Origin of the sequence: Azospirillum sp. TSH20, from assembly GCF_003115935.1 — a bacterium.
Taxonomy (GTDB): domain Bacteria; phylum Pseudomonadota; class Alphaproteobacteria; order Azospirillales; family Azospirillaceae; genus Azospirillum.
In genome coordinates, this window is record NZ_LGQU01000064.1 from 1 (window position 1) to 56,201 (window position 56,201).

The following is a 56,201-nucleotide window of genomic DNA, read 5'->3' on the forward strand; positions in this document are numbered from 1 at the left end:
GTGGGGGAGGGGGAAAGTGCTGATGCGGGAGAGCGGCGGCAGTTCCCTCCCCTGCGTAGCGGGGGAGGGTTAGGGTGGGGGCACCGGAGCCGGCGCTCAGATCACCCGCGCCTCGTTCTTCAGCTTGTCGACCAGCGTGGCAACGTCCGGCACCTTGATGCCGGCCTGACGCTTGGCCGGCTCGGCCACCTTCACCGTGGTCAGCCGCGGCGTCACATCGACGCCCAGGCTGTCCGGCGTGACGGTCTCCAGCGGCTTCTTCTTCGCTTTCATGATGTTGGGCAGCGAGGCATAGCGCGGCTCGTTCAGACGCAGGTCGGCCGTCACCACCGCCGGCAACTTCAGCTCCACGGTCTCCAGGCCGCCGTCGATCTCGCGGGTCACCGCGACCTTGCCGTCGCCGGCAACGATCTTCGAGGCGAAGGTGCCCTGGCCCCAGCCGAGCAGCGCCGCCAGCATTTGGCCGGTCTGGTTGCAATCGTCGTCGATCGCCTGCTTGCCGAGGATCACCATCCCCGGCGCTTCCTTCTCGACCAGCGCCTTCAACACCTTGGCGACGGCCAGCGGCTGGGTCTCCACGTCGGTCTGGACCAGGATGGCGCGGTCCGCCCCCATGGCGAGAGCGGTGCGCAGGGTCTCCTGCGCCTGGGCCGGGCCGATGGAGACCACGACGATCTCAGTCGCCGCACCGGCTTCCTTCAAGCGCACCGCCTCTTCGACGGCGATCTCGTCGAAGGGGTTCATCGAGAATTTCACGTTGGACGTCTCGACGCCGGACTGGTCGGTCTTGACCCGGATCTTGACGTTGTAATCGACGACGCGCTTTACGGCGCAGAGGATCTTCATGGCGCGGGTCCCCTAAGGATTGGGCAGCGTGTGGGCATGGGGGGACTTGCCCCCACCCCGACCCTCCCCCGCTGGGCGGGGGAGGGGGCGGATGCTTGCAGAGACATCGCAAAGGACGGCGGCAGTCCCCTCTCCCGCGAAGCGGGGGAGGGTTAGGGAGGGGGCAAAAAGCCCCGCCCCTTACAGCCCCTCGGTCTGCTTGCGCAGGACGTATTTCTGGATCTTGCCGGTCGAGGTCTTCGGCAGCGGGCCGAACACCACCGTGCGCGGGCACTTGAAGTGGGCCATGTGCGACCGGCAGAAGGCGATGATATCGGCCTCGGTCGCGGTGGCGCCGTCCTTCAGGGTGACGAAGGCGCAGGGCGTCTCGCCCCACTTCTCGTCATGGCGGGCGACGACGGCGGCCTCCAGCACCTCGGGGTGCTTGTAGAGGACATCCTCAACCTCGATCGACGAGATGTTCTCACCGCCGGAGATGATGATGTCCTTCGAGCGGTCCTTGATCTCGACGTACCCGTCCTCGTGCCAGACGGCGAGGTCGCCGGTGTGGAACCAGCCGCCGGTGAAGGCCTCTTCGGTCGCCTTGGGGTTCTTCAGATACCCCTTCATGACGTTGTTGCCGCGCATCATGATCTCGCCCATGCTGCGGCCGTCCTTCGGCATCGGCTCCAGCGTGAAGGGATCGGCGACGATCACCGCCTCCAGCATCGGGCCGCGCACGCCCTGGCGGGCCTTGATCGCCGCCTTCTCGTCCAGCGACAGGCTGTCCCAGCGGTCGTGCCAGACACAGACCACGGTCGGGCCGTAGCATTCGGTCAGGCCGTAGACGTGGGTGACTTCCCAGCCCATGCGCTCCATGCCGGCGATGACGGCGGCGGGCGGGGCGGCGCCGGCCACCATCACCTTCACCTTCTGCTCGATGCCCTGCTTCAACTCCGCCGGGGCGTTGTTCAGCATGTTCAGGACAATCGGCGCGCCGCAGAAGTTGGTCACCTTCTCCTCGCGGATCAGGTTCAGCACGGCGTCGGGGCGGACCTGACGCAGGCAGACGGCGGTGCCGGCGGTGACCGCGATGGTCCAGGGGAAGCACCAGCCGTTGCAGTGGAACATCGGCAGCGTCCACAGATACACGGGCGCATCGCCCATGTTCCAGGACAGCGCGTTCGACACCGCGTTCAGGTAGGCGCCGCGGTGGTGATAGACGACGCCCTTCGGGTTGCCGGTGGTGCCGGAGGTGTAGTTCAGCGCGATAGCCTGCCATTCGTCGGCCGGCGGGGTCCAGGGATGCTCGGTGCCGACGTCACTAATGAAGGCCTCGTAATCGCGGTCACCGATCAGCTCGCCGCCGGTGTAGGTCGGATCGTCGATGTCCACCACCGGGATCGGCGAGTCCAGCAGGGCCAGCGCCTTCTTGGCGACGCCGGAGAACTCGCGGTCGACGATCAGGATCTTCGCCTCGCCATGCTTCAGGATGAAGGCGATGGCCTCGGCGTCCAGGCGGGTGTTGATGGCGTTCAGCACGGCCCCGGCCAGCGGCACGCCGAAATGCGCTTCGAACAGCTCCGGCGTGTTGGCGGCCAGCATGGCGACGGTGTCGCCGGTGCCGATGCCCAGGTTCGCCAGCGCCGCGGCCAGACGGCGCACGCGGACGAAGGTCTCCGCCCAGGTCCGGCGGACCGGGCCGTGGACGACGGCCAGACGGTCGGGCCACACCGCGGCGGCGCGCTCCAGGAAGGTCAGCGGCGTCAGGGCGACGAAATTGGCGGCGTTGCGGTCGAGATCGCGCTCGTACGGATTGGCGCGGACATCGACGCTTTGATTCGCCGCGGCGGCAGTTTCACTCATCGGACCGTTCTCCCCAGGGGTTCTTTGTTGCGCGCCGACATTGGGCGCGGCGGTGTTGGAAACAGCCTCTACCAGATCAGCTTTGCGCAACTTTCTCAGGATTATGACCAATTGTTATTGGCGTTGTTTCACGGCGGCGCGAGGGGGTGCCCCGTTACCGCAACCACGTCACGTCTCCCGCGAACAGGTACCCGGCGCCGTAAACGGTCTTGATCAGCCGCGGCGCGCGCGGGTCCTCCTCGATCTTCTTGCGGATGCGCGAGATGCGGACGTCGATGCTGCGGTCATAGGGAAAGTCGTCGCGGTCCTGGTCGGGACCCTGCAGATGCTCGCGCGACAGCACGCGCTTGGGCGCCTTCAGCAGCATCAGCAGAAGCGAGGCCTCCGCCGCCGTCAGGCTTTCCTGCCGGCCATCGTCGGCGGTCAGCGTCAGGTTGCCCAGATCAAACACCCAGGGGCCGAAGCGCGCCCGCGCGGTCTCGGCCGGGGCGGCGGCGCTGGACAGCTGTTCGCGGCGGCGGATGGCGCTGTTGACGCGGGCCACCAGTTCCCGCGACTCGAACGGCTTCACGATATAGTCGTCGGCCCCCAGCTCCAGCCCCAGCACGCGGTCGGAGGTGCCGCCGCGCCCGGACAGGATGATGACGCCGAACCGCACATCCTCCCACAGCTCGCGCACCAGGGTCAGCCCGTCCATGTCCGGCAAGCCGAGATCCACCAGGCACAGGTCGGGGGCCTGTCGCTGGATCGCCGCCCGCGCCTCCCGCCCGCTGGCCCAGCAGGACACGTCATAACCGTAGCCCTCCAGAACCTCCGTCACCAGCCGGCGGATGTCGGCTTCGTCCTCGACCACATAGATGCGCTTCTTCTGTCCCACGCGCGTTTCCCCTCGGCACTCGTCGCCCTGCATTTTTTCAGGTGCGTTCTATCAGGTGCGTTCTCTGGGCCCGATCATATCAGGCCGGCGCGGGTTCGGCGGCGTGGCCGATGGCCGCCACCAACTCCCGCTTGTCCCATGGCTTGCGCAGTATGACGGCATCAGCGGGGACGTCGCCATACTCGACGGCGAATCCGCTGACCAGAACCACCCGCATCGCCGGCCGCAGCAGCCGGACGCGCCGCGCCAGCTCCACCCCGGACAGGCCGGGCATGACGATGTCGGAGACCAGCAGCGACAGCCCGTCGATCTGCTCCACCAGCTCCGCCGCCTCGTCGCCGCTGGCCGCCTCCACCACCGAGAAGCCGAGGTCCACCAGCTGCTGGCGCATCACCTGCCGCACATCGTCGTTGTCCTCCGCCACCAGCGCCAGCTGGCCGGACCAGCCGCCGGGCTGCGGTTCGGCCGAAGCCGGATCGGCGTCCTGCAGGCGCGCCACCGGCTCGGCGCGCGGCAGCAGCAGGGTGACGGCGGTGCCCTCCCCCGGCCGGCTGTCGATGCGCAGATAGCCGCGCGACTGCTTGACGAAGCCGTAGACCATCGACAGACCCAGCCCCGACCCCAAGGCCTTCGTCGTGAAGAAGGGTTCCACCGCGCGGGCCAGCGCCTCCGGCGTGAAGCCGGTGCCGGTGTCGCTGACGCGGATTTCCAGATAATCGTCGGGCCGGACCGGCTCGTCGAAGGACTGGTCGCCCTCCACCCTGCGGATGCCCACCGCGATGTCGAGCCGCCCGCCGTTGGCCATGGCGTCGCGCGCGTTGATGGCGAGGTTGACCAGCGCGTTTTCCAACTGGGTCTGGTCGGCGATGGTCCAGCACTCCCGCCCCTCCTCCGGCACGCCGATGGCGATGGAGCTGGGGAAGGAGCGGCGCAGCAGCACCGCCATGTCGCGCAGCAGGCCGCACAGCTCGATCGGTTCCGGCTTCAACGGCTGCTGGCGCGAGAAGGCAAGCAGCCGGGCGGTGATGTCGGCGCCGCGGCGGCCGGCGCGCTGGGCCGGCTCCAGATAGGCGTCCAGCCCCTCCACCGCGGCGTAGCGGTCGCGCGCCGCCGACAGGTTGCCGATGATGATCGACAGCAGGTTGTTGAAGTCGTGCGCCAGCCCGCCCGACAGCTGCCCGACCGCCTTCAGCCGTTGCGCCTCCACCAGCTGGCGTTCGGTCTGCTTCTCGTCGGTGATGTCCAGCGTCAGGACAAACAGGCCGGTGACGGCGCCCTCCTCCAGTCCGCCCTCGCCGCGATGCGGGATCAGCGTCGTCTTGGTCACGATGTCGCGGCCGTCGCGCGGGAAGGCATATTCGAAGGTCACCACGTTCCCCGACAGGCAGCGGTCGAGATGGGAACCGAGCGCCGCCATGGCGCGCCGGCCGACCACGGCGGCAAGGTCGCGGCCGATCACCTCGGCCTTGTCGCGCCCGACCAGTTCGGCCCAGCGCAGGTTGGCGAAGGTCAGCCGGCCGTCGCGGTCCAGCCCGGCGATGCAGGCGGGAATGGCGTCCAGGATCACGCGCTGCCGGGTTTCCGCCTCCGCCAGCGCGGCGGTGCGGTCGCGCACCCGGCTGTCCAGCGTGGCGACGGTGTCGCGCAACTGCCGGACCATGCCATCGAAGGCGGTTCCCAGCAGCCCGATCTCGTCGCCGCGGCGGATGCCGCTCTGGGCGTCGAGGTCGCCGGCGCGCACCTGCGCCGCGGTGTCGGCCAGACGGCGCAGCGGCCGGACCAGCCGACCGACCGCGATGTAGCCCAGCAGGCTGCCCGCCGCCATCAGCGCCATGCCGATGGCGAGGATGCGGTTGCCCAGCACCACCGACGACCGCCGCAGCTCGTCCACATAGACCGACGAGGCGATGTACCAGTCGAAGCCCTCGAAATGCCGGACCCAGCTGATCTTCTCGTAGGCGTAGTTGCCGGGATCGTCGGGCTTGTCCCACAGGTAGGTCAGCGGCTCCCCCTTGGCCGCGGCAACCTTCAGATCCTCGGCGATCGGGCGCCCGGTGGCCGAATTCAGGCGGTCGCCGAAGGCCGTGCCCTCGATGTTCGAATTCGGGTGGATGATCATCCGGTTCGCCGAATCGAAGATGTAGAGATAGCCGGTGCGGGCGATCCGCAGCTTGCGCAGGGCCTGCCGCAGATCCTCGATGGCCTCGGCCTTGCGCCGCTCCACCTCGGCATCGACGTCGGCCAGATAGGCGCCGGTGCCGACGATGATGCCGCGCTTCGACAGATCCTTGAAGAAGCTGAGCTTCGGCGCCCGCTCGTCACCGTTGGGCCGCCACCACGGATAGGTCTGGAACCCCTCCCCCTCGCGCTTGGCGGTGGCGACGATGGTGGGCAGGATGTGGCGGCCCAGATTGTCGCGCAAATCGTCGGACTTCCGTCCTTCATAATCGGGCGACGGGTGGGACAGGATCACCGAGTCGTAGCCGATGGCCCAGACATAGTCGCCGTTGCCGTAGCGGAAGGCGTGCAGCCCCTCCATCGCCTCGCGCCGGGCCTCCTCCATCGTGATCTCGCCACGGTCGGCGCGGGCATAGACATGCTCGATATAGCCGACCGCCAGTTCCAGCACATCGCGCAGGCGGGTCTTGTACGACTCCACCGTCGACGTCCGCTGTTCCTCCAGCCCGACGCGGATGCGGCTGACCAGTTCGAACACGTTGTCGAGGATGGTGCGGCTGGCGTCGCGTTCGATCTCGTAAGCCTTCTCCTCGATGAACGGGACCGAGAAGACATAGGCCGCGGCGGAGAACAGCCCGAGCGAGATCAGGATCGCCGAGAACAGCCGGAGGAACAGGGGCGAGCGGATCATTTTCCGGACGGGGACGGCAGGATGCGGGAATTGGGGAGTTGCCGCCATCATCCCAGCTTCGCCGCCGCGCCTCAATGCGAATCGGTGGGATTGTTACCTGAATTGCGCTGAAACAATTCGTCATATTTCCGGGAAATTTGCGAAACAGTGTTTTGTTAGCCGAAAAGCCATAAGCCGAATCCCATCAATTTGGGTCGGGCACCACAAGGACGTCCAGCGTCTGGAGGAAACATGCACTCCCCCGCCAACAATCCCGTTTACGAGAGGGTTCGCCGGAACCCCAAATTCCACGAGCTGGTCCGCCAGCGCAGCCGGCTGGCCCTGGTCCTGTCGGCCGTCGTGCTGGTCGGCTATTACAGCTTCATGATGGTGGTCGCCTTCGCGCCGGACCTGCTGCACAAGCCGATCTCCGACGAGTCGTCGCTCAGCGTCGGCTTTCCCATCGGGGCGGGGATCATCATCCTGTCCTGGCTGCTGACCGGCGTCTACTCCCACTTCGCCAACGGCCGTTTTCAGGACCTGACCGACGAGATCACGCGGGAGACGCTGCAATGACCGCCCGCCGGATCCTCCTCGCGGCGGCTGCCGCCACCCTGTCCGCCACCCTGTCCGCCGTGCCGGCGCTGGCCGCCGGCGATGTCGGGCAGCTGGAAAAGCAGCCGATCAACCTGTCGGCCATCGGCATGTTCATCGCCTTCGTGCTGATGACGCTGGGCATCACCTATTGGGCAGCCAGCCGCACCCGCTCCACGTCGGACTTCTACACCGCGGGCGGCGGCATCACCGGCTTCCAGAACGGTCTGGCCATCGCCGGCGACTATATGTCGGCCGCGACGCTGCTGGGCCTGTCGAGCCTGGTGTTCGCCAAGGGCTATGACGGCTTCGTCTACACCATCAGCTTCTTCGTCGGCTGGCCGATCATCCTGTTCCTGCTGGCGGAGCGGCTGCGCAACCTCGGCCACTTCACCTTCGCCGACATCGCCTCATATCGGCTGGACCAGGGCAAGATCCGCACCTTCGCCGCCATCGGCTCGCTGACGGTGGTGTGCTTCTACCTGATCGTCCAGATGGTCGGCGCCGGCCAGCTGATCAAGCTGCTGTTCGGGCTGGACTACAACATCGCGGTGATCGTGGTCGGCGTGCTGATGGTGGTCTACGTCACCTTCGGCGGCATGATCGCCACCACCTGGGTGCAGATCATCAAGGCGGTGCTGCTGCTGGGCGGCGGCATTCTGCTGGCTTTCCTGGCGCTGTCGCGCTTCGGCTTCAGCCTGGAGGCCATCGCCAAGAGCGCCATCGCCGCGCACAAGGACGGCGTGAAGATCATGGGGCCGGGCACGCTGCTGGCCGACCCGGTGTCGGCGGTGTCGCTGTCGCTGGGCCTGCTGTTCGGCACGGCCGCCCTGCCGCACATCATGATGCGCTTCTTCACCGTTCCCAACGCGCGCGAGGCCCGCAAGTCGGTCTTCTACGCCTCGGGCTTCATCGGCTTCTTCTTCCTGATCGTCTGCGTTCTCGGCATGGCGGCGATCACCATCGTCGGCACCGACCCGCAGTTCTTCGAAGGCGGCAAGGTCGGCGGCAAGCTGATCGGCGGCGGCAACATGCCGGTGATGCATCTGGCCAAGGCGCTGGGCGGCGACCTGTTCCTGGGCTTCCTGTCGGCGGTCGCCTTCGCCACCATCCTGGCGGTGGTGTCGGGTCTGGCGCTGGCCGGCGCCTCGGCCATCGCCCACGACCTCTATGCCCGCGTCATCCGCAAGGGCGAGGCGACGGAGCGCGAGGAGATGCGCGTGTCCAAGATCGCGTCGCTGGTGCTGGGCGTGCTGGCCGTGGTGCTGGGCATCGCCTTCGAGAAGCAGAACGTCGCCTTCCTGGTCGGCCTGACCTTCGGCGTCGCGGCGTCGGTGAACTTCCCGGTGCTGATCCTGTCGATGTACTGGAAGGGCCTGACCACCCGCGGCGCGCTGGCGGGCGGCATCGCCGGCCTGATCTCCGCGGTCACGCTGGTGATCCTGTCGAACGCCGTGTGGGTCGTGGTGCTGAACAACCCGGCGCCGATCTTCCCCTACGAGCAGCCGGCCCTGTTCTCGATGACGCTGGCCTTCCTCGTCACCATCATCGTGTCGAAGCTGGACAGCAGCGCGTCCGCCCGTGCCGAGCGCGAGGCTTTCGAGGACCAGTTCGTCCGCTCCCAGACCGGCATCGGTGCCGCCGCCGCGGCCAAGCACTGACGGCCTGACGGTCCAATGAAGGGCGCCCTTCCCCAGCCTCGGGGAAGGGCGCTTTTCTTTTGTCAGCCCGCCGAAACGCTGTTGTCCTTGCGGCGCGACAGCTGCACCTGCCCGTCCAGGCATTTGACGTAGCCGGTCTTGCCCGGCTTCAGCCCGTCGAGGATGGTCACCAGCGCCCGCGGGATCGCCGCGAATTCCTTGGAGCCGCGCGACTGGCCGTTGTAGGCGGCGATGTGCTTGCGCACCTCCTCCTTGGACACCGGCTTCCCGTCATTCCCGATCATCTCGTCCGCCTTTCGATCCGCGCCATCGCCAACAGGCTTGATTGCCGACAGGCTTACGCCGGCAACCCGTCCGCCGCAACCGGCGGGCCGACACGGGTCGCCGGAAAGCGGATGGTGGCGGTGGTGCCGCGGCCCGGCTCGCTTTCGATCGACAGGCTTCCGCCATGCAGGGCCATCAGGTCGCGGCAGATCGACAGCCCCAGCCCGGTGCCGCCGAACCGTCCGGGGATGCTGCTGTCGGCCTGCTGGAAGGGCTCCAGGATACGGGTCAGCGCCTCGGCCGGAATGCCGATGCCGGTGTCGCGCACGGCGATGGCGATCCCGCCGTCCTCCTCCTGCGCCGCGCTCACCGTCACCCGGCCGCCGCGCGGGGTGAATTTCACCGCGTTCGACAGCAGGTTCAGCAGCACCTGCCGCAACGCGCGCTCGTCGGCCAGCAGGCCGGGCAGGCCGGGGGCGCAGTCGACCGCCAGCAGCACGCCGCCGGCGTCGGCCGGCACCGCGGCCAGCGCCCGGCAATTCTCGATTGCCCCAGCCGGTTCCAGCCAGCTTTCATCAAGCGTGTAGCGCCCGGCCTCCAGCTTCGACATGTCCAGCACGTCGTTGATGAGGTCGAGCAGGTGCCGGCCGCTGTTCTGCACATGGCGGGCATAGTCGCGGTAGCGTGGGCTGCCCAGCGGGCCGAACAGCTCGTGCAGCATGATGTCGGAAAAGCCGATGATGGCGTTCAGCGGCGTGCGCAGCTCGTGGCTCATGGTCGCCAGGAAGGCGCTCTTGGCGCGGTTGGCGGCCTCCGCCTGATCGAGCGCCGCGGCGAGCCGCGCGGCCGCCTCCACCCGTTCGGTGATGTCGCGCGCCTCGACCACCAACACCGTCACGGCGCCCCGGTCGTCGAACACCGGCTTGATCGTCACGTCCATCACGCGGGTCGTGCCGTCGGTGACCACGTCGGTCTCATAGCGGACGAATCGTCCCGCCGCCGCCTTTTCGATGGATTGACGGAATCCCGCCGCCAGCTCGTCGGTGCGGGCCCAGCCGCGGAACTCCCAGGCGCGGCGCCCGACCAGGGCTTTGGCCGGCAACCCGGCCAGCGCGCAGGCCGGCTGGTTCAGCGCCAGAACCCGACCATCGGGCGACAGCAACCCCATGATCTGGAAACTGCTGTCGAACAGCGCCTGCGACCGCCGGTCGCTGGCCCGCAACGCCTGCGTCGTCGTCTCCAGCCGACCGAGCTGCCGCAAGGCCAGCAGGGCCAGCAGCGTCACCACCACGGAGACCGCCGCGGTCTCCAGGACGCGTTTCCAGCGGTCGTTGTACCAGCCGGCCAGCACGTCGTCGGTGCGGATGCGGACATAGACGTACAGCGGCAACCCCGCCACCCGGCGGACCGTGCCGATGCGCTCGCGCCCTTCCGCCGGGTCGAAGCCGGACAGCGTCCGCGCGGCTTCCCCGGCGGGCAGCCGCGGCAGAAAGGCGGCGAAGGCGGCGCGATCCTGGTCCAATCGCAGGCCGGTCCGCGAATAGGCCAGGACCGCGCCGTTCTCGCGATAAAGCAGGATGATGCTGAGCGGCCCGATGGTCTGGCTGGCGTAGAGCCGGGTGAAGCGGTCGAGGTCGAGCACCGCCACCGCCACGCCGCTGCCGTCCGTCAAGGGCCGGGTCATGGCCGCCCGCCAGCCGCCGTCGGCCGTCTGGTATGGCCCGACGAAGGCCGCCGAACCGTCGCGCACCGCATCGGCCAGCGGGGTCCCGGCGACCGAGGCCGGGGCGTCCAGCCCGGCGGCCTGCCGCACCCGCCCGTCCCGCTCCACGATCAGCATGCTCCGCAGCGCCGGTCCGGGACCGGACTCCACGCCCGGGGGCTCTGCCGTGTCGCTCAGCAGATGAGCGGGGATCTGCCCGCTCACCGTCATCGCATGCAGGGAATAGCCGGCTACGACGATGACGCGGCGGGCATCCTCCTCCAGAAGGATCGACAGGTTGACGGTCTGGCGCAGCCCGTCCTGGATCGCCCGGTCGCGCGCGCGGTCAAGGTCGGCGTAGGCGACCAGCCAGAAGCCGGCGATCACCGCCACAAGCAGGCCGATGCGCAACGCGGCGACCGGCGGCAGGGACGATAAGCGCCACCGTCTCCCGCGTGCGCCACCGTCCGGTTCGGAGAGATCCGTCAAAGAGAATGGTCCGCCGCATCTGAATTCTGAGATGGCGTCAAGCCGGAAAGGCCGGACGCGGCGAACTGTAGCATGCCGATGCGGGGCATTTCACGTTCGCACACCCCTGATCCGTGCAGAACCTGCAACGCGGTGCATGATGCCCGGTTCGGGAAAAGTTTGGCTCGACAAAGCCGCCCGCCCGCGCTTCTCTGCCCGACGACGATGTGAGGGAGGGTCCGGACCGGCATGCTGCAGGATTTCATCGATGGCCTGAGTCAGGGGCCGTTCTTGGGGCTGATGCTGTTCCAGATCGCCATCGTCTGGCCCTTGTCGCGCATCCTGCGGCGGGCCGGCTTCTCGCCGCTGTGGGCCCTGTTCTCGCTGGTTCCGCTCGGGCATGTCGTCCCCATCGGCGTGATGGCGCACAGCCGCTGGCCGGTCCTGCCGGCGCGTCAGGCGCGCAAGGTCAAGGCACGGAGGACGGCATGACGGAGACCGTGATCCATCTGGGCTTCTGGGAACTGCTGATCGGCTCGATCGTCACGATGTACATGCTGATCGCCGGCGGCTGGGTCCTGGCCAAGGCCGGGCGCAGCCCGCTGTGGATCCTGCTGCTGCTGTTCCCTTACATCAACGTCCTGGCGGTGTGGGCCTTCGCCTTCATGCGCTGGCCCTTCGTCGACCGCGCGCCCAACGCCGCCGAACCGGGACCGGCCGACAGGAACTGAGCGCGGAACCGGATCGGTAAAAGCAGGTTCAGCAATCGTCCTGGATCAGGCGGACGATCACGTCGACGCGGGCGACGCGGGTGCCGGCGGGAGCGGCCGGCAGGTTCTGCACCATCACCCGGTCGGCGGGGATGTCCTCCAGCCGGCCGGTGGATTCGACGAAGAAATGGTGGTGATCGCTGGTGTTGGTGTCGAAGTAGGACTTCCCCGCCTCCACCACCACCTCGCGCAGCAGGCCGGCGGCGGTGAACTGGTTCAGCGTGTTGTAGACAGTCGCCAGCGACACCGGCAGGTCGGCGGACAGCGCCTCGCCATGCAGCTGTTCCGCGGTGACGTGCCGGTCGCAACCTTCGAACAGCAGCCGGGCAAGGCCGAGGCGCTGGCGGGTCGGGCGCAGACCGGCACCGTTCAGCCGGTCAAGGACTCGCTTGAAGGGACGTTCGGCGGTCATCATGGGCGTGGCCCCCGTACTGTCGACATCGGGATCGAACACATGGTCCGGGACGGAACCGCGGCACATGGCCGCAATCCGTTCAACTGTAAAACCATTCGGAAAGGCCACGCAAGTTATTGTCGCACCGACGTCAACCGGACGGCACACGCGCGGCGGGCGAATGCAAAGGCCGCCGGCAGTCTCCCGCCGGCGGCCTTGCCCGTCCAATGATGCGCCCGGTCAGTAACCGGTGGCGATCCGTTCGACCAGCTGCTTCACCGTGGGGATGAAGCCGTCGTTGTAGTAGGGATCGCTGGCGAAGCGGTAGGCATTGTGCCCGGCGAACATCAGCTGGTTTTCGCAGTCGTCGGTGTGGCTGACCGCCTGGAGCGTCTTCTGGATGCAGAAGGAGCGCGGATCGGCGCGCTTGCCCGTCGTCCCCTCCTCGTTCTGCGCCCAGTTGGAGAAGCCGCAGGCCGACAGGCAGCCCATGCAGTCGACCTGATCGTGCAGGATCTTCTCGGACTGCTGGGGCGTGACGAAGACCAGCGTGCTGTCCGGCGTCTTCAGCGCGGTGGTGAAGCCCTGGGACAGCCAGCCCTCGGCGCGCTGCTTGTCGCTTTCGGTCACATAGACCGGACGGCCGCGCGGACCGACCGGGAATTCGGCCGAATGCTCGCCCACCGGCTTGGACAGATAGGCGACCTGACGTTCGGACCGCCCCATCAAATCCAGCAGGAACGGGTTCTTCACCGCCGACGAATAGAAGCCGGTGGGGGAGAAGCGGTTCAGGAAGACGTCGCCCGGCTGCAGCGCGACCAGCTTACGCTTCCACGCCATGGAGATCGGGCTCTCCTGGGTCAGCAGCGGACGGGTGCCGAACTGGAAGGCGACCGGACCCAGATCGGGGTTGTCGATCCAGTCCTCCCACTCCGACAGCCACCAGACGCCGCCCGCCATCACGATGGGGGTGTCGTTCAGGCCGAAGCTGTTCATCATCTGGCGCAGGGCCAGGACGCGGGGGAACGGATCCTCCGGCTTCTGCGGATCTTCCGAGTTGGACAGGCCGTTGTGACCGCCGGCCAGCCACGGATCCTCGTACACCACGCCGCCCAGATGGTCGCGGAACTTGTGGTAGGCGCGCAGCCACAGCGCGCGGAAGGCGCGGGCCGACGAGACGATCGGATAGTAATGGACGCCGTAGCGCACGGCGATCTCGGCCACCTTGTAGGGCATGCCGGCGCCGCATGTGACGCCATGGATCAGACCCTGGGCGCCTTCCAGCACGCCGTGCAGGATGTGCTCGGCGCCGCCCATCTCCCACAGGACGTTCATGTGGATACGGCCGTTGCCGTTCGACGTCTCGTGCGCGATGCGCGCCTGGGCGATGCCGCCCTCGATGCCGAAGGCGATCAGCTCGTCATGGCGCTCGCGCCGGGTCTTGCCCTTGTAGATCTGCGGCAGAAGGTTGCCGTTCTCATCATAGCTGTCGGCGTTGACACCCGAGAAGGTGCCAATCCCGCCGGCCGCCGCCCAGGCGCCGGAGCTTTCGCCGTTGGACACGGCAATACCCTTGCCACCCTCGACGAGCGGCAAAACCTCCCGGCCGGACATCGGCAACGGCTTCAACGCCTTCAACGAACCCTCCAAAGACCGAACGTGGCATCCCGTGGGACGCCGGACCAAAGCGGCGGATACCAGACGACGAAAGGCTCCACCGGAATCCGCGTGGGTTCCGGCGGGATCGCCAGTGCGGTTCTATATATGAGGAATTGGCGCGCCCTACGAGCGGATTCATCCCCCCGCGCAAAAAACGTTCACGATTTGCCGCAGTCGCGAACGGAAGCGTCAGCGTGTCGACCGGTCCCCCGGCGGATCATCTGGCGGACCATCAGGCGCCCGATCAGGCGAGCGGCCCCAGCTCCTGCGCCAGCCGGCCGGGCGCGTCGGTGAAGACCGCCGACACGCCCCAGCCGAACAGCGTCCGGGCACGATCGGCGTCGTTGACGGTGTAGGACAGCACCGGCCGGCCGGTGGCACGGTATTCCGCCACGCTGTCGGCGGTCTGGCGGCTCTGGTCGACGTTCAGGGTTGCCGCCCCGATGCGGTCGGCGATGGCGGCCCAATCGGCCGGCGGGTCCCACAGCAGATAGCCGCGCGGGATCTCCGGCCACAGCCGCTGCGCCACCTCCAGGCAGGGAACCTCGAAACTGGAGAGCAGGAGCGGCCGGTCGGACGGCCACAACGGCCGCAGCGTGTTCAGCGCCACCTCCGCCGTGATCTCCTCCTGCCCCGGATAAGGCTTGATCTCCAGGTTCAGCCCGAGGCCCAACTCGCGGATCAGGTCCACCGCCTCCTCCAGCGTCGGCACCCGTTCGCCGACGAAGGCGGCGTCGAACCAGCGTCCGGCGTCGAGCTGCTGCAACGCCGCCAGATCCAGCAGCGGCACGGCGCCGGTGCCGGTGGTGGTGCGGTCCAAGGTGTCGTCGTGGATCAGCACCGGCCGCTGGTCGCGGGTCAGCATGACATCCACCTCCACCCAGCGGGCGCCCTGGCGGGCGGCTTCGCGGATCGAGGCGAGGGTGTTTTCCGGGGCGCTTTCCTTGGCGCCGCGGTGGCCGATCAGGCGGGGAAGAGTCGACAGCATGGGTCTCGCAGGAGTAAGAGCGGTCGCTTTCCTACATGACCCATTCCGTCGAAGCGGGAAAGAGCGATGAAGGCCCTGCACAGCGTTTCCGATCTGGTGGCCGCCGGGCTGATGACTCCCGAAGCCGGCGAGGCCGTACGTACGGTCGCCGACCGCTATGCCGTGGCGCTGACCCCGTACCTGCGCGAGACGCTGGCCGGACGTACGGACCCGGAGGATCCGCTCTATGCCCAGTACGTCCCCTCCCCCGCCGAGGCGTACAGCACGCCGGAGGAGCTGGAAGACCCGATCGGCGACGGCGCGCGCAGCCCGGTGAAGGGCATCGTTCACCGCTATCCCGACCGGGTTCTGCTGAAGCCGCTGCATGCCTGCGCCGTCTATTGCCGCTTCTGCTTCCGCCGCGAGATGGTCGGTCCGGGCGGCGAGGCGCTGACCGCCGACGAGCTGGACGCGGCACTCGCCTACATCCGCGATCACCAGGAGGTGTGGGAGGTCGTCATCACCGGCGGCGATCCGCTGCTGCTGTCGCCGCGGCGGCTGCGCGGAATCGTCCAGGCGCTGTCGGCCATGCCGCATGTCGGCATCGTCCGCCTGCACAGCCGCATCCCCGCCGCCGACCCGGAGCGCGTCACCCCGGAACTGCTGGAGGCGCTGACCGCCCCCGACCTCGCCACCTGGGTCGCCGTCCACATCAACCACGCCGACGAGCTGACACCGCCGGTGGGCGCCGCCCTCGCCCGGCTGGTGGAGGCCGGCATCCCGCTGGTCGGCCAGACCGTGCTGCTGAAGGGCATCAACGACAGCCATGCGGCGCTGGAGGCGCTGTTCCGCGGCCTGGTGCGCAACCGGGTGAAGCCCTACTATCTGCACCACCCCGACCTTGCCGCCGGCACCAGCCATTTCCGCCCCACCCTGGCGGAGGGGCAGGCGCTGGTGACCGGCTTGCGCGGCCGGCTGTCCGGCCTGTGCCAGCCGACTTACGTCCTCGACATTCCCGGCGGCCATGGCAAGGCCCCCGCCGCCGCGGCCTGGATCGAGGAGCAGGGCGAGGGCCGCTATCACGTGACCGACTTCACCGGCCGGGTCCACGACTACCGGGGCTGAGCCCTTCCGCTCAGATCGCCTCCGCCCCCATCGCCGCGATCCAATGGGCGACCCGCGCCTTCAGCGCGGCGGTGCGGGCGAAGGCAAGGTCCTCGTCCTCAAGACGCTCGACGATTTCGAAGGCCAGCGACTCAGGCCCATGGGCGTTCCATGCCGCCTGCAGGCTGCGGTGCGGACAACCGCCCATCTTCAACTGGAACCACAGGCGGTTCTGGATCTTGTCGAGATCGGGCGCGCCGCCCACCCACACCGCACCGGCGGCCCCACAGCGGACGGCGAACACGCCGGCCACGCTCTTGCGCTCCTTGTAGGCCGCCACCGCCGCCTTGCGATCCTCTTTGCCAACCACGTCCAGCCTCGCCGCATGCATCATCGTTCCCGACTGGTTATACCCGGGTGATATTCGATGCAAGGGTTTTATCCGGGTATTATCCCCAGAGGGCCGGAGTGCGGAACAGCGGATCGGGGTTGATCAGCGCGTTGTGGACGCCGACCACCGAGGCGAAGCCGGTCCACAGGATCAGCGGCGTCCAGATCAGCGCGATGCTGCGGTCGTCCCGCGCCACCAGCGCGATGCAGGCGGAGGTGATGACGAAGAAGGACACCGTCCAGGCCGCGGCGAGGATCGAACTGCCCAGCGTGAAATAGACGAGGCTGAAGGTGGCGTAGATCACCCAGGTCACCGCCTGCAGGCCGATCAGCAGGCCACGGCTGCGGATTCGCCGCGCCGGGTCGAGCAGGCGGATGTCGCCCCAGATCTGGAAGACGTTCAGCGTGAACCACATCACCGGGAACACCCATCCCGGCGGCTGCAAGGGCGACGGCTGATGCCCGGCGAAGGGCTGGCCGCCGCGTTCGACGAAGCCCCAGGCGTTGACGATGACCCAGAACAGCAGGGGTTGCCACCAGCGCACCCGGAAGGGGGCGGGCGGTGGCGCGGTGTCTATGGCGTGGCTCATGCCCCGCCAGATAGCGCGCGGCCCCCAATGGTCAAGTCAGCGCCCGTTAACGCCGCGCGCCCAGCGAAGCCAGCTGGAACAGCACGCGGGCGCACAGCGTCTCGTCCGGCATGTTGGTGCGCTTGCAGTCGGCCTCGGCGTCGACCAGCCGTTCCAGCGCCTGCCGGACATGGTTGGGCGACCAGTGGCGCGCCTGTTTGACCAGCCGGGTCTTCAGCTTGAAGAAGACCGGCGGGCGCAGCGACTCGACGGCGGCCTCCGGCGACTTGCCGGCGGCGACCTGGGCGGTGAGCAGTTGCAGGCGCTGGAAATGGCGCTGGGCGCCGCGCAGGATCGGCACCGGCGAGGTGCCCTCGGCGAACAGCCGCGCCAGCGAGCGGTCGAGCGTGGCGAAATCGCCCTCCGCCGCCGCCCACACCGGCTCGTCCATCGACAGGGCGGCGCTGTCGCCGATGCAGGCCTGGGCATCCTCCAGCCGCACCCGCTTCTCGCCGCCCATATAGAGCGCCAGCTTCTCCGCCTCGCCGCGGGCCACCATGCGGTCGCCGACGAGGTTGGCGGCCAGGAAGCTCAGCACGTCGGGATCGGCGGTCAGCCCATGGCCATGCAGGATGTCGGCGATGACGCGGCCGAGCGACGCCTCCTCCTCGACATAGCAGGGGATCGCGGCGGCGGCATCATCCCCCTCGAACAGAAGCCGCAGCTTGGAGCGGGCCGAGAGGTCGCCCGACTCGACCACCACAAGACTGTCGCCCGGCGGCAAATTCTCGAAGAAGGCGGTGAAGGCGGCGGTGGCGTTGTCCTCCGCGTCGCGGACACGGATCAGGCGCCGGCCGCCGGTGAAGGAGATCGCCGCGGCCTCGTCCGCCAGCCGCGCCGGATCGTCGGCGATCGCGCGCCCCAGGAACTCGGCGACGCGGAACGGATCGGACAGGTCCTGCACCACCGTCTTGCCCATCGTCTGGGCGCGGTCGCGCACGAGGCCCGAGTCGGGGCCATAAAGCAGCACCGCCCGAACCTTGCGGTCCGGGCTGCGCAGAAATCCGTCGATCGCCTTGGGCTGGAGCTTCACCCGTGCATCCCCGCCCGGTCAGGACCCGCGGCCGAGATACATGGCGACGCGGGTGGTGATGTCGTTGGAAATGTCCTCGAGCGCCCGGTCATAGGCGCTCCGCACCGTCTCGATGGCAGCATAATGCTGTTCCAGCGTGTTGTAGCTGATCATCGAGCGCGAGCTGGACTGGAACACCACCTGACCGGTCTGAGTGTCGGTCAGCCGGTAGGGGGCGTTGACCAGCAGCTGGGCGCGCACGGCGGTGGCGTCCTTCTGCAGGGCCAGCTTCTGCTCCGACGCCGACAGCGCCACATCCAGCCGGTAGCGCGGATTGCTCGGCCGCTCCGACGGATAGAAGTTGTCGATCAGCAGGTTGCGGAGCTTCTGCCCTTCCCGGTTGGGGATCGACGCGATGTCGACCTCCATCAGCCGGTCGGCCGCGGCGGCTCCAACCCCCTGGCCACCGTAGAGCGGCTGGAAGCCGCAGCCGGACAGCGACAGGGCGGACAGACCGAGCGCGAGGGCGAACAGCCCCCGCGCCACGGTCTGCCGGATCGGGCTCCGGCGGAACAGTCTGGTATCAGACGACGACATTGATCACCCGGTTCGGGACGACGATGACCTTGCGCGCCGGCTTGCCGTCCATGGCGCGCTGGACGTTGGCGTCGGCAAGCGCCGCCTGCTCCGCCGCGTCCTTGTCCATGTCGCGCGGCAGCTCCAGCGTGGCGCGCAGCTTGCCGTTGACCTGGACGGCGACCTTGACGCTGTCCTCCACCACCAGGGCGGGGTCGGCTTCCGGCCAGGGCTGGTCGGCCAGCAGGGTGGTGTGCCCCAGCTGCGCCCACAGCTCCTCGCCCAGATGCGGCATCATCGGGCCGACCAAGCGGACCAGCGACTCGAAGCCTTCGCGCAGGACCCAGGCCTCGCCCTCGCCCTTGCCGTCCAGCTCGCCCAGCGCGTTGGACAGCTCGCGGACACGGGCGACCGCCTTGTTGAAGCGGAACTTGTCGAGATCCTCCGACACGCCGGCGATGGTCTTGTGGACCAGACGGCGGGCGGCTTCGGCCTTCGGGCCGAACGACTCAGGTCCAGGCGTGCCGGCGGCGGGCAGCTCCACCGGCGCCTCGGTCACCATCCGCCACAGGCGGTTGATGTAGCGCCACGCGCCGTCGATGCCCGCCTCGGTCCATTCCAGGTCGCGTTCCGGCGGGCTGTCCGACAGCATGAACAGGCGGGCGGCGTCGGCGCCATAGGTGCCGATGATGTGCGCCGGGTCCACCACGTTCTTCTTGGACTTCGACATCTTCTCGACGCGGCCGACATTGACCGGCGCGCCGCTGTCGGCCCGGACCCACTCGCCCTTGTCGTTCCTGGTCAGGTCGGTCGGGGCCAGCCAGGCGCCGGTGCCGGCGTCCTTGTAGGTCTCGTGGTTGACCATGCCCTGGGTGAACAGGCCGGTGAACGGCTCCTCCAGATCCAGATAGCCGCAGGTCTTCAGCGCGCGCGTCCAGAAGCGGCTGTAGAGCAGATGCAGGACCGCATGCTCGATGCCGCCGATATACTGGTCGACGCCCAGCCAGTAGTCGACCGAGTCGCGGGTGAAGGCGGCATCCTCGATCTTCGGCGAGCAGAACCGGGCGAAATACCAGGACGACTCGATAAAGGTGTCGAAGGTGTCGGTCTCGCGCAGCGCCGGCTTGCCGCAGGTCGGGCAGCTGGTGTGCTTCCAGGTCGGGTGGTGGGCCAGCGGGTTGCCGGGCTTGTCGAAGGTCACGTCCTCCGGCAGCACGACCGGCAGCTGGTCGTCCGGAACCGGGACGATGCCACACGACTCGCAGTGGATGACCGGGATCGGGCAGCCCCAATAGCGCTGGCGCGACACGCCCCAGTCGCGCAGGCGGTACTGGGTGGTGCGCTCGCCCTGGCCCGCCGCCTCCAGCCGCTTGCCGGCCTCGTCCTTGGCCGACTCGGTGTCGAGTCCGTCGAGGAAGGCGGAGTTCCGCAGCACGCCGGGGCCGGTGTAGGCGTCGGACCCGACATCGAAGGCCGCCGGATCGGCGTCGGCGGGGATCACCACCGGACGGACCGGCAGACCATACTTGCGGGCGAAATCCAGGTCGCGCTGGTCATGCGCCGGGCAGGCGAAGATCGCGCCCGTGCCGTATTCCATCAGCACGAAGTTGGCGACATAGACCGGCAGCTCCCACGACGGATCGAAGGGATGCACGACCTTCAGGCCGGTGTCGAAGCCGCGCTTCTCCGCCGTCTCGATCGCTTCCTCGCTGGTGCCCAGCCGGTTGCACTCGGCGATGAACTCGGCCAGTTCCGGGCTGGACGCGGCCAGTTCGGCGGCCAGCGGGTGATTCGGGGAGATCGCGGCGAAGGAGGCGCCGAACAGCGTGTCCGGACGGGTGGTGAAGACCTCCAGCTCGTCCTCGCGCCCCTTGATTTTGAAGCGGAAGCGGACGCCGGTGGACTTGCCGATCCAGTTCTCCTGCATGATGCGGACGCGCTCGGGCCAGCGGTCCAGCGTCTCCAGGCCCTTCAGCAGGTCTTCGGCATAGGCGGTGATCTTCAGGAACCACTGCGACAGCTTGCGCTTTTCCACCAGCGCGCCGGTGCGCCAGCCGCGGCCGTCGATCACCTGCTCGTTGGCGAGAACGGTGTTGTCCACCGGGTCCCAGTTCACCCAGGATTCCTTGCGGTAGGCGAGGCCCGCCTTCAGGAAATCCAGGAACATCTTCTGCTCGTGGCGATAATACTCCACGTCGCAGGTGGCGATCTCGCGGTCCCAGTCGATGGACAGGCCCATCGTCTTCAGCTGCCCGCGCATGGTCGCGATGTTCTCGCGCGTCCAGGCGGCCGGGTGGACCTTCTTCTCCAGCGCGGCGTTCTCGGCCGGCAGGCCGAAGGCGTCCCAGCCCATCGGGTGCAGGACGTTGAAGCCCTTGGCGCGCTTGAAGCGCGCGATCACGTCGCCGATGGTGTAGTTGCGGACATGGCCCATGTGGATGCGCCCCGACGGATAGGGGAACATCTCCAGCACATAGTATTTGGGCCGGGAGGCGTCCTCGCGCGCGGTGAAACAGCCCTTGCCGTCCCACACGCCCTGCCACTTCGCCTCGGTTTCCTTGACATTGTAACGCGACATGAGCGCGACGCCGTTTTCCGTTGTACCAGATGCTCGAAAGCCCGGGGGACCGCCCAGGGGCAGCCTGGGGGTCGCCCGGGGAGGCCGGTCGCCGCGTCAGCGGACCGCGGCGTTCTGCGAGACGCGAAGCTGGCGGGCGCGGGTCAGCACCGCATCCTCCAACTGGCCGGCGGTTTCCGGCCCGACCGCGACCTCGCGCCAGTCGTTGCCGGTCCGTTGCTGCTTGAACACAGAAACCCGGACGCCGTCGGCGCGCAGCTGGCGGTCCATGATGTAGAGGTTGACCTTGAAGCGCTCGTTCGGCGAATCGGGCGGGGTGTACCAGTCGGTCAGGATCACGCCGCCGAACGGATCGGCCGAGGCGATCGGCATGAAGGACAGCGTGTCGAGCGAGGCGCGCCACAGGAAGCTGTTGACGCCGATGCCGCCGGCGCTGTCCTGGTCGCCGCCGCGCTTGTTCTTGCCGAACAGGTTCAGGCCGCCGTCGGTGCCGAGCAGGCTGCCGAACTTGTAGTCCTTGTTCTTCATCTGCTCTTCGACGGTTTCGGTCTTGCCGCCCCAGCTTGCGCAGCCGGCGATCGAGACGGAAGCCGCGAGCAGTACAGGGACAAGGCGAAGGGCGGTCGAACGGCGCATGGTCGGGAACCCGGTTCAGAAATGGGGATGCCGCGCGCGAGTCACGCGCGGAATGCCGGTGAACAGACCATAAGTGGACGGCCCCACGCAACAGCGGAAGCGTCTTTGCCCCGCCTCGCGACAACAGGACGACAACAGGCGGGGCCTGCCGGCTTCGACTGTGGCGGGGCGGACAGGGGGGGTCTTCTTAGTGTGCTCCGTGCGACACACTGTCCCCCCAATGCAGCAATCGGGGAGATTTGCCGCTTGCTGGCAAGGGCGGGGGTGCGTACGAAAGTCTCAGCCAGGACGTCAACCAGGCTGAAACATCTGCTGCCAGGATGGAGGCAACAATCATGAACCGTTATCTGCTGGCCGGCGCCGCTGCCGCCGCTCTCGCCCTCGGCGCTGGCGCCGCCAACGCCCAGGCCAAGTTCGAAGTCAAGGTCGGTGGCGACGCCTACTTTGAGGCCGGCTACGTCGATCAGGACCTGGACTCCGGCCTGCGCTCGACCGAATTCCGCAACCGCATGCGCATCAACATCATCCCGTCCGCCAAGGCCGATAACGGCCTGGAGTACGGTGCCCGCATGCGTATCCGCGCCAACTCCGGCGCCAACAACGCCCGTACCACCGACGCTGACCGCGCTTACATCTTCGCGCAGGGCACCTTCGGTCAGGTCCGCATGGGCGTGACCAACTCGTTCAACGACGAGACCTACGTCTCGGCGCCGACCGACTACCTGCCGCTGGCCCTGGTCGATCAGGTCCAGAACTACTTCGGCCCGAACACCAACATCGGTGGCAACGGCCCGGCCGCGACCGTTACCGGCAACAGCATCATTTGGCCGTCGCTGAACCCGGACGGCAACTCCACCAAGATCGTCTACTTCTCGCCGCGTTTCGCCGGTCTGCAGCTGGGCGCCAGCTACACCCCGCGTAACGACAGCTCGGGCACGGACGTGAACCGCGTCAAGCCGGTCGGCACCTTCGCCGGCGGCGGCAACGGCACCTACACCGACATGGTCGAAGTCGGCGCGAACTACAACAACACCTTCGGCGGCGTGACCGTCAAGGGCAGCGCCGGCTACTACTGGGGCCAGGCCGTCGACAACGTCGCCGGTTCGAACTACAAGGACCTGAACGCCTGGCAGGTCGGCGCCACCGTCGGCTACGCCGGCTTCAGCATCGGCGGCAGCTACACCGACTTCGGCAAGTCGGGCCTGAACGACCGTACCGGCCTGTTCACCGAGTCGACCCGCAACTGGGTTATCGGTGCTCAGTACACCACCGGCCCGATCGTCGTCGGCGCCAACTACAAGAACGGCAAGGACGCCGGCTCGGTTGCCATCTCCGGCGATCGTGAGCTGCAGGTCTACGAAATCGGCGTCGGCTACACCGTCGCTCCGGGCCTGACCCTGCAGGCTCAGTACGACTACTTCGACCTGGATGCCGAGACCTCGGCTCTCAGCGACAAGGGCAACGTCGTGCTCGTCCGCACCATCCTGGCGTTCTAATCGGTCTTCCGATCAGACGTCCGGAAACGGAAAGAGAGGGCGGTGGCTTCGGCCACCGCTCTTTTTTTATGCCCAATTTTATGCCCGCGGCGTGGGCAGGACGCCCAAATCCTGGGCCGCTCATGCGTCAAAAAAACGGCATAGTCGATTTTCCTTTTCTTTTCAGAGAGTTACCGGTGTGGTTTTCCCGCAACTGTGTTGCGGATGCGTGAAAGCACGTCGGTTTCCCCCTTGTGGCGCCGAGCAACTCGCGATTAAGTCATTCCCATAAGGGCCCCGGCCGGAAGGTCACGGCCGACAAGACAACCGCCGCTCCCGGTCAAACGGGGCGTACGCACAAGGATGGCAATCCATGAAGCGCTCTCTCGTTATCGGCTGCGCAGCCGTCGCCCTCGCCGCCGGCTGCGGCACCGCCTCGGCCCAGTCCAAGTTCGACGTCCTGATGGGCGGCGACGCCTTCTTCCAGGGCGCCTATGTCGACCAGGACAATGACAACGGCCTGCGCAAGACCGAGTTCGCCAACCGCTTCCGCCTGACCGTCACCCCGACGGCCAAGGCCGACAACGGCCTGGAATACGGCGCCCGCCTGCGTCTGCGTGCCAGCAACGGCACCAACAACGCGCGCAGCACCGACTACGACCGCGCCTATATCTTCGTGAACGGCACCTTCGGTTCGGTGCAGGCCGGCGTGACCAACGGCCCGTCGGACGACTCGGGCGTCATCGGCCCGAACGTCGACGGCATCTCGGGCAGCCCGGACGGCTTCTACGGCCTCTACTACGGCGTCACCTCGCTGCCGTACGTGACGGGTTCGCTGCGCACGCTCGAGTCGGGCGACGCCAGCACCAAGATCGTCTACTCGACCCCGAGCTTCGCCGGCTTCAAGCTGTCGGCCGCCTACACGCCGACCTACGGCAGCAGCGGCACGGACGTGAACCGCCGCAAGAACGTCACCTACAACGACATGGGTGAAATCCAGGCCTACTATAAGGGCGCCTTCAGCGGCGTCGGCCTGGAAGCCAGCGTCGCCTATCAGTTCGCCCAGGCCCCGACCGGCTTCGAAGATCTGTCGTCGATCCACACCGGCGCCACCATCTCCTACGGCGCCTTCGCCCTCGGCGGCAGCTATGCCTTCAGCGGCGACAGCGGCTATCGCAAGGGCCATACCGGTGTCGACGACAACCAGGTCTGGCTGGTCGGCGCCCAGTACACCCTGGGTCCGGTGATCCTGGCCGCCACCTACACCGACGCCAAGGGCGCCAATGTCGGCACCGGTGCCGCCACCGCCGCCGATTATGCCCGCGCCCACATCTATCAGGCCGGCGTGACCTACACCGTCGCCCCCGGCCTGACCACGGGCCTGGAGTACAGCTTCGTCGACAACAAGTCGGGCGGCGTCAACAACGATGCCAACATCGTTCTGTGGGACACCCGCTTCGCTTTCTAAGAAGCAGGCTCCTGGCAGCAGACGCGAAGGCGGCGGAGAAATCCGCCGCCTCTTTTTTTGTTCCCCCGGATGCCGTGCCCCGTTTTGCCCGCCGGCGCACAGGACCATCACGACGCGCCCAGCGAAGGGGTTACCCCTTTCCGGTGACAAAGCGGCGATCTCCTTGCAAGCAATCGCCAGAAAATCGCCAAATACTTATTATATGAATTCACATGATCCGGGAGTGCGTGTTTTTCCCATCACTGTCCTCGGGATGCGGAGACTTCCACCATATCGGTCACTTGCCGGTCGACCGGTGACGGGATTAAGTTTTGGAGCATAAGACACCGCTCGCGCCTCTCTCCGATGGGGCGCATGCATCCGGGATGACATGCCATGAAGCGCTCTCTCGTCATCGGCTGTGCAGCCGTCGCCCTCGCCGCCGGCTGCGGCACCGCCTCGGCCCAGGCCAAGTTCGATATCCTGTTGGGTGGCGACGCCTATTTCCAGGGCGCCTATGTCGACCAGGACAATGACAACGGGCTGCGCCAGACCGAGTTCGCCAACCGCTTCCGCCTCAACATCACGCCGACGGCCAAGGCCGACAACGGTCTGGAATACGGTGCCCGTCTGCGCCTGCGCGCCTCCGGCGGCACCGCCAACAACCGCAGCACCGACAGCGACCGCGCCTTCATCTTCGTGAACGGCGGCTTCGGCACGGTGCAGGCCGGCGTGATCAACGGCCTGTCGGACGAATACGGCATCATCGGCCCGAACGTCGAAGGCATCGAAGGCTCGCCCGACGCCCAGTTCCTGAATTATTACGTGAACGCCAACGGCGCCCCCTATGTGCTGGGCAGCCTGCGCACGCTGGAGTCGGGCGACGCCAGCACCAAGATAATCTACCTGACGCCGAGCTTCGCCGGGTTCCAGGTCGGCGCCGCCTACACCCCGGTGTACGGCAGCAGCAACACCGACGTGAACCGCCGCAAGAACACCACCGCCTATCACGACATGGCCGAGGTCCAGGCCACCTACAAGGGCGCGTTCGGCGGCTTCGGCGTGGAGGCGAGCGCCGCCTACCAGTTCGCCAAGGCGGCCAGCGGGCTCGAGGACCTGTCCTCGGTCCATGTCGGCGCCAATGTGTCCTACGCCAACTTCAAGGTCGGCGGCAGCTACGCCTTCAGCGGCGACAGCGGCTATGCCACCGGCACCCGCGGCGTGGACGATCAGCAGCTGTGGATCGTCGGCGCCAACTACACGATGGGTCCGGTCATCCTGGCCGCCACCTACACCGACGCCAAGGGCATCGACAGCAACTTCGCCGGGCTGAACTCCCGTGCCCATGTCTGGCAGGCCGGCGTGACCTACACTGTGGCGCCGGGCCTGACCACGGGTCTGGAATACAGCTATCTCGACAACAAGGTCGGCGGTGTGAACAACGACGCCAACATCGTCCTGTGGGACACCCGCTTCGCTTTCTGAGCGCACGCGGGCCCGGACGGCACGAACGCGAAAGGCGGCGGAGACATCCGCCGCCTTTTCCGTCATTCCGGACCGCCCTATTTCTTCGGAGCGGATTTCGGCTGGTCGGCCTTGGCATCCTTGGCCGCGGTATCGCACATCATGAACAGCACCGACGACTCCAGCGGCGTCCAGACCAGCAGGTAGCGCTCCTTGTTGCGGTCGGCGAGGAAGGCGAGGGTTTCCGGATCGGTCACAGACTTGGGATGGATTTCCCCCAGCAGAAAGCCGAGACGGCCGTAATTCGCCATCGTCCCCTGGAAGATGAAGTCCAGCCGCTCCTGATCGTCCTTCGCGATTTCCCAGCCGAACTGCTCCTGCCGCACGCAACGGCGGCCGTATTCGTCCAGAATCCTGTCCATGAAGCTGCGATAGGTGCCGTCGTCCGTCAGCGGAAAGGCGGGCTCGCTGAAGCGCACCTTGGTCATCGGCGAGCCGAGCATCAGCTTGGCCTTGCCGTCCTTGGCGCCGGGCTTCGCCTTGCCCTCGGCTTTCGGCGTTGCGGTTTTGGGGGCCGGCTTCGCATGGTCTTCGGCGTGGGCGGGAGTGGCGACGGACCAGATGGCGACCGCGACAGCAAGGAGGCCGGCGGGGGCCACCGACGTCAGGACGGAGAGCAGGGAACGATACGGACTCCGCATGCGGAGGTCTCCTCGATGTGCAAAAACGATGACGATCCCCCGCACCGGCGATCCGGACGCAAAGGGCATGGTCGCTTGGGGCGCTTGCGTTTCCGCGGACCGTCCGCTAACACGCCGCGGAAGCGCTGTACACCCGCAGCGACCGGATTGGGGGCGGCCATGACGACGACGCAGGGCACTGGCAGAGATACGCAAACCGGCGCCGAAGCAGGCGGTTCCGCCCACGCGGACAGCGTGGCGGGACGGCTCGACTCGGTGCGCCGCGCCATTGCGGAAACCGCATCGGCCTGCGGGCGCGGCGACGGCGCGGTGACGCTGGTCGCCGTGTCGAAGACCCATCCGGCCGAAGCGGTGGAGGAGGCGCTCGCCGCCGGCCAGCGCGTGTTCGGCGAGAACCGGGTGCAGGAGGCCAAGGCCAAGTTCCCGGCGCTGAAGGAGCGCTTCCCCGAGCTGGAACTGCACCTGATCGGTCCGCTGCAGACCAACAAGGTCCGGGATGCCGTCGCCCTGTTCGACGTGATCCAGACGCTGGACCGCCCGAAGCTGGCGGAGGCGCTGGCGGAGGAGATGGCGAAATCCGGCCGCCGCCCGCGCTGCCTGATCGAGGTCAACACGGGCGAGGAGCCGCAGAAGGCCGGCCTCGCCCCGGTGGAGGTGGAGGCCTTCCTGGCCGACTGCCGCGACCGGCTGGGGCTGCCCGTCACCGGGCTGATGTGCATCCCGCCGGTGGACGAGGAGCCGGCGATGCATTTCGCCCTGCTGGCGGAGATGGCGCGCCGGCTGGGTCTGTCGGAAATCAGCATGGGCATGAGCGGCGATTTCGAGACCGCGGTCCGCTTCGGCGCCACCCATGTGCGGGTCGGCACGGCGATTTTCGGCGCGCGCCCCTATCCGGCCCAATAAACGGCCCGGTAAACGCCCTGGCCCGACAACAGGCCGCAGCATCAGGCGGCCGGGCCGGCGACGCTCAGCGCGCTTCCCGGCCCGCAGTCCTTCAACAGGCGCAGCATGTCGTCGGGCGCCAGCGCGACGCAGCCGGCGGTCGGCGCGCGGTCCGGGCGGACGAGGTGCAGGAACACGGCACTGCCCATCCCCGGCACCACCGGGTCGTCATTGTGCCCCATCACCACCACGACGTCGTAGACGTGATCGTCCCGCCACATCTCCTCGTGGCTGGCGGGATAGGGCCGGATGACCGGACGGTTGTAGGCGGGATCCTCCGGCGCGTCGCACCAGCCGTCCCGCTCGGCGATGGGATGGAGCGGCAGCCCGGTCTCCGGCGGAGCCAGCCGGTCGGCACGCCACAGCACGCGCCGCAGCGGGAAGCGGCCGACGGGAGTGGCGCCGTCGCCCTCCCGCTTGTCGGCACGGACGCCGCCGCGGCCCAGCACACAGGGCACCTCGCCGCCCGGCCAGCGCAGCCGGCCGGTGGTGACTGGTGCGCCGTCATTGCCGCCTTCATCCGGCGTCACGGTGATCTCGATGCTCATCCCGTCACCCGTGTGGTGCTGCCCGCGGCACCCTGCGCCGCCTTGCGCGACTGCTCATACTTGGCGAGGTTGCGCATCATCGTCTCCGACAACATGTCCGGCGCGACCGGAGTCGGGCCGGCGGCGGGGGCCGCCTCGGTTGGCTGGCCCGCTGGCTGGCCGCCCGGCTGCCCGGCGGCGGGCTGGGGCTGGCCGCCGCCATTGCCATTGGCCGCCGCCGCACCGGCGGCGCGTGCATTCGCCGTCACCGCTCCGGGGATCGTCGCGGCATAGTGGGGCACGCTGTGCTTCGCCAGCGCGGAGCTGGCCAGCGGCGTGTCGCGCGTCGGCATCTTGCTGGGATGAGGAACCGCCCCGGCCGCGAGCTGCGCCGTCAGGACCGGCGAGGCATCGGCGGATTTGGCGGCGGAGGTGGCGGCCGCAAGCCGGACCGGCTGCCCGGCCGCGGGCTGCGGCGGCGCCGACCCGAGATCGGCGGGCTTGGCGGCGGCCAGCGCGGCGGCAAGTCCTCCGGCTGCAGCCTGCTGCGCCTGTTGCGGCTCCGCGGGGGAGCCGGACGCCGCCGGCCCCCCCGAGGCGTCCGCGACGGCGGTGGAGGCGGCGGGATGGTCACCGTCCCCAAAGCCGAGCGAGGCCATGACCGTTTCGCCGACATCCTGACCCGTCGCCTGTTCGACCACCGCGTTGGCGATGGAGGCCATGCCACCGATCACGCCGCCATACAGCATGTCGCCCATGATCCGCATGGACGGCTGGATGGTGTCGCCGGTGATCTCGCGATAGATGGTGCTGACGATCGGGATGTGCTGCAGCGGGTTGATGATGTCCAGGAAGTCCCAGAAGGACATGTCGCCCTGGATTTCCACCGGGCCGCCGTTGTGGCCGTCGCTGATGACCGGCGACGCCTTTTCGCGCGGCGCCGGACGCTGGACGGCGCTGCTGTCGATCGTGGTGGCGTCGATGGCCATGGGCGGTCTCCCGGCTCGGTGGTCACGACAGGGTACAGCAAGCGGCGTGCCAAGCCGGGACGCCCGATCCGAAGCGGAATCGACCGATTCGGGAGGATCCGGACGGTCAGCACCCGGAATCCGATTCCCAGCGCGGCCCGGTCGGCAAAAGGCCGGCAAGATCTGCCGGGCCGGCATGGCGATTCCTGCCCCGCCGGCCCCGGCCTTCCGCCCCGGCCGTTCGGTCAGAACATATGGCCGCTGCGTTCCGCCTTGGTGCGGAGATAGGCCTCGTTGTGGCCGTTGGCCGGGAAGATGTGGGCCACCCGCTCCACCACCGCGATGCCGCAGCGGGCGAGCTGGCGCAGCTTTTCCGGGTTGTTGGTCATCAGCCGCACGGACTCGAAGCCAAGCTGCCGCAGCATCTCCGCCGCCGGCAGATAGACGCGCTCGTCCGCTTCGAAGCCGAGGATCTCGTTGGCGTCCACCGTGTCGAAACCGCGGTCCTGGATGCGGTAGGCGCGCAGCTTGTTGACCAGCCCGATGCCGCGCCCCTCCTGCGCCAGATACAGCAGCACGCCGCTGCCCTGGCGGGCGATCTCGGCGATGGCGCCGCGCAGCTGGTCGCCGCAGTCGCAGCGCAGCGACCCCAGCAGATCGCCGGTGAAGCATTCCGAATGCAGGCGGGCCAGCACCGGCTGCTGCGGATCAGGGTCGCCGATGACGATGGCCAGATGCTCCGGCCCGCCGTCGGCCGGGCGGAAGGCGTAGATGCGCGTGTTTTCCGACCCGACCAGAGGCACCCGCGCGTCGGCGACGCGGCGCAGGGTCCGCACCACATGGACACGGTAATCGGCGACGTCCGACGCCCGCACCAGCAGCAGGTCATGCTCCGCCGCCCACTCCGCAGCGCTGATCCGGGCCGACGACGGCAGGTCGGCGGTGATGGCGGCGGGCAGCAGGCGGGCCAGCCGGGCGAGATCCACCGCCGCGGCCTCGCGGCTGCCGGGGCAAGCCTCGACGGCGGCCAGACCGGCGGGCAGCGCATCCTGGGCCTGCGGATGCTGTTCGGGATCGGCCAGCGCGTGGGCCTGGTCGGCGGTCAGCCCGCCGGGCCGGTCGAGCGTCATGGCGCCGAACGCCTCCGCCGCGGCGCCGGGCGCCTGATCGTCGGCGATGTCGCTCACCGGCTGCGCCGCGGCGGCGGCGGCCAGCCCCAGCACCACGGCGCGGCGGCGGGTGACCACCAGCCGCGGGGTGCCGCCGGTCAGCGCCTTCAGCCGCTCCACGGCGTCGAGCGCCACCGACTCCACCGACACCGCGGCGCCGACCGTGCCGTCGGCGGTCTCGATCGCCACCACCTCGCCCCGGCGCAGGGCGGCCAGCGCCCGGTCGACGGCGCGCACGGCGGCCTCGTCGATTGGCGCCGCCGCGGCGGCTGCCGCGGGCGTGGACAGGGTGACCGTGGTGGTGGCGGAGGAGCGTTCGGCTTGCATCGTCAGCGGCTTTGCGTAGCGGGTGCGCCGGATACGGCGCGTAAAACGGGACATGGTGCGTTCGGCGGGCGAAGCAAAGCGCAGGTGGCGCGCCCCTGTCCAGCAATTCCCGCGCGCCACACCGTTGCCGGGGACACAACGATCCGGCTAGCCTGCCCGGCGCGGGAACCATCCCGGGCCGCCGGCCGGGCGGAGTCGGCCCCTCCAACGGGCCGCTCCGCCGCCCTTGACCATGGGCGCCGGGATGGCGACCGCAGCCCTTCAACCGGGAGCCCGTTCCCCGTGACCACCCTTTCGACGCCCCCTGATCCGACCGTGTCCGTGCATCTGGTGATGCCGGCCGATCTTGCCGCCGATGCTTATGGCCGCCGCATGGTCGAGGCCCTGCGCTCCGCTGGCGCCGGCATCATGCTCCACGCCCTGCCCGGCCCGCACCCGCAGGTCGATCCGTCGGCGATCCTGGCGGCCGACGTCGCGCTGTCGCGGTTGCCCGACGGCGCGCCGGTCCTGCTGGACGGCAACGCCCTGCCCAACCTCGCCGCCAGCCTGCCGGCCGACAGCCGGCGCCTGCGCTTCACCGCGCTGATCGAACGCCTGCACTGGACCGAGCCGGGTCTGACCACCGAAGAGGCCGCCGTGCGCCGCAATCTGGAACAGGGGGCGCTGTCGCTGATGCGCCATGTCGCGGTGCCGGACGAGGCCGTCGCCGCCACCCTGCGGGACCTGGGCGTGCGGCCCGAGCGGATCGTCCTCGCCGCCGCGGACGCCGATGGGGCGGCGGGGCTGCTGGCGGTTCTGTAGTAAGGCCCATCTGGAAGGCCCATCCGCTTCGCCACAAGCCATCACGACAATCCACCGGCGCCATGCTACTAAGGCGCCGCCCCGGCCCTGCCGGCGTCAATCTTCGACTTCCGACTTCGTGCCGCGGACCATGACCATCGCAAAGCGCATCCTCCTGGTCGACGACGACACCGCCCTGCGCCAGTCGCTGGCGGAGCAGCTTCGCCTGCTGGAGGAGCTTGAGACGGAGGAGGCCGGCGACGGCGCCGGCGCGCTGAACGCGGTCCGCAAGGCGGCCGAGGCCGGAACCGGCTTCTCCGCCATCCTGCTCGACGTCGGACTGCCGGACATGGACGGGCGCGACGTCTGCAAGCTGCTGCGGCGCGAGGGGGTGCGCTGTCCCGTCATCATGCTGACCGCATCGGCCAGCGATGCCGACACCATCCTGGGGCTGGAATCCGGTGCCAGCGACTATGTGACCAAGCCCTTCCGCCTGGGGGTGCTGATCGCCCGGCTGCGCGCCCAGCTGCGCCAGTTCGAGCAGACCGAGGACGCGGTCTTCGCCATCGGCCCCTACAGCTTCCGCCCCGGAGCCAAGCTGCTGCTGGACGAGGCCACCAACCGCAGGATCCGCCTGACCGAGAAGGAAACGGCGATCCTGAAATACCTGTACCGGGCCGGCGATCTGGTGGTCGGGCGCGAAACCCTGCTGGGCGAGGTCTGGGGCTACAACGCGGCGGTCACCACACACACGCTGGAGACCCACGTCTACCGCCTGCGCCAGAAGATCGAGGCCGATCCGTCCAACGCCCGCATCCTGGTGACGGAACCCGGCGGCTACCGTCTGGTGCCCTGAGCCGGCTCCCCGGTCGACCTCACCAGATCAGCGCCGGCCGACGGAGGCCAGTTCGCGGCGGCTTCCCCGTTCGGCGATGGTGACCTCGCCGGCAAAGCCCAGCCAGCGGCGACGCTCGCCCATCTGCGGCCCACCCGAAAGCTTGCCCAGCCGGGCCACGCCGAGTCCGCAGACCGAAGGGCCGCCCCACAGGCCGCGCCCGCGCGGCACCACCGGCAGCAGCCGCAGCTTGCGGCCGACGATGGCCATCCGGCGGCGCCAGTGGGCGACGTCGTGCGGCGACACGCCGACGCGCCGGGCGATCTCGCGGTCGGACAGCAGCGCGCTGCCGGGGTCCTGCAGCAGGTCCAGCACCGCGCGGCGCTTGTCGCTGTCGGCATGGCGGGAGTGCTTGCGCTCCAGCGCCTTGCCCATGTCCCACAGCTTCTCCGCCGTCTCGCGCGCCAGGGTGCGCCAGCGGTCGGCCTCCTCGCGCTGGCGGTCGGCATCGCCCGCCGCCTTGTCGAGTTGCCGCCGCAGAGTGGCGAGTTCCAGTTCCAGGTCCTTCACCTGCCGGCGCAGGCCGCGGACGAGTTCGTCCGGCGGCGGCGGCGGGGCCGGCGCACCGGCGGGTTCGGCAGGTTGGGCGGCGGGCGGCGGCTCGGCCGCGGGCGGCACCGGCGTGCGGGCGCGCTCCGCCAGATCGCGGAAGGACAGCCCGGCGCGGGACAGCATGATGCGGGCGGCGCGCAGGGCGGACAGCGCCTCGCCCTGATGCTCCGACTCGGCCATGGCGAGGACTTTGGCGAGCTTGTCAGGATCCATCCGCGTCGGGTTCCGCCGGAGCCGGTCCCCACCCGCGCGGGGACCCTTTGGGAGTCATGCCGCGCAATGCGCGACGAGCCCCAACCTACCACATCTTATGGGTTTGGACAGATGCCCTTCGTAGGGTGTCGACTCGCGACACGACCTGTTCGGATTTGCCAGATCGGATCGCGAAAATCGGTATCGATTTGAAGCGTGAATCCGATCGCCAGACATAAGGCTGGAGCTTCCTGCGTTTCATATCAAACGCAGGAAGCTCTAGACTTGGGCAAGCGGGGCCGCCACGATGGCGCCGTCATGACCGTCCGTTCCACCATCAATTCCGCGCAACCGCCCGCTCCTGAAGAGTCCGGCGGCGGGTCCCCCTTCACCGTGCGCTTCTGGGGCGTGCGCGGCAGCATCGCGTCGCCCGGCCCGGCCACCGTGCGCTATGGCGGCAACACCGCCTGCATCGAGGTACGCTGCGGCGGCACCCACATCGTCTTCGACTGCGGCACCGGCATCCGGCCGCTGGGCGAGTCGCTGGCGCGCGACGGTGGGCCGGTGGACATCGACCTGCTGCTGACCCACAGCCATCTCGACCATATCAGCGGCCTGCCCTTCTTCGCGCCGGCCTTCGACCCGGCCGGCCGGCTGCGGCTGTGGTCCGGGCATCTGCCGCCGGAACGACCCTTCCGCACCGTGCTGGCCGACATGATGACGGCGCCGCTGTTCCCCGTGCCGGTCGAGATCTTCCGTGCCGACTGCCAGTTCCGCGATTTCCAGGCCGGCCAGACGCTGGAGCTGGCGTCGGGAGTGCCAGCGGGAGTGGTGGTGCGCACCTGCCGCCTGAACCATCCCGACGGCGCCACCGGCTACCGGGTGGAGCATGGCGGTCGCAGCCTGTGCGTCCTGACCGACACCGAGCATCCGGCCGAAGGGCGCGACCCGGTGATCCTGGAGTTGCTGCGCGGCGCCGACGTGATGGTATATGACAGCACCTACACCGACGCCGAATACCCGTCGCGCGTCGGCTGGGGCCATTCGACCTGGCAGGAATGCCTGCGGCTGGCCGAGGCGGCCGGAGTCGGCCGCGCGGTGATCTTCCACCACGACCCGGCCCGCACCGACGACGCGCTGGACGCCATCGCAGCCGAAGCGGCGGCGATGCGCCCCGGATCCCTGGTGGCCTATGAAGGGATGGAGCTGTCCCTGTAGGATCGGCGCGATCCGCACCGGTTGAATCCCGAACAATCGGTTCCACTGAGCAAAAGCGCTTGTGCGTGTTCATTACGCCACAGGTTGCTTTGTCACACTGGCCTCCTGTGACAATCTTGGTATTAGATCGGTGTGCAACCCCGCCACGATTGGGGCGGGCGGGGTCGTTGATGCGTGCAAAGCTTGGGGGGAAGAGCGATGCGCATGACCGGTCGTGCCTTGGGTATTCTCGCCGTGCTGACCGTCGCGACGCAGCTTGGCGGCTGCGCCACCGCGCCGCCGCTGGAAAGCGCCAAGTTCGACGGCGAACCGCGCAGCGTGGTCCTGCAGCATCCCGCCAGCGGGGAGACGGCGTCCGTCACCTACTGGCGCCCCGGCGACGGTTATGACCCGGCCGCGATGCGCGAGATCGCCGTCCTGTTCCGCGACCGCCGCAGCGACGAGGTGATCCCGGTCGATCCGGCCCTGGTCGATATGCTGGTGGAGCTGCGCCAGCGCGTCGGCGCGTCGGCGGAGTCGCCGATCCGCCTCACCTCCGGCTACCGGTCGAGCGCAACCAACGCCAGCCTCGCCCGGACGAACCCGAACGTCGCCGAGAACTCCTATCACATGCGCGGTCAGGCGGCGGACTTCTCCATCGCCGGCATCCCGCCCTCGCGGCTGGCGGAGGAAGCGGCGGCGATGCAGCGCGGCGGCTACGCCATGTACGCCCACACCGGCCATGTCCATGTCGACACCGGCCCCTTCCGCTCCTGGACGCCGAAGACCGGCGAACCGCGCGCGCCGCAGATCCTGGAGGCTCAGGCCCGCGCCCGCGCCAGGGCCCAGGCGCTCGCCATGAAGCATGGCGGCGGCAAGGGCCGCGTGCAGGTGGCCGAGGTGGCGGCCAAGGCGGTCAAACCGGGCAAGTCGCCGGCAAAGCCGGCCAAGGCTCCGGCCAAATCCGCCATCCGGGCGGCGGCGCCCGATCTGTCGCGCGTCCGCGTGGCGCTTGCCCAGGTCAAGGAAATGCCGGTGCAGAAGACGGCGAAGCGCTAAACTCCGGGCACTGTCCCGTCACCCGCGCACCGGTACCGTCATGACCACCCTGCTGATCCTCCGCCACGGCCCGACCGCCTGGAACGCCGAAGGGCGCATCCAGGGCAGCATCGACGAGCCGCTGTCCGACGCCGGCCGGGCACGGGTCGCCCGCTATCGCCTGCCGCCCGAGTCGGCCGGGCTGCGCTGGGTCGCCAGCCCGAAGCGCCGGGCCTGGGAGACCGCCACCCTGCTCGGCCTCGATCCCACGCCGGAGCCGCGGATCGTCGAAATGGACTGGGGCGAGTGGGAAGGCCAGCGCACCGAGGACCTGCGCGCCGAGGGCCGCATGCCGGCCCGCCACGACCGGCTGGGTCTGGACTTCAAGGCGCCCGGCGGCGAAAGCCCGCGCGAGGTTCAGGCCCGTCTGCGCTCCTGGCTCGCCGACCTCGCGGCGGAGGGGCATCCGACCGGCGCCGTCGCCCACAACGGCATCCTGCGTGCGCTCTACTCGCTCGCCACCGGCTGGGACATGCGCGACGACCCGGCGGAGGAATTGCGCAACGGCTGCGCCCACCTGTTCCGCATTGCCAAGGGCGGCGCACCGGAACTGGTTCGGTTGAACATCAGCCTGCTTGAATAGGGTTCGCTGGAGTAAGGGGGCGCAACCGCCCCCTCCCCCATCACACGTTCAGATCCCAGACGGCCAGATCCCAGACGGCCAGATCTCAAACGTTCAGATCGACGATCACCGGCACATGGTCCGACGGCTTGGGCTCCCAGCCGCGGGCGTCGCGCAGCACCTTGATGCCCGTCAGCGCCCCTTCCAGCGGCGGGGTCACCCAGATGTGGTCCAGGCGCCGGCCTCGGTTGGAGGCGGCCCAGTCCTTCGCCCGGTAGCTCCACCAGGTGTAGAGCTTCTCCTCCGGCGGAACGAAGCGTCGCATGGCGTCGACCCAGCCGGCCGAGGCCTGCATCGCCGCCAGCTTTTCCACCTCGATCGGCGTGTGGGAGACCACGGACAGCAGTTCCTTGTGGCTCCAGACGTCCTGTTCCAGCGGCGCGATGTTCAGGTCGCCGACCAGCACCATCGGCCGGTCGGACGTCCGCTCCGTGCCCAGCCAGTGGGTCATCTCGTCGAGGAACTGGAGCTTGTGGGCGAACTTGTCGTTCACCGCCGGGTCGGGGATGTCGCCGCCGGCGGGGATGTAGACGCAATGCAGCTCGATCCCGCCCGGCAGATGGGCCAGCGCGTGGCGGCAGTCCTGCTTGCCGCACCAGTGCTGGACGTCATGCGACTCGAAGGGCAGGCGCGACAGGATGGCGACGCCGTTGTAGCTCTTCATCCCGTGGATGTGGGCGTGGACATAGCCGCGCTCCGCCAGCGGGCCGAGCGGGAAGTCGGCGTCCACCACCTTGGTTTCCTGCAGGCAGATCACGTCCGGCCGCTCCTCCTCCATCAGGCGGAGGAGGAGGTCCAGACGCATGCGGACCGAATTGATGTTCCAGGTCGCGATGCGCATTGCCGGCGGCTCAGGCGATGGTCAGGGTCAGGGTGCCGACGCCTTCGACCGCGCCGGTCAGCACGTCGCCGGCCACCACCGGGCCGACGCCCTCCGGCGTGCCGGTGTAGATCAGGTCGCCCGGCTGCAGTTCGACGAACCCGGACAGGTAGGAGATCGTCTCCGCCACCGACCAGATCAGGTCGGACAGGTCGCCCTTCTGCCGCGGCTCGCCGTTCACCTGCAGGGTGACCGCGCCCTTGGCCGGGTGGCCGATGTCGGCGACGGTGCGGATGGCGGAGCAGGGTGCCGACTGGTCGAACCCCTTGCCCATGTCCCAGGGCTTGCCTTCCTTCTTGGCGGCGGCCTGCAGGTCACGCCGGGTCATGTCGAGGCCGACGGCATAGCCGAACACATGGTCCAGCGCCCGGTCGATCGGGATGTCGCGGCCGCCGGTGCCGCCCCCGGCACCAATGGCCACCACCAGCTCGATCTCGTGGTGCAGGTTGGCGGTCTTCGGCGGATAGGGGATGGTGGCGCCGTCGGCGACGATGGCGTCGGCCGGCTTCATGAAGAAGAAGGGCGGCTCGCGGTCGGGATCGGCGCCCATCTCGCGCGCATGGGCGGCATAGTTGCGGCCGACGCAGTAGATGCGGCGCACCGGGAACGGATCGCCGCCCACGACGGGGACGGCCGGCTGGGACCACAGGGGAATGGCGAAGGCCATGGCATCGGCTCTCTGGTTGGAACGCTTACCCACAGCTAACCCGAAAGCCGGCAACGGACCAAGCGCCCAACCATCCGCCCTGCCCTGCAAATCGGTCCAGCGTTCCAAACAGGGGTCGGCCAAAAACGAAGACGCCCGGTCTGGGGGGGACCGGGCGTCGGAAGCTCCGATTCGGGAACCCGCGCGCGGCAGGGGAAACCGCTGGGCGGGCGATCGGCGTCGAATCGGCGTCGATCACTTCTTGACTCTTCAAGATGGAATTTGTACGCGTTCCCACCAATACGCTCAACGCATATCTGGTATGCATAGCCTGTTGTCTGTGCGGTTCTTGCTGACAAACGAAAGCCTTGCCCGCATTTTATCCGTTCATCCGATAATTCATCCAAAATATGGCATCCACGGTGACTGACAACGAGCGTTCCACCCCCGCCGACCGGCGGTCGCGTCTGCGGCCCGGCAAGAACGGCAAGCTCGCCCTTGGCCCCCTTCCGGAGCTGGTGGGTTACAACCTGCGCAAGGCTCAGGTTGCGGTGTTCCAAAGCTTTCAGAATGCGGTCGCTCCGCATGACATCACGCCCGGCCAGTTCGGCGTGCTGATCATGATCCGGGAGAACGAGGGACTGTCGCAGTCCGACCTGGGCACGGCGGTCGGCATCGACCGGTCGACGATGGTCGCTGTGATCGACCGTCTCGAGTCGCGCGGCCTCGTCGTGCGCGCTCCCTCGCCCAACGACCGCCGCTCCTACGCGCTGCGCCTGTCGCCGGAAGGCCAGACGCTGATGGACGACCTGATCCCGCGCGTCCAGGCGCACGACCAGGGCATGGTCAAGGACCTGTCCCCGGAAGAGCAGGCACAGTTCATCGACTTCCTGCGCCGCGTGTCGCGGTCAAAGTAAGGGGCACCGCCCCTTCCGTTCCAGGCACCGGAAAAGACTGACAGCCCGCCCCGCACCGGCATGCGCCGATGTGGGGCGGGCTTTTCTATTTGGGCTGTTCAGTGGAGGGCTGTCAAAACGCATGATCGATGATGATCTGCAGGCTGACGCGCGAACAGGTCTCGACCTGAACGTCGATGCAATACACCTCCGCCAGCAACTGGGCGGTGACCGCCTCCCGCGGAGTGCCGAAAGCCTGAAGGGCGCCGCCGCGCGGCACGGCGTTTCAGCGGAGGATATCACCATCGCCACCTTCGGACAGCGCTTTGCCAGCATGGCCGTGCCCGCCCACGAACCGAAGCGCGCCATCCTGGGCGGTGAGTTCCGACACGGCGGAGCCCCGGTGCTGCGGATGTTCTTCGCCAACGTGGTGGCCGAGAAGGACGCGGCCGAGAACGAGAAGTTCACCAAGGAGAACGCGCGAGGCCGGATCGATGGTGCGGTTGCCGCAGCCATGGCCGTGGGCCGCATCCTGGCCGGCGACGAAGGTCCCAGCATCTACGAAACCGCCGACCGGCCGGACGGCTTCCTTGTCGTCGGCGGTGATGAGGAGGAAGACGCGGAGGAATGGGAAGACCTTTTGCTTGTTTGAAATTTTTTGTGGTTTAAGGCGTTGGCGAGCAACGCTTGATTAACATGGGCCGCACAAACAAGAGATCCCCACATTCCTAGAAACAAAGCGCTAAACACGCATGCAAAATGTTACCGCATTGCGCCAATCCACACTTAGCCAGCGCACTTTAGGAGTGACACAAAATCTTTCAGAGAGCCAAAAACAAAGCCCATGATTGTGCAGAGCATCGTTATCAACACAAGGGGAGGGTTGATTGAAAGCGCTTCCCAAAACCCCTTCTTCTCTTGATGAGGGGCGACGACAGAATTTTGTTGCTTGGGAATTCCAGATAGTTCCCTCAACCTATCTAACTCAGCCTGTTGACGCCGAGCGCTCAATGCTCGCTCGTACCGAATTCGCTGAATTTGAGTTGCAATAAAGTACAACACCCCAGCGACGCAACCTGCCAGGAGCCAAGCATAGTAGATATTGTTCGAAAAATTGGTCGGCTTGTCAAAAGCCCAAAGTGTTGCGATCTGAATCGCAGCATCTGCCGCTGCCGCAGCGACAGCTATTGCCGCGCCAAAAAACGCAACTACAAGTGAAAAGATGTATCTTAGCATAGGCTCGCGCAGCACCAACCCCACCAATGCGAAGCCCCCAGCCATTATTACCAATAGCTTCCAATAGTTGACTCCTTGCAGAGCTGAAAGCCCGGCATTGTAGGCATTATCGCCAATAAGCGCACCAAATCCAACAATAGTGACCCATGATATAAAATTGCCAAATCGGCTATCCATCCAGCTCATGCGTTATCCCGCCTTCACAATTTCGAAGAGTGCACGCAGCGGAAACACCAACTGCGAAGGCAGCCTATATCCAAGGAACCGCAACCAAGTCAATGGATGCAACCCATAGGCGGCAAAAGACACAATATCCCACCCACCTTGCCTAAAAAGGCCGCTCACTCCGCGCTGATATACCGGGCAGATTAGGTGTCGGCCAGATGACCGCCAGTTCATAGCAGCCAGAACGGCTCCATCCGCAAACGTCCGCCAACAGCGGCGTCAATCCGCCGCAAAGTGTGGGGTAAACTGTATGGAAAAGAAAAAGGCCAGAGCGGATTCCCAAAGGAATTCAACGCTCTGACCTGATTTCGTGGCGGAGGGAGAGGGATTCGAACCCTCGATACGCTTTTGACGTATACACACTTTCCAGGCGTGCGCCTTCAACCGCTCGGCCACCCCTCCGTAGAGGCCCGCGTTATAGCCAGAGGTTCGCGGCTATGCAAGCCTCCGTTTCACGCAAACGACGTTTTTTTGGCGGCTCGCTAAACCGCGCCACTCTCATCCTCCAATCTCATCCAACCATCTCATCCACCAGGGCGCCGACGGTACGGCACAGCAGGTCCAGGTCCTGGGGACGGGACAGGCGGTGGTCGCCGTCCTTCACCAGCGTGACGCGGACATCGTCGCCGGTCAGCGCCTCGGCGATGCGCAGGCTGAGCTGCCAGGGGACGTCGGGGTCGCGCTGGCCGTGCAGCAGGCGGACGGGGCCGCCGAAGGCAATGGGGCCGCGCAGCAGCAGATGGTTGCGGCCGTCCTCGATCAGGGCGCGGGTGATCGGCTGGGGCTCCGGGCCGTACTCCGACGGGCGGTTCCAGACGCCCTCCTCCATGATCCGGCGGCGGACATCGGCATCGAAGATGTCCCACATCAGGTCTTCGGTGAAGTCGGGGGCCGGGGCGATGCCGACCAGACCGGCCACCCGCTCCGGCCGGCGCGTCGCCGCCAGCAGCATCATCCAGCCGCCCATCGAGGAGCCGACCAGGATCTGCGGTCCCGTCGTCACCCGGTCCAGCACCGCCAGCGCGTCGTCGGCCCACAGGCCGATGGTGCCGTCGGCAAAGCGCCCGCTGGACGCGCCATGGCCCTGATAGTCGAAGCGGGTGAAGGACAGGCCGCGTTCCACCGCCCAGGCCTCCAGCGTCGTCGCCTTGCCGCCGGTCATGTCGGACATGAAGCCGCCCAGAAAGATCACGCCCGGCTTGCCCTGTCCGGACGGGCCGGCAGGGGTGTGGTGATAGGCTATGGTCGCGGCACCGCGCGTTAGGCTATGGTGCGCGCCGCCCGGATGGGCTGCGGTTTCGGTCATACGGTCACCTTCGACAAACGGACACCGGCACGCGGTCGGGCACCGGGCTCGACGGCGATCCGGCATGCCGGGGCCTGCGGCCGGTTCCGGGCCGCCCCTTGCGAGCAGCCGGCATCATGGATTTCGACCCCCACCTTACCACCGACCATTCCCCGCGCAACGCGGACGCCCATCAGGACACCCCTGTCCCCAACTGGCCGGAGCACTGGCCGGGCGGCCGGGCGCCGACGGTGCTGCAGGTGGTGCCGACGCTGGTCACCGGCGGGGCGGAGCGCGGCTGCATCGACATGGCGCTCGCCCTGCAGGCCGCCGGCGGCAAGCCGCTGGTGGCGTCGGAGGGCGGGCCGATGGTGCGCGAGCTGGACCGCGCCCGCATCACCCACCTGACGCTGCCGCTGGCCTCCAAGAACCCGCTGGTCATCCGCCGCAACGCCCGCCGGCTGGCTGCCATCATCCGCGAGCACAAGGTGGACATCGTCCATGCCCGCTCCCGCGCGCCGGCCTGGAGCGCGTGGCTGGCCTGCCGGGAGACCGGCGCCCGCTACATGACCACCTTCCACGCGCCTTATAATTTCGGCACCGGTCCGGTCGGCGGCCGGCTGAAGCGCTGGTACAACTCGGTGATGGCGCGCGGCGAGCGGGTGATCGCCATCTCCGGCTTCATCCGCGACCATGTGCTGGGCAACTACCCGGTCGATCCGCAGCGGGTGCGCGTCATCCACCGCGGCATCGACCGCGGCGTCTTCGCCCCCGACCGGGTCAGCCCGACGCGGCTGGTGACGCTCGCCAAGCAATGGAACCTGCCGGACGACCGGCCGGTGATCCTGCTGCCCGGCCGGCTGACCCGCTGGAAGGGCCAGACCGTGCTGATCGACGCGCTGGCCAAGCTGGGGCGCAAGGACGTGCTGGCGCTACTGGTCGGCTCCGACCAGGGCCGCACCGGCTACCGGGAAGAGCTGGAGAACCGCATCGCCAATGCCGGCCTGCGCGGCGTGGTGCGGATGACCGACCATTGCAGCGACATGGCCGCGGCCTACCTGTTGTCGACGGTGGTCGTCTCCGCCTCGCGCGAGCCGGAAGCCTTCGGGCGGGTGATCGTGGAGGCGCAGGCGATGGGCAAGCCGGTGATCGTCTCGGCCATCGGCGCCTATCAGGAGACCGTCGTCCCCGGCGAAACCGCCTGGGTGGTGCCGCCGGACGATCCCGACGCCCTTGCCCGCGCGCTGGACGAGGCGCTGTCGCTGACCCCGGAGCAGCGCGAGGCCATCGGCGCCCGCGCCATCGCCTTCGTCGCCGACCGCTACACCAAGGACCGCATGTGCGCCGACACGCTGGCGGTCTATGCGGAGTTGCTGCAACCACGCTGAGATCGGCCCATTGATGCAACCCGCATCCTTGCGCCACTCATCACAAACCCACCCATCAAACCGACCGGACACCATGGCCGACATCCGACAGATTTCCGGCATCGCCGAAGTCATCGACCAGTATGACGGGTTCATCCTGGACCTGTGGGGCGTGCTGCATGACGGCGAACGGCCCTATCCCGGCGTGCCCGACTGCCTGGACCGCATGCGCGCCGCCGGCAAGACGCTGTGCCTGCTGTCCAATGCGCCGCGCCGCACCACCGGCGTGATCGAGAAGCTGGACGGCATGGGGCTGGGGCGCGAGCGCTACGACCATGTCATGACCTCGGGCGAGGCGACCTACGAGGCGCTGCGCGACCGCGACGATCCCTGGCACGCGGCCCTCGGCCGCCGGCTCTACCACATCGGGCCGGAGCGGGACACCGACGTCTATGAAGGGCTCGGCTACCGGATCGCGGCAACCCCGGAGGAGGCCGACTTCGTCGTCAACACCGGCATCGTCACCTTCGGCGAGACGGTGGCGGATTATCAGCCGCAGCTGGATGCCTGCCTCGCCGCCGGGCTGCCGATGATCTGCGCCAACCCCGATCTGGTGGTGATGGTCGGTCCGATGCTGGTGATCTGCGCCGGCACGCTGGCCGCCCGCTACGAGGAGATGGGCGGCGACGTGCGCCAGCACGGCAAGCCCCATGCCCCGGTCTACGAACGCTGCTTCAAGCTGCTGGGGATCGACGACAGCAGCCGCATCCTGGCGGTGGGCGACAGCCTGCGCACCGATGTCGCCGGCGCCAATGCCGCCGGGATCGACGTGGCGCTGGTCACATCCGGCATCCATCAGGAGGAACTGGGGGGCGCCGCCTGGGGGGCCGCGGTCGATCCGGTCAATTTGCGCGCCCTGGCCGATGCGTCGGGGCACATGCCCACCTACGCGGTGCCCAGCCTGCGCTGGTAAATCTTCGAAGACGGGAGCGCGCAGGCGTCCTGCCCGCGTTCCCATCTCAATCCAGCGGGACGGCGTCGTCCATCGCCTTGCCGAGCAGGGGCGACTGGCCGTCTTCGGCAAAGCCGCGATTGCCGATCGCGGTGCGGTAATAGCTGACGATGAAGACGCGGATGGAGGCGGTCAGATTGGCCTCGCCCCGCCGCTCGTCGATCTGGGTGCAGATTTCGTTCAGCGTCAGCCTTTCGCGCTCGCAGATTTCCTTCAGCGAATCCCAGATGTACGGCTCCATCCTCAGGCTGGTACGGCGACCGCTTACCTTGACATTGCGGCAGAGCAGCCCCGGTCCTTCCTTACCCCTGCTCGCGCCCGTTCCCCCCATCGGAAACCCCGTTCTCCATCCGTTACACGCCCCGATCTCTCGTTGCGGGCAATACATCCATTTGTGTGACCATATTGCAAGCGGCGTGTGCCGTCCAAGCTCAATTCGACCCATGGCTGCGGATCGGCGCGACAATCGAGCGCAGGCGGGTATTGCCTCCAACCACAGATCGGCAGATTGCGGGGAAAAGCCGCTTCCTTTGGCCTGTACCTTCGCTATACCAGTGCCGGACGGCGGAAGAAGGGGAAGGATCGGCGATGACGCGACCGGAGAACGGACGATTCGCGGCCCGCATCGCAGCCGGGTTCGCCATGGGGCTCCTGGCTCCCTGGGCCCCCTGGATCGCCCCGGCGACACCGAGCGCCTGGGCTGCCGATGCCACCGGGCCCGCCACGGCCCTTCCCGCCGAGACCATCCCGGACTCCCTTCTCCGCAGCCGGATCGAAGCGCTGCTGCCGGCTCCCTGGCGCATCGAATCGCTGACCGTGGAGCCGCTGGCCGCCCCGCCGTCCCCGGAGGCTCGGGCGGCGGAACCGCGGATGGCGGCGCGGGTGACCGCGACGGTGGTGCTTGGCGGCCCGACCTATCTGGTGGACAGCCGCGAGGGGCCGGTGACCTTCCTGCGTCCGGCGGCCGAAGCCGGGCTGACCAAGAGCTGGGTCGCGACGGCGCTCGCCAGCCACGGGGCCGGCGGCTGGACCGTCGCGCTGACGCCGCAGAGCCCCGGCCTGTTCGACGGCATCGGCAAGCCGGCCGCCGAGCTGCCCGGCCGCACGGTGGTTCTCGGCACGCCGGAAGCAAAAAGCCTGCGCGAGCAGTTGGATCGCGACGCCGCGCAACGGCTGGCCGAGGATACCGAACGCCGCCGGCGGGAGGAGGAACGGCTGGCCCAGCAGACCGCCGCGGCCAAGGCCGAAGCCGCCCGCGCGGAAACCGAACACCGGGCGGTCGAGGCGCGCATCGCCCAGGTCGCCGACCTGCGCGGCAAGCTGTCCGGTCCGGACCGCGCCGCGCGGCTGGCCGCCTTCGAAGCGGCGTTGGGCGGCAACGATCCGGCATTGCGCCAGACGGCGATGGACGCGGCGCTGCAGAGCCGCGATCCGGTGGTCGCCAATCTGGCGCTGAAGGACTGGATCGCCCGCCACCGCGCCGTTCCGGTCCAGCTCTACGCCACCAAGGAGGATCCCAGCTCCGAGGTGGTGGTGCAGAATCTGGGGCCGATGACGCTGGAGATCGACGGCTTCAGCCCGGTCAACGGCGCGCTGGCCGGCAAGCTGGGGGCGCCCGGCTACAGCATCGCCCGGCCGTCCAGCATCGTCGGCACCCTGGCGCAGACCGAACTGGCGGTGAACTCCTTCGGCTGCGCCCTGACATTGCGGCTGGCCGAGCACCGGACGCTGGACGGGCTTCTGCGCTGCCAGACGCTGCCGACGCTGATCGCCCGCATCACGCTCGATTGAGGGGGGATGCGATGGGCCGAGTGCGGCGGAACTCCATCCTGCGGTTCGCGGCGTCCGCCCTGCTGCTGAGCGCCTGCATGGCAGGAGCGTTGGCCGAAACGCCGGCCAAAACGCCGGCCGACCGGCTGACCCCCGCCGCCGGCCCCATCGTCGCTCTCCCCCGGCTGACGCCGACACAGCTCCTTTCGCCGCCGCTGACCCCGGGCGTGGTCTGGGAGCATCCGCCGGAAGCGCCGGCACCGCTGTCGCCTCCGGATCCACGCCCCGCCCCGGCCGAGCCCGCCGCCAGCCGGGCGCCGGCACCGCCCGCCGCGGTGAAGCCGCCCGACGCCAAACCCGCCGAAGCGCCCCCGGCCGTCGCGCTTCCGCCCCTGCCGCCCGTGAAGCCGCCGATCGATCCACTGGGCGACGTGGCGCTCCAGCCGGCCCCCGCAGCGACGGCTGAAAAGCCGATCACCGTGGAGCCGCCTGCCAAGCCGACCGCCAAACCGCCTGCGGCCGCTCCGGCGCGGCGCAGCGTGACGGCCACCGCCGGCATCTATCTGCGGGCGACACCGGACGCCGATGGCCGGGTTCTGGATACGGTGGAGAAGGGCGAGCAGGTGACGGCCTTCGGCCCGCCCGTCGACGGCTGGCAGCGGGTCGGGCGGGAGGGGAAGCCGCAGGGCTACGTCGCCGGCGATTATCTGGCGGAAGCCGCCGCCAACCGCACGACAAACGCAGCGCCCAGCGCGGCGCCCACCGCGGCGCCAAAGCCCGGCCGCTATGCCAAGGCCGATCCGGAAGACCGTGGCTGCGCCCTGCCCGACGACCTGCCGGAGCGGGCGCAACGCCCCCGCCTGCCCGGCGGGACCGTCGCCCGGCTGCGCGCGGCCGGCAACCTGCGTGTCGCCCCGGTCTGCGACGCCAAGGTGCTGGACGTGCTGGACGCCGGCGAGCGCGTCACCGTGCTGGAGGCCGCCGACGGCTGGTACAAGGTCGGGCGGAAGGGTAAGGCGCTGGGCTATGTCGGTGCCGCCCTGCTGGCGCCCCTCAAGCGCTGAACGGGCAACGCCGGGGAACCGGTACGAGGCTACCCGGAAGGACGCGCCCCGGCCCCCCGTGAAGGGGCTTGTTCGGCCGTGAAAAAGGATTCTACAACAAGGGGGAGGCCGAACTTTCGCGGACGAACGGTGCCCCTTCAGACGTGAGCCGGGGGGTGCCCGCCCCGTCCGACGGTTCGACCACCCCCGCCGGCCATGCGGCGCCGGTCAGGCCGGGCGGGGGCGCGAAGCACGACCGGGACAAGGATCCACACGATGTCGACCCAACACAAACAAGCCATGGACGCGGTCCTGCAGGCCGCCGCGCACGACATCGTCGCCACCCTTCAGGAGCGGGACGTCGCCGACCGCCACAGCGAGGAGGGGGACCTCGTCGTCCTCGACGTCGCCATCCTGCACGCCTACCGCATCTTCATGCGCATCTGCGAGGAGAACGGCCTGGACGTCGACGCCGGCTATTTCGCCGACCTCGCCGCCGACCTGGCCGAGGAAGTATCGCAGGACCAGGACGACTACGAGGACTGATCCCCAAGGGACTGACCCCCAAGGGATTGACCCTGTGGACCGAGGTCGAGACCGGAATGCCCCCGCCCTTCCCCGCGCTGCATGGGAACGGCGGGGGCATGTCCTTTTGTGAAAGCCCCGCCAAGTGCCCCATCCCACCCCTGACGTGATCCCGGACGTGGCGATCATCGGCGCCGGCCCCGCCGGGTTGATGGCGGCGGAGATCGCCGCGGCCGCCGGCCTGCGGGTCGCCGTGTTCGACCACGCGCCGACCCCGGCGCGCAAGCTGCTGCTGGCCGGGCGCGGCGGGCTGAACCTGACCCATTCGGAACCGCTCGACCGCTTCCTGCCCCACTATGGCGCCGCCGAGCCGCTGTTCCGCCGCCTGCTGGCCGGCTTCTCGCCGGACGACCTGCGCGGCTGGGCGGCCGGGTTGGGCATCGAGACCTTCGTCGGCAGCAGCGGCCGCGTCTTCCCGGTGCAGATGAAGGCCTCCACCCTGGTGCGGGCTTGGCTGAGGCGGCTGGCCGGGCTGGGCGTCACCCTGCACAGCCGCCACCGCTGGACCGGTTGGGACGACACCGGCGCCCTGACCTTCCGCACCGGAGAGGACGTCGTAACCGTCGCCCCGCGCGCCACGCTGCTGGCACTGGGTGGGGCGAGCTGGCCACGCACCGGGTCGGACGGCGGCTGGGTCCCGCTGCTGGAGGGTCTGGGGGTGGAGGTGGCACCGCTGGTGCCGTCCAACATGGGCTTCGAGGTGCCCTGGTCCGATCACCTGCGCGACCGCTTCGCCGGCCAGCCGGTGAAGAGCGTCGGACTGTCTGCTGCCGGCCGTCGTCTGAAAGGCGAGTTCGTCATCACCGAGACCGGGATCGAAGGCGGCGCCGTCTATGCGCTGAGCGCCCCGCTGCGCGACGCCATTACCAGGGAGGGCTGGGCGACCCTGACGCTGGACCTGCTGCCGGACATGGCCGAGGCCGAGCTGGTCAAGCGCCTGCGCCGCCGTGGCGCCGAGTCGCTGTCCACCTTCCTGAAGAAGTCGCTGTCGCTGACCGGCCCGCGCGCCGCCCTGCTGCGCGAGTTCGCCCCCGCCGCCGACCTGACCGATCCGGTGGCGCTGGCCCGTCAGATCAAGGGGCTGTCGGTGGTGCTGACCGGCGTCCGTCCCATCGAACGCGCGATCTCCAGCGCCGGCGGCGTCCGCCTGTCGGAACTGGACGACCGGCTGATGCTGACCCGCCGCCCCGGCCTGTTCCTGGCCGGCGAGATGCTGGACTGGGAGGCGCCGACCGGCGGCTATCTGCTGCAGGGCTGCTTCGCCATGGGCGTGGCGGCCGGCAAGGGAATGGTGGAGTGGCTGCGGTGAGAGGGGAACCCCTCCGCAATTTCGGATAGCGTCATCCTTTCGCCACGGTCGGGAGACAAATAATCGTCGGCCTGCCACCGGTCTTCCGGCGGCGGGGATGTAGGCGTATGAGGACCGAAGCGGGAACGTTTCCCGCACTCACCGCATCGACCCGATGGGGCTTCAGCGAGCGCGCCGTGACCGCCGACCGACCCGACCACCAAAGGGACCAGAGGACGGGCCAGCTCTACGCCGGTCCGCGCCCGATCCGCACCCGCGAAGACCCGTCGCCGCTCGACCGGCTGACGGCGGGCGAGGTCGCCCGTGCGCTGGCCGCCAAGGCGTTCGAGATTGCCCGCGACCGGCTGGCTGCCCTTGGCCAGGGCAAGCCGCGCCGCAGGCAGCCGCCCCCCTCCGCCGCCCCGCCACCGACGCCTTACAAGCAGTCCCGCCGGCCCCGCCGCCGCGGCTTGCCGTCCTTCACGCTGCCGTCCCTCACCCTGCCGCCCTTCACCCTGCCAAGGATCTCCTTGCCCAAGATAAAAGCGTCCAAGCCGTCCGCTCCCCGGTCCGGCGGTTCCCAGCCGCCGCAGCCGCCGCAGCCGCCAAAAAACAACAGGGCCAAGGGCGGCGGCTGGATGAGGCAACTGCTGCAATGGGGCCTCGTCGCCGCCATCTGGTGCGGCATCGGGCTTGGCGCGGTGCTGGCCTGGTTCGCGCTCGACCTGCCGGACATCTCCAAGGTGGCGCAGTTCGAACGCCGCGCCTCGATCACCGTTCTGGCCGCCGACGGCAGCGAGTTCGCCCGCTTCGGCGACCTGCACGGCACCACGCTGAGCGTGAAGGATCTGCCGCCGCATCTGGTCGACGCCGTGCTGGCGATCGAGGACCGCCGCTTCTACAGCCATTTCGGCATCGACCCGCTCGGCCTTGCCCGCGCCGTCTACGTCAACTGGCGCTCCGGCCGGGCGGTGCAGGGCGGCTCCACCATCACCCAGCAGCTCGCCAAGAACCTGTTCCTGACGCCCGAGAAGTCGCTGAAGCGCAAGATTCAAGAGGCGATGCTGGCGCTGTGGCTGGAGAGCCGCTTCACCAAGGACCAGATCCTCACCGCCTATCTGAACCGCGTCTATCTCGGCGCCGGCACCTTCGGGGTGGACGCCGCCGCCCGCACCTATTTCGGCAAGCCGGCGACCGAGGTCGACATCCGCGAATCGGCCGTTCTCGCCGGTCTCCTGAAGGCGCCGTCGCGTTACGCCCCCAGTTCCAACCCCGATGAGTCGGCGGAGCGGGCGCGGGTGGTGATGGCGGCGATGCTCGACGCCGGCTATCTCACCCAGGCGCAGTACGACGCCGCCCGCACAGCCAAGCCCTCGCCCAAGCGCCGGCCCGGCGGCGACGGCCGCTATTTCGCCGACTGGGTGACCGATCTGGTGCCGAGCTTCGCCGGTCCCGACCATGGCGACGTCATCGTCCGCACCACGCTGGACCTGCGGATGCAGCGCGCCGCCGAACAGCGGATGGAGGCTCTGCTCGCCGGCCCCGGCGCCGCCGCCAACGTCCGCCAGGGCGCGCTGGTCGCCATGAGCCCCGATGGCGCCGTGCGCGCGCTGGTCGGCGGCCGCGATTACGACAGCAGCGAGTTCAACCGCGCCACCCAGGCGCTGCGCCAGCCCGGCTCGGCCTTCAAGCCCTTCGTCTATCTGGCGGCGCTGGAAACCGGCTGGACCCCCGACAGCCTGATCGACGACGCTCCCGTGCAGCTCGGCACCTGGAGTCCCGGCAATTACGACGGCAAGTACCGCGGCAGCATCACGTTGGCCTCGGCGCTGGCCCATTCGTCCAACACCGCGACGGCGCGGCTGATCGACCGGGTCGGCACCGACCGGGTGCGGCGGATCGCGTCGAACCTCGGCATCTCCTCGCCCTTGACCCGCGACCTGTCGCTGGCGCTCGGCACCAGCGAGGTGACGCCGCTGGAGCTGGTGCGCGCCTATGCCGGCATCGCCAACCGCGGCGTCCCCGTCTGGGCCTATGCCATCACCGAGATCAGGAGCCGCGACGGCGCCGTGCTCTACCGGCGCCAGGGCGGCGGCGGCGCGCCAGTGGTCGACCCTGCCCACGCGGTCCAGCTCGCCCGGATGATGAGCGGCGTGCTCGACTACGGCACCGGCCGCAGCGCCCGGCTGAACCGCCCGGCGGCGGCCAAGTCCGGCACCACCCAGGACTATCACGACGCGTGGTTCGTCGGCTTCACCGCCGATCTGGTCGCCGGCGTCTGGCTCGGCAACGACAACAACGACGCCATGAAGAAGGTCACCGGCGGCACGTTGCCGGCCAAGCTGTGGCGCGAATTCATGCTGGACGCCCATGCCGGCAAGCCCGCCCGCCCGCTCCCCGGCCTGGACGGCGCCCCCGCCTGGACGCCGCCGCCGGGAAGCGCGATACCGAACGGTGTCCCGATGGCCTCGGCCGACGCCCCGCCCGGCGGCGCCATCGGTTCGCTGATCGAAAAGATCGCCGGCAGCTCCGGCGCCGCGCCGAAGGTGCAGCACGACTACAGCAACACCGGGGTGCGGTAGGCTCCCTCTCCCGCCCCGGGAGAGGGAAGGGGCCCATGCGGAGCATGGGAAGGGTGAGGGGTGAGGCACGGAGCCATGGGCTTCGGGATACTTGGCTGCGCCCTCACCCTCCCCACGCCTGACGGCGCGGGTCCCCTCCCTCTCCCGGGACGGGAGAGGGCTTCAAGTTCCCCCCACCGCCCCGACCCTGCTATACCTCCCCCCGACTTTCCCCACGGCGGACGACACATGCAGGCGGACGAGCGGCAAGCGGACGAGCGATCGGACGGAGCGGACCTGCTGGCGGAGGCCGCCCCCCCGCCGGCCGCCGCCGACACCCCCGCTCCGCCTGCCCGCCCCCGCGATGTCCTCAACCCGCTGCTCAGCGTCGCCGCGCCGGTGCTGGCGCTCGCCACCTCGCTGCGCGACCGCGCCCTGTCCGACCCGCCGCGCGCCGCCGCCGCCTCGGCGCTGGAGCGGTTCGACCGCGCCGCCGCCAGCGCCGCCCTCGACCCCGACGACATCCGCGCCGCCCGCATTGCGCTGGCCGCCACGCTGGACGACGTCGCCCGCGCCGCCGGCCATGGCGGGGCGGCGGTGGCCGAGCCCGGTGCCGGGGTGCGCTTCTTCGACCTGCTCGACGGCATGCTGGGCGACCCGCGCCGCCACCGTCATGCGCTGGAGCTGTTCTACGCCTGCCTGTCGCTGGGCTTCGAAGGCCGCTTCCGCGACAAGCCCGGCGGCGGCCACGACCTCGCCCGCCTGCGTGACGAGCTGTACCGCATCCTGCGCCGCGCCCGCGGCGACGTGCCGGCCGAGCTGTCTCCCGCCTGGGCCGGGGTGGCGGAGCCGTTCCGCCCAGTTCGCAATACCCTTGGCGGCGGCTTGCCCGGCTGGCTCATCTGGGCGGCGGTGGCGCTGGGCCTGTCCGGCCTCTACGTCCATCTCGCCGGCACCCTCGACCGCCAAGCGGAGCCGGTGGCCGCCCGCATCGCCGCCTTGCTGCCCGACCGCCCGATCGAGATCGCCCGGCTGGTCCCGCCGCCGCCGCCCACCGCCGGCCCGGCCCTGATCGCCCGCATCACCGGCCAACTCGCCCCGGAGATCCGCACCGGCTCCGTCGAGGTGCTGGCGGGGGAGGACGGCGCCCTGGTCATCCGCATCCCGGCGGCGGCGATGTTCGCCACCGGCGGCGACGCGGTGAAGGCCCGCCACCGCGCCATCGTCGAGCGGGTGGGCCAGACCCTGGCGACCGAGTCCGGCGGCGTGCTGGTGGTCGCCCACACCGACGACCAGACTCCGCCCGCCGGCCGTCTCGCCACCGCCCAATCCCTGACCGACGCCCGCGCCGAAGCCGTCCGCAAGCTGCTGGAGCACACGATCGCCCCCGCCCGCCTGTCGGCCGAGGGCCATGGCGACCAGGAGCCGGTCGCGCTGAACGACACGCCCGCCGGGCGCGACGCCAACCGGCGGATCGACATCCGCCTCTATCCGCAATAGGGCGCCCGCCATGGCCGATCCCCGTCCCAAGAAGGCCGGCGCCACTCCGGCGAAGAAGGTTGTGGCGAAGAAGACCGGCAGGCGCCGCAAGCCCGCCGCCACGCCCTCGCCCCACCGCTCCGCCCGCGCCCGCTGGGCGACCTCGCTGGCGGGCGCGCTGGCGCTGGGGCTGGCCGGCTGGCTGCTGCTGCCGCGTCTGGCCGCATCCGCCGCCCCCCACCTGCTGCCGACCATCCAGGCCGACTGGAGCGTCCGTCTGCTGCCGCTGCTGCTGGCGCTGGCGGTGTGGATCGCCGTCAACCGCCGCATCGACGGCCGCGAGCGCGCCGCCAACGCCCGCCTGCTGGAGGCGCTGGCCGCCGGCCGCGATCCGGAGCTGAAGGCCTCGCTGGAGGAGATCGGCGTGGTGCGCAAGCGCCTCGACGCCGTGCTGGCCCAGCTGCGCAAGCGGCGGGGCGGGCGCTATCTCTACCAGCTGCCCTGGTATCTGGTGATCGGCGCCCCCGGTTCGGGCAAGACGACCGCGCTGGCCAACACCGGCCTCGCCACCCCGCTGCTCAACGGCACCGTCACCGGGCCGCTGGCCGGTCTGGCCGGCACCCGCAACTGCGACTGGTGGTTCACCGACCGCGCCGTGCTGATCGACACCGCCGGCCGCTACACCACCCAGGACAGCCGGCGCGCGGTGGACGGCCGGGTGTGGTCCGGCCTGCTCGACCTCTTGAAGGAGCATCGCCCGCGCCAGCCCGCCAACGGCGTCCTTCTCACCATCAGCATTCCCGAGCTGACCGGCTGGACCGATGCCGAGCGCCGCAACCACGCCATCCTGATCCGTCAGCGCCTGAACGAGCTGCGGGTGCAGTTGGGCGTCCGCCTGCCGGTCTATCTGCTGCTGACCAAGGCCGACCTGCTGGACGGCTTCGCCACCTTCTTCGACCCGCTCGACCGCGAGGCGCGCAGCCAGATCTGGGGCCTGACCCTGCCGGCCGAAGAACCGGAAACCGCCAGCCCGCTGCCGCTCTTCCGCGACCTCTATGCCGGTCTGGTGCGGCGGCTGGACGAGCGGCTGCTCGACCGGCTGCACCAGGAGCCCGACATCCGCCGCCGCAGCGACGCCTTCACCCTGCCGCTGCGGGTGGCGGAGCTGGAGCCGGCGCTGGCCGACATCGTCGACACCGTCTTCGGCTCCGAACAGGGTGAGGAGACGCCGCGCCTGCGCGGGCTCTACCTGACCAGCGCCACCCAGACCGGCGGCCCGCTCGGCCTGCTGGAGCCGGAGGCAGACGGCCCGGCCTCCACCTATTTCCTCGACCGGCTGCTGCCCGACATCGTCTTTCCGGAGGCCAACCTCGCCCAGGTCGACCGCGTGCTGGAGCGCACCCGCCGCCGCCGCAACGCCCTGTCCGCCGCCGCCGCCCTGCTGCTGGGCGCGGCGCTCGGCGGCTGGTGGCTGGTCAGCGCGCGGGGCAACGCCGCCCTGCTGGACCGCGCCGATGCCGGCGCCGCGGCGGTGGAGGCGGCGCTGCGCCCGCTCGACACGCCGCCGCGCGCGCTGACGCGGGTGGACGATGCCGACCCGGCGGCGATCCTGCCGGCGCTGGACGCCCTGCGCGCCCTGCCGCACGCCTTCGACGAGGCGCAGAATTGGGCCGATCCGGCGCTGGCCGGCGGCCTCTACCAGGGCGCCCGCATCGCCGTCCCGGCGCGGGAGGCCTACAGCCGCGCCCTGCGCAGCCAGTTCCTCGCCCGCATCGCCCTCAGGCTGGAGGAGCGTCTGCGCGCCGACTGGGCCTTGCCCGACCAGCTGCGCCGGACCCTGCGCCTGTATCACATGATCACTGGGCACATGGTCGGCGGGGCCGAACCGATGGATGCCGGCGCGCTGGCGGAATGGCTGGCGCTCGACTGGCAGCGCACGCTTCCCGGCCCGGCCAACGAGGCGGCACGACGCACCCTCGGCGACCATCTGGCCGCCCTGTTCGCCGTCGGCTTCGCCCCGGTCCCGCCCGACGAGGCCCTGGTCGCCCGCGTGCGCGAGGTGCTGGCCGAATCGACGCCCCAGCCACCTCCACAACCGACCCCGGCCAGCCGGGCCGCCCTGCCATGATGGGATCCTTCGGCACGCCGCGCGGCCTTGCCGCCGGGCCGGGCGTTGGGCTGGGCGCCGATCCGGTGATGGGCTTCCACGGCAAGGTCCCGGCGCGCGGCGATTTCGTCGGCCACGGCCTGCCGCCCGCCGTGCTCGGCCCATGGGACCGCTGGCTGTCGGCGGCGTTGGGCGAGGCCGCCAGCCAGCTCGGCGCCGAATGGGAGTCGCTGTTCGTCCAGGCCCCGGTCTGGCGCTTCGCCCTGTCGGCCGGCCTGTGCGGCGCCACCCCGCTGATCGGCGTGTGGATGTCCAGCGCCGACCGCGTCGGCCGTCCCTATCCCTTCACCATCGCCGCCGGCCTGCCCGCCGGCTTCGACATCGCCGACGCCCCCGCCGCCTGCGCTCCCTGGCTGGCCCGTGCCGAGTCGCTGGCCGCCGACGCCTGCCGCGCCGGTGCCGATGTCGAGGGCCTGCCGGCGCGCCTCGCCATCCTCGGCCGTCCCGAGCCGGAGCGCGTCGGCACCGCCACCCGCGCCCTTCTCGGCCGCCTGTCCGGCCCCTTGCCCGCGGATGCCAGCCTGTGGTGGACCCGCGGCGCCGGCCGCATCGCCCCGTCCCTGCTGTCCTGCCCCGGCCTCCCCGCCGCCCCCCGCCCGACCGCCTTCCTCGACGGCGCCTGGACCCGCTGGGGCTGGGAGAATACGGAGGAGGGGTAAGGGGGTCGGGAGAGGGCGGCCAGCCCCCTGCGATGGCATTGCCCCCCACCCCATGCTATCCTTCCCACCGCCGCCCCGCCGCCGCGAGCGGTCCGGCACAGGCGAAACCCCCGTCACCGCTCGCAAGGGCGGAGTCGTTGTTTTTCCTGGGTTCTTTGACATCGTTCAGAACGAAAACGGACCCAAAGACCTGACCGAGCCGACAGAGTCCCTCACCGCTCGATTCCAGGGCGAATCGCTGTGGACTTTGAACGGTTTGAGGGCAAGGCAGTAATCCGGAGCGGAAATGCTCCGGCCTCATTGAAGCATGATTCGGCGCTGCAGGAATTGGGGCATGGGTCGCGCCGTAATCCGGAGCGGAAATGCTCCGGCCTCATTGAAGCACATCGGCGGCCGGCGCCTGCGCGCGCTGGAGAAGCTGTAATCCGGAGCGGAAATGCTCCGGCCTCATTGAAGCAGTTGGACGCGCCGGCAGTAGTGCAGGTCGACCGGGAGTAATCCGGAGCGGAAATGCTCCGGCCTCATTGAAGCTCCTTGGGCGCATCCCGCCCGAACTGCCGCTCGCCGTAATCCGGAGCGGAAATGCTCCGGCCTCATTGAAGCGGGACTTCCTTCCTGCGCTGCTGAGCCATCGCCACCCCCCAGTAATCCGGAGCGGAAATGCTCCGGCCTCATTGAAGCGTCTTGCCGCGCGGAAACAGCATGGTGTCCGCCTTCGTGTAATCCGGAGCGGAAATGCTCCGGCCTCATTGAAGCCGGGTGATGCCGTCGTATCCGGTCATGCCGTACCAAGTAATCCGGAGCGGAAATGCTCCGGCCTCATTGAAGCAACCGGCGCGAGGCGGTGGTCAAGGAAGGCGAGCGGCGTAATCCGGAGCGGAAATGCTCCGGCCTCATTGAAGCTCGGGATCGCCGGTGGTGCCGTC

The 56,201-nt window shown here is 69.0% G+C and carries 51 protein-coding genes, 1 tRNA gene and 1 CRISPR repeat array (1 of these 53 running past the window's edge); of the genes, 26 read left to right on the forward strand and 26 right to left on the reverse strand.

Annotated features, from left to right (window positions below; all coding sequences use genetic code 11):
* Nucleotides 1–96 precede the first annotated feature (96 nt).
* The 4 genes from TSH20_RS17885 to TSH20_RS17900 form a co-directional block, all read right to left on the reverse strand.
* Nucleotides 97–846 carry an electron transfer flavoprotein subunit beta/FixA family protein gene (locus TSH20_RS17885; protein ID WP_109075981.1) on the reverse strand — a complete coding sequence of 250 codons (750 nt, stop codon included), beginning with the start codon at nt 844–846 and terminating at the stop codon, nt 97–99.
* Nucleotides 847–1,026: 180 nt separating this feature from the next.
* Nucleotides 1,027–2,691: an acyl-CoA synthetase gene (locus TSH20_RS17890; RefSeq protein ID WP_109075982.1), complete on the reverse strand. Its 1,665-nt coding sequence runs from the start codon at nt 2,689–2,691 to the stop codon at nt 1,027–1,029.
* 154 nt (nt 2,692–2,845) lie between these two features.
* Nucleotides 2,846–3,568 (reverse strand): response regulator transcription factor, encoded by a 723-nt coding sequence (locus TSH20_RS17895; protein ID WP_109075983.1) that lies wholly within the window; start codon nt 3,566–3,568, stop codon nt 2,846–2,848.
* Nucleotides 3,569–3,647: 79 nt separating this feature from the next.
* On the reverse strand, nt 3,648–6,437 hold the full coding sequence (locus TSH20_RS17900; RefSeq protein ID WP_109075984.1) for a cache domain-containing protein: 2,790 nt from the start codon (nt 6,435–6,437) through the stop codon (nt 3,648–3,650).
* Nucleotides 6,438–6,668: 231 nt separating this feature from the next.
* Here TSH20_RS17900 and TSH20_RS17905 point away from each other — a divergent pair, with 231 nt between their 5' ends.
* The gene (locus TSH20_RS17905; protein ID WP_109075985.1) at nt 6,669–6,992 is read left to right on the forward strand and encodes a DUF485 domain-containing protein; all 324 of its coding nucleotides are present in this window, start codon (nt 6,669–6,671) and stop codon (nt 6,990–6,992) included.
* Nucleotides 6,989–8,671: a cation acetate symporter gene (locus TSH20_RS17910; RefSeq protein WP_109075986.1), complete on the forward strand. Its 1,683-nt coding sequence runs from the start codon at nt 6,989–6,991 to the stop codon at nt 8,669–8,671. Before TSH20_RS17905 ends, TSH20_RS17910 begins: the two co-directional genes overlap by 4 nt.
* A gap of 62 nt (nt 8,672–8,733) precedes the next feature.
* Here TSH20_RS17910 and TSH20_RS17915 read toward each other — a convergent pair whose 3' ends face one another.
* Both TSH20_RS17915 and TSH20_RS17920 read right to left on the reverse strand, forming a co-directional pair.
* A complete protein-coding gene (locus tag TSH20_RS17915) occupies nt 8,734–8,955 on the reverse strand; it encodes a hypothetical protein (RefSeq protein WP_109075987.1) in 222 nt (73 codons plus the stop codon).
* Between the two features lie 53 nt (nt 8,956–9,008).
* The gene (locus TSH20_RS17920; protein ID WP_109075988.1) at nt 9,009–11,048 is read right to left on the reverse strand and encodes an ATP-binding protein; all 2,040 of its coding nucleotides are present in this window, start codon (nt 11,046–11,048) and stop codon (nt 9,009–9,011) included.
* Between the two features lie 306 nt (nt 11,049–11,354).
* On the opposite strand from TSH20_RS17920, the gene TSH20_RS17925 reads away from it, so the two are divergent.
* On the forward strand, nt 11,355–11,597 hold the full coding sequence (locus TSH20_RS17925; RefSeq protein ID WP_085087450.1) for a hypothetical protein: 243 nt from the start codon (nt 11,355–11,357) through the stop codon (nt 11,595–11,597).
* Complete coding sequence (locus TSH20_RS17930; RefSeq protein ID WP_109075989.1) at nt 11,594–11,836, forward strand: hypothetical protein; 243 nt, start codon at nt 11,594–11,596, stop codon at nt 11,834–11,836. Before TSH20_RS17925 ends, TSH20_RS17930 begins: the two co-directional genes overlap by 4 nt.
* Before the next feature lie 28 nt (nt 11,837–11,864).
* Here TSH20_RS17930 and irrA read toward each other — a convergent pair whose 3' ends face one another.
* The 3 genes from irrA to TSH20_RS17945 form a co-directional block, all read right to left on the reverse strand.
* Nucleotides 11,865–12,290 (reverse strand): iron response transcriptional regulator IrrA, encoded by a 426-nt coding sequence (gene irrA, locus TSH20_RS17935; RefSeq protein ID WP_109076053.1) that lies wholly within the window; start codon nt 12,288–12,290, stop codon nt 11,865–11,867.
* A gap of 219 nt (nt 12,291–12,509) precedes the next feature.
* Nucleotides 12,510–13,907 carry a nitronate monooxygenase gene (locus tag TSH20_RS17940; protein WP_169055036.1) on the reverse strand — a complete coding sequence of 466 codons (1,398 nt, stop codon included), beginning with the start codon at nt 13,905–13,907 and terminating at the stop codon, nt 12,510–12,512.
* A 265-nt stretch (nt 13,908–14,172) separates the two neighbouring features.
* The gene (locus TSH20_RS17945; protein ID WP_109075991.1) at nt 14,173–14,916 is read right to left on the reverse strand and encodes a glycerophosphoryl diester phosphodiesterase; all 744 of its coding nucleotides are present in this window, start codon (nt 14,914–14,916) and stop codon (nt 14,173–14,175) included.
* A 66-nt stretch (nt 14,917–14,982) separates the two neighbouring features.
* Between TSH20_RS17945 and TSH20_RS17950 the strand changes: the two genes are divergently transcribed.
* Nucleotides 14,983–16,020, forward strand: coding sequence for a lysine-2,3-aminomutase-like protein (locus TSH20_RS17950; RefSeq protein ID WP_109075992.1), 1,038 nt, complete (start codon nt 14,983–14,985; stop codon nt 16,018–16,020).
* Nucleotides 16,021–16,030: 10 nt separating this feature from the next.
* On the opposite strand, the gene TSH20_RS17955 is transcribed toward TSH20_RS17950, so the two are convergent.
* From TSH20_RS17955 to TSH20_RS17980, 6 genes are all read right to left on the reverse strand, one after another.
* Nucleotides 16,031–16,369, reverse strand: a complete 339-nt coding sequence (locus TSH20_RS17955) for a GIY-YIG nuclease family protein (RefSeq protein WP_247874485.1) — start codon at nt 16,367–16,369, stop codon at nt 16,031–16,033.
* 79 nt (nt 16,370–16,448) lie between these two features.
* Nucleotides 16,449–16,979 carry a TspO/MBR family protein gene (locus TSH20_RS17960; protein WP_109075994.1) on the reverse strand — a complete coding sequence of 177 codons (531 nt, stop codon included), beginning with the start codon at nt 16,977–16,979 and terminating at the stop codon, nt 16,449–16,451.
* Between the two features lie 46 nt (nt 16,980–17,025).
* Nucleotides 17,026–18,051: a DNA polymerase III subunit delta gene (gene holA / locus TSH20_RS17965; protein WP_109075995.1), complete on the reverse strand. Its 1,026-nt coding sequence runs from the start codon at nt 18,049–18,051 to the stop codon at nt 17,026–17,028.
* 18 nt (nt 18,052–18,069) lie between these two features.
* The gene (lptE, locus tag TSH20_RS17970; RefSeq protein WP_247871093.1) at nt 18,070–18,627 is read right to left on the reverse strand and encodes an LPS assembly lipoprotein LptE; all 558 of its coding nucleotides are present in this window, start codon (nt 18,625–18,627) and stop codon (nt 18,070–18,072) included.
* Nucleotides 18,614–21,184: a leucine--tRNA ligase gene (gene leuS / locus TSH20_RS17975; RefSeq protein ID WP_109075997.1), complete on the reverse strand. Its 2,571-nt coding sequence runs from the start codon at nt 21,182–21,184 to the stop codon at nt 18,614–18,616. Before leuS ends, lptE begins: the two co-directional genes overlap by 14 nt.
* Nucleotides 21,185–21,280: 96 nt before the next feature.
* Nucleotides 21,281–21,820, reverse strand: a complete 540-nt coding sequence (locus TSH20_RS17980) for a DUF3576 domain-containing protein (RefSeq protein ID WP_109075998.1) — start codon at nt 21,818–21,820, stop codon at nt 21,281–21,283.
* A 335-nt stretch (nt 21,821–22,155) separates the two neighbouring features.
* Between TSH20_RS17980 and TSH20_RS17985 the strand changes: the two genes are divergently transcribed.
* The 3 genes from TSH20_RS17985 (at nt 22,156) to TSH20_RS17995 (ending at nt 26,227) form a co-directional block, all read left to right on the forward strand.
* The gene (locus tag TSH20_RS17985; RefSeq protein WP_109075999.1) at nt 22,156–23,316 is read left to right on the forward strand and encodes a porin; all 1,161 of its coding nucleotides are present in this window, start codon (nt 22,156–22,158) and stop codon (nt 23,314–23,316) included.
* A 352-nt stretch (nt 23,317–23,668) separates the two neighbouring features.
* Nucleotides 23,669–24,763: a porin gene (locus TSH20_RS17990; RefSeq protein WP_109076000.1), complete on the forward strand. Its 1,095-nt coding sequence runs from the start codon at nt 23,669–23,671 to the stop codon at nt 24,761–24,763.
* Between the two features lie 375 nt (nt 24,764–25,138).
* On the forward strand, nt 25,139–26,227 hold the full coding sequence (locus TSH20_RS17995; RefSeq protein WP_109076001.1) for a porin: 1,089 nt from the start codon (nt 25,139–25,141) through the stop codon (nt 26,225–26,227).
* Between the two features lie 77 nt (nt 26,228–26,304).
* Here the strand turns inward: TSH20_RS17995 and TSH20_RS18000 are convergent, their stop codons facing one another.
* Nucleotides 26,305–26,907 carry a hypothetical protein gene (locus tag TSH20_RS18000; protein WP_109076002.1) on the reverse strand — a complete coding sequence of 201 codons (603 nt, stop codon included), beginning with the start codon at nt 26,905–26,907 and terminating at the stop codon, nt 26,305–26,307.
* 159 nt (nt 26,908–27,066) lie between these two features.
* Between TSH20_RS18000 and TSH20_RS18005 the strand changes: the two genes are divergently transcribed.
* Nucleotides 27,067–27,810, forward strand: a complete 744-nt coding sequence (locus tag TSH20_RS18005; protein ID WP_247871092.1) for a YggS family pyridoxal phosphate-dependent enzyme — start codon at nt 27,067–27,069, stop codon at nt 27,808–27,810.
* Between the two features lie 41 nt (nt 27,811–27,851).
* On the opposite strand, the gene TSH20_RS18010 is transcribed toward TSH20_RS18005, so the two are convergent.
* The 3 genes from TSH20_RS18010 to ribA all read right to left on the reverse strand — a co-directional run bounded on the left by TSH20_RS18010 (nt 27,852) and on the right by ribA (nt 30,840).
* Nucleotides 27,852–28,397 carry a L,D-transpeptidase family protein gene (locus TSH20_RS18010; protein WP_109076004.1) on the reverse strand — a complete coding sequence of 182 codons (546 nt, stop codon included), beginning with the start codon at nt 28,395–28,397 and terminating at the stop codon, nt 27,852–27,854.
* Nucleotides 28,394–29,365, reverse strand: a complete 972-nt coding sequence (locus tag TSH20_RS18015) for a hypothetical protein (RefSeq protein ID WP_109076005.1) — start codon at nt 29,363–29,365, stop codon at nt 28,394–28,396. The genes TSH20_RS18010 and TSH20_RS18015 overlap by 4 nt, the downstream gene beginning before the upstream one ends.
* Before the next feature lie 224 nt (nt 29,366–29,589).
* Nucleotides 29,590–30,840, reverse strand: coding sequence for a GTP cyclohydrolase II (ribA, locus tag TSH20_RS18020; RefSeq protein ID WP_109076054.1), 1,251 nt, complete (start codon nt 30,838–30,840; stop codon nt 29,590–29,592).
* Nucleotides 30,841–31,122: 282 nt separating this feature from the next.
* On the opposite strand from ribA, the gene TSH20_RS18025 reads away from it, so the two are divergent.
* Nucleotides 31,123–31,641 carry a glycosyl transferase gene (locus tag TSH20_RS18025; RefSeq protein ID WP_247871091.1) on the forward strand — a complete coding sequence of 173 codons (519 nt, stop codon included), beginning with the start codon at nt 31,123–31,125 and terminating at the stop codon, nt 31,639–31,641.
* 130 nt (nt 31,642–31,771) lie between these two features.
* Nucleotides 31,772–32,476 (forward strand): response regulator transcription factor, encoded by a 705-nt coding sequence (locus TSH20_RS18030; RefSeq protein WP_109076006.1) that lies wholly within the window; start codon nt 31,772–31,774, stop codon nt 32,474–32,476.
* A 27-nt stretch (nt 32,477–32,503) separates the two neighbouring features.
* On the opposite strand, the gene TSH20_RS18035 is transcribed toward TSH20_RS18030, so the two are convergent.
* On the reverse strand, nt 32,504–33,280 hold the full coding sequence (locus tag TSH20_RS18035; RefSeq protein WP_109076007.1) for a hypothetical protein: 777 nt from the start codon (nt 33,278–33,280) through the stop codon (nt 32,504–32,506).
* 297 nt (nt 33,281–33,577) lie between these two features.
* Here TSH20_RS18035 and TSH20_RS18040 point away from each other — a divergent pair, with 297 nt between their 5' ends.
* The 3 genes from TSH20_RS18040 to TSH20_RS18050 all read left to right on the forward strand — a co-directional run bounded on the left by TSH20_RS18040 (nt 33,578) and on the right by TSH20_RS18050 (nt 36,137).
* Entirely contained in the window at nt 33,578–34,477 is a 900-nt protein-coding gene (locus TSH20_RS18040; protein ID WP_109076056.1) for an MBL fold metallo-hydrolase, read from the forward strand.
* A gap of 204 nt (nt 34,478–34,681) precedes the next feature.
* Nucleotides 34,682–35,515 carry a DUF882 domain-containing protein gene (locus tag TSH20_RS18045; RefSeq protein ID WP_247871090.1) on the forward strand — a complete coding sequence of 278 codons (834 nt, stop codon included), beginning with the start codon at nt 34,682–34,684 and terminating at the stop codon, nt 35,513–35,515.
* A gap of 40 nt (nt 35,516–35,555) precedes the next feature.
* Complete coding sequence (locus tag TSH20_RS18050) at nt 35,556–36,137, forward strand: histidine phosphatase family protein (RefSeq protein ID WP_109076009.1); 582 nt, start codon at nt 35,556–35,558, stop codon at nt 36,135–36,137.
* An 85-nt stretch (nt 36,138–36,222) separates the two neighbouring features.
* On the opposite strand, the gene xth is transcribed toward TSH20_RS18050, so the two are convergent.
* Entirely contained in the window at nt 36,223–37,017 is a 795-nt protein-coding gene (gene xth, locus TSH20_RS18055) for an exodeoxyribonuclease III (protein ID WP_109076010.1), read from the reverse strand.
* A 10-nt stretch (nt 37,018–37,027) separates the two neighbouring features.
* Nucleotides 37,028–37,723, reverse strand: coding sequence for a fumarylacetoacetate hydrolase family protein (locus tag TSH20_RS18060; protein WP_109076011.1), 696 nt, complete (start codon nt 37,721–37,723; stop codon nt 37,028–37,030).
* A 401-nt stretch (nt 37,724–38,124) separates the two neighbouring features.
* Between TSH20_RS18060 and TSH20_RS18065 the strand changes: the two genes are divergently transcribed.
* Entirely contained in the window at nt 38,125–38,619 is a 495-nt protein-coding gene (locus TSH20_RS18065) for a MarR family transcriptional regulator (RefSeq protein ID WP_244560711.1), read from the forward strand.
* A 121-nt stretch (nt 38,620–38,740) separates the two neighbouring features.
* Nucleotides 38,741–39,250 (forward strand): terminase TerL endonuclease subunit, encoded by a 510-nt coding sequence (locus TSH20_RS34685; RefSeq protein ID WP_146205313.1) that lies wholly within the window; start codon nt 38,741–38,743, stop codon nt 39,248–39,250.
* A 134-nt stretch (nt 39,251–39,384) separates the two neighbouring features.
* Here TSH20_RS34685 and TSH20_RS34690 read toward each other — a convergent pair whose 3' ends face one another.
* The 3 genes from TSH20_RS34690 to TSH20_RS18085 form a co-directional block, all read right to left on the reverse strand.
* A complete protein-coding gene (locus TSH20_RS34690) occupies nt 39,385–40,020 on the reverse strand; it encodes a hypothetical protein (protein ID WP_146205312.1) in 636 nt (211 codons plus the stop codon).
* A gap of 350 nt (nt 40,021–40,370) precedes the next feature.
* Nucleotides 40,371–40,461 (reverse strand) — tRNA-Ser (locus TSH20_RS18080).
* A gap of 109 nt (nt 40,462–40,570) precedes the next feature.
* Nucleotides 40,571–41,365 (reverse strand): alpha/beta hydrolase, encoded by a 795-nt coding sequence (locus tag TSH20_RS18085; protein WP_109076013.1) that lies wholly within the window; start codon nt 41,363–41,365, stop codon nt 40,571–40,573.
* Between the two features lie 116 nt (nt 41,366–41,481).
* On the opposite strand from TSH20_RS18085, the gene TSH20_RS18090 reads away from it, so the two are divergent.
* Nucleotides 41,482–42,732 carry a glycosyltransferase family 4 protein gene (locus TSH20_RS18090; RefSeq protein ID WP_109076014.1) on the forward strand — a complete coding sequence of 417 codons (1,251 nt, stop codon included), beginning with the start codon at nt 41,482–41,484 and terminating at the stop codon, nt 42,730–42,732.
* 73 nt (nt 42,733–42,805) lie between these two features.
* On the forward strand, nt 42,806–43,684 hold the full coding sequence (locus TSH20_RS18095) for a TIGR01459 family HAD-type hydrolase (RefSeq protein WP_109076015.1): 879 nt from the start codon (nt 42,806–42,808) through the stop codon (nt 43,682–43,684).
* Between the two features lie 46 nt (nt 43,685–43,730).
* Here TSH20_RS18095 and TSH20_RS18100 read toward each other — a convergent pair whose 3' ends face one another.
* Nucleotides 43,731–44,168 (reverse strand): ribbon-helix-helix domain-containing protein, encoded by a 438-nt coding sequence (locus TSH20_RS18100; RefSeq protein ID WP_348770443.1) that lies wholly within the window; start codon nt 44,166–44,168, stop codon nt 43,731–43,733.
* A 143-nt stretch (nt 44,169–44,311) separates the two neighbouring features.
* Here TSH20_RS18100 and TSH20_RS18105 point away from each other — a divergent pair, with 143 nt between their 5' ends.
* The 8 genes from TSH20_RS18105 (at nt 44,312) to tagF (ending at nt 55,275) form a co-directional block, all read left to right on the forward strand.
* Nucleotides 44,312–45,514, forward strand: coding sequence for a hypothetical protein (locus tag TSH20_RS18105; protein ID WP_109076017.1), 1,203 nt, complete (start codon nt 44,312–44,314; stop codon nt 45,512–45,514).
* 20 nt (nt 45,515–45,534) lie between these two features.
* Nucleotides 45,535–46,557, forward strand: coding sequence for an SH3 domain-containing protein (locus TSH20_RS18110; RefSeq protein WP_247871089.1), 1,023 nt, complete (start codon nt 45,535–45,537; stop codon nt 46,555–46,557).
* 255 nt (nt 46,558–46,812) lie between these two features.
* The gene (locus TSH20_RS18115; protein ID WP_085087355.1) at nt 46,813–47,082 is read left to right on the forward strand and encodes a hypothetical protein; all 270 of its coding nucleotides are present in this window, start codon (nt 46,813–46,815) and stop codon (nt 47,080–47,082) included.
* Between the two features lie 124 nt (nt 47,083–47,206).
* Complete coding sequence (locus TSH20_RS18120; protein WP_282183576.1) at nt 47,207–48,430, forward strand: TIGR03862 family flavoprotein; 1,224 nt, start codon at nt 47,207–47,209, stop codon at nt 48,428–48,430.
* Between the two features lie 107 nt (nt 48,431–48,537).
* On the forward strand, nt 48,538–50,991 hold the full coding sequence (locus TSH20_RS18125) for a penicillin-binding protein 1A (RefSeq protein ID WP_247874486.1): 2,454 nt from the start codon (nt 48,538–48,540) through the stop codon (nt 50,989–50,991).
* Nucleotides 50,992–51,219: 228 nt separating this feature from the next.
* Nucleotides 51,220–52,470 (forward strand): type IVB secretion system protein IcmH/DotU, encoded by a 1,251-nt coding sequence (gene icmH, locus TSH20_RS18135; RefSeq protein WP_109076020.1) that lies wholly within the window; start codon nt 51,220–51,222, stop codon nt 52,468–52,470.
* Nucleotides 52,471–52,480: 10 nt separating this feature from the next.
* Complete coding sequence (gene tssM, locus TSH20_RS18140; protein ID WP_109076021.1) at nt 52,481–54,577, forward strand: type VI secretion system membrane subunit TssM; 2,097 nt, start codon at nt 52,481–52,483, stop codon at nt 54,575–54,577.
* Nucleotides 54,574–55,275: a type VI secretion system-associated protein TagF gene (gene tagF / locus TSH20_RS18145; RefSeq protein ID WP_247871088.1), complete on the forward strand. Its 702-nt coding sequence runs from the start codon at nt 54,574–54,576 to the stop codon at nt 55,273–55,275. Before tssM ends, tagF begins: the two co-directional genes overlap by 4 nt.
* A gap of 270 nt (nt 55,276–55,545) precedes the next feature.
* A CRISPR array of direct repeats spans nt 55,546–56,201; the repeat unit is 37 nt; unit sequence GTAATCCGGAGCGGAAATGCTCCGGCCTCATTGAAGC; it runs 577 nt beyond the window's last position.

Excerpts from the sequence above, each read along its gene's own strand:
- TSH20_RS18060 (WP_109076011.1), bottom strand. The coding sequence starts at position 37,723 with ATGGCCTTCGCCATTCCCCTGTGGTCCCAGCCGGCCGTCCCCGTCGTG.
- TSH20_RS17990 (WP_109076000.1), top strand. The coding sequence starts at position 23,669 with ATGAAGCGCTCTCTCGTTATCGGCTGCGCAGCCGTCGCCCTCGCCGCC.
- TSH20_RS18000 (WP_109076002.1), bottom strand. The coding sequence starts at position 26,907 with ATGCGGAGTCCGTATCGTTCCCTGCTCTCCGTCCTGACGTCGGTGGCC.
- TSH20_RS17930 (WP_109075989.1), top strand. The coding sequence starts at position 11,594 with ATGACGGAGACCGTGATCCATCTGGGCTTCTGGGAACTGCTGATCGGC.
- TSH20_RS18085 (WP_109076013.1), bottom strand. The coding sequence starts at position 41,365 with ATGACCGAAACCGCAGCCCATCCGGGCGGCGCGCACCATAGCCTAACG.
- icmH (WP_109076020.1), top strand. The coding sequence starts at position 51,220 with ATGCAGGCGGACGAGCGGCAAGCGGACGAGCGATCGGACGGAGCGGAC.
- TSH20_RS18010 (WP_109076004.1), bottom strand. The coding sequence starts at position 28,397 with ATGAGCATCGAGATCACCGTGACGCCGGATGAAGGCGGCAATGACGGC.
- TSH20_RS17910 (WP_109075986.1), top strand. The coding sequence starts at position 6,989 with ATGACCGCCCGCCGGATCCTCCTCGCGGCGGCTGCCGCCACCCTGTCC.
- TSH20_RS18090 (WP_109076014.1), top strand. The coding sequence starts at position 41,482 with ATGGATTTCGACCCCCACCTTACCACCGACCATTCCCCGCGCAACGCG.
- leuS (WP_109075997.1), bottom strand. The coding sequence starts at position 21,184 with ATGTCGCGTTACAATGTCAAGGAAACCGAGGCGAAGTGGCAGGGCGTG.
- TSH20_RS18050 (WP_109076009.1), top strand. The coding sequence starts at position 35,556 with ATGACCACCCTGCTGATCCTCCGCCACGGCCCGACCGCCTGGAACGCC.
- TSH20_RS17885 (WP_109075981.1), bottom strand. The coding sequence starts at position 846 with ATGAAGATCCTCTGCGCCGTAAAGCGCGTCGTCGATTACAACGTCAAG.
- TSH20_RS17985 (WP_109075999.1), top strand. The coding sequence starts at position 22,156 with ATGAACCGTTATCTGCTGGCCGGCGCCGCTGCCGCCGCTCTCGCCCTC.
- TSH20_RS18040 (WP_109076056.1), top strand. The coding sequence starts at position 33,578 with ATGACCGTCCGTTCCACCATCAATTCCGCGCAACCGCCCGCTCCTGAA.
- ribA (WP_109076054.1), bottom strand. The coding sequence starts at position 30,840 with ATGCAAGCCGAACGCTCCTCCGCCACCACCACGGTCACCCTGTCCACG.
- TSH20_RS18105 (WP_109076017.1), top strand. The coding sequence starts at position 44,312 with ATGACGCGACCGGAGAACGGACGATTCGCGGCCCGCATCGCAGCCGGG.
- TSH20_RS18015 (WP_109076005.1), bottom strand. The coding sequence starts at position 29,365 with ATGGCCATCGACGCCACCACGATCGACAGCAGCGCCGTCCAGCGTCCG.
- lptE (WP_247871093.1), bottom strand. The coding sequence starts at position 18,627 with ATGTCGTCGTCTGATACCAGACTGTTCCGCCGGAGCCCGATCCGGCAG.
- TSH20_RS18030 (WP_109076006.1), top strand. The coding sequence starts at position 31,772 with ATGACCATCGCAAAGCGCATCCTCCTGGTCGACGACGACACCGCCCTG.
- TSH20_RS17900 (WP_109075984.1), bottom strand. The coding sequence starts at position 6,437 with ATGATCCGCTCGCCCCTGTTCCTCCGGCTGTTCTCGGCGATCCTGATC.
- TSH20_RS17960 (WP_109075994.1), bottom strand. The coding sequence starts at position 16,979 with ATGAGCCACGCCATAGACACCGCGCCACCGCCCGCCCCCTTCCGGGTG.
- TSH20_RS17925 (WP_085087450.1), top strand. The coding sequence starts at position 11,355 with ATGCTGCAGGATTTCATCGATGGCCTGAGTCAGGGGCCGTTCTTGGGG.
- TSH20_RS18045 (WP_247871090.1), top strand. The coding sequence starts at position 34,682 with ATGACCGGTCGTGCCTTGGGTATTCTCGCCGTGCTGACCGTCGCGACG.
- TSH20_RS18005 (WP_247871092.1), top strand. The coding sequence starts at position 27,067 with ATGACGACGACGCAGGGCACTGGCAGAGATACGCAAACCGGCGCCGAA.
- TSH20_RS34690 (WP_146205312.1), bottom strand. The coding sequence starts at position 40,020 with ATGAGCTGGATGGATAGCCGATTTGGCAATTTTATATCATGGGTCACT.
- TSH20_RS18095 (WP_109076015.1), top strand. The coding sequence starts at position 42,806 with ATGGCCGACATCCGACAGATTTCCGGCATCGCCGAAGTCATCGACCAG.
- TSH20_RS17945 (WP_109075991.1), bottom strand. The coding sequence starts at position 14,916 with ATGCTGTCGACTCTTCCCCGCCTGATCGGCCACCGCGGCGCCAAGGAA.
- TSH20_RS18115 (WP_085087355.1), top strand. The coding sequence starts at position 46,813 with ATGTCGACCCAACACAAACAAGCCATGGACGCGGTCCTGCAGGCCGCC.
- TSH20_RS34685 (WP_146205313.1), top strand. The coding sequence starts at position 38,741 with ATGATCGATGATGATCTGCAGGCTGACGCGCGAACAGGTCTCGACCTG.
- TSH20_RS17950 (WP_109075992.1), top strand. The coding sequence starts at position 14,983 with ATGAAGGCCCTGCACAGCGTTTCCGATCTGGTGGCCGCCGGGCTGATG.
- TSH20_RS17915 (WP_109075987.1), bottom strand. The coding sequence starts at position 8,955 with ATGATCGGGAATGACGGGAAGCCGGTGTCCAAGGAGGAGGTGCGCAAG.
- TSH20_RS18100 (WP_348770443.1), bottom strand. The coding sequence starts at position 44,168 with ATGGGTCGAATTGAGCTTGGACGGCACACGCCGCTTGCAATATGGTCA.
- TSH20_RS17980 (WP_109075998.1), bottom strand. The coding sequence starts at position 21,820 with ATGCGCCGTTCGACCGCCCTTCGCCTTGTCCCTGTACTGCTCGCGGCT.
- TSH20_RS18035 (WP_109076007.1), bottom strand. The coding sequence starts at position 33,280 with ATGGATCCTGACAAGCTCGCCAAAGTCCTCGCCATGGCCGAGTCGGAG.
- TSH20_RS17995 (WP_109076001.1), top strand. The coding sequence starts at position 25,139 with ATGAAGCGCTCTCTCGTCATCGGCTGTGCAGCCGTCGCCCTCGCCGCC.
- TSH20_RS17890 (WP_109075982.1), bottom strand. The coding sequence starts at position 2,691 with ATGAGTGAAACTGCCGCCGCGGCGAATCAAAGCGTCGATGTCCGCGCC.
- tssM (WP_109076021.1), top strand. The coding sequence starts at position 52,481 with ATGGCCGATCCCCGTCCCAAGAAGGCCGGCGCCACTCCGGCGAAGAAG.
- irrA (WP_109076053.1), bottom strand. The coding sequence starts at position 12,290 with ATGATGACCGCCGAACGTCCCTTCAAGCGAGTCCTTGACCGGCTGAAC.
- xth (WP_109076010.1), bottom strand. The coding sequence starts at position 37,017 with ATGCGCATCGCGACCTGGAACATCAATTCGGTCCGCATGCGTCTGGAC.
- tagF (WP_247871088.1), top strand. The coding sequence starts at position 54,574 with ATGATGGGATCCTTCGGCACGCCGCGCGGCCTTGCCGCCGGGCCGGGC.
- TSH20_RS17905 (WP_109075985.1), top strand. The coding sequence starts at position 6,669 with ATGCACTCCCCCGCCAACAATCCCGTTTACGAGAGGGTTCGCCGGAAC.
- TSH20_RS18125 (WP_247874486.1), top strand. The coding sequence starts at position 48,538 with ATGAGGACCGAAGCGGGAACGTTTCCCGCACTCACCGCATCGACCCGA.